This window comes from Aeromicrobium ginsengisoli, from assembly GCF_004134905.2.
GTDB classification, from domain to species: Bacteria; Actinomycetota; Actinomycetes; order Propionibacteriales; family Nocardioidaceae; genus Aeromicrobium; species Aeromicrobium ginsengisoli.
Window position 1 is genome coordinate 1 of record NZ_SDPQ02000004.1, and the last position, 57,671, is coordinate 57,671.

General features: G+C 67.8%; 52 protein-coding genes (1 of these 52 running past the window's edge). 40 read left to right on the plus strand and 12 right to left on the minus strand.

Features of this window, described 5'->3' with window-relative positions; genetic code table 11:
• Nucleotides 1–337 precede the first annotated feature (337 nt).
• Nucleotides 338–1,054, plus strand: a complete 717-nt coding sequence (locus tag ESP70_RS18570) for an MMPL family transporter (protein ID WP_149690818.1) — start codon at nucleotides 338–340, stop codon at nucleotides 1,052–1,054.
• Between the two features lie 13 nt (nucleotides 1,055–1,067).
• On the opposite strand, the gene mftR is transcribed toward ESP70_RS18570, so the two are convergent.
• Complete coding sequence (gene mftR, locus ESP70_RS18575) at nucleotides 1,068–1,664, minus strand: mycofactocin system transcriptional regulator (protein WP_149690819.1); 597 nt, start codon at nucleotides 1,662–1,664, stop codon at nucleotides 1,068–1,070.
• Nucleotides 1,665–1,753: 89 nt separating this feature from the next.
• Between mftR and mftA the strand changes: the two genes are divergently transcribed.
• The 7 genes from mftA to mftF are packed head-to-tail and all read left to right on the plus strand — an operon-like array spanning nucleotide 1,754 to nucleotide 7,480.
• Complete coding sequence (gene mftA / locus ESP70_RS18580; protein WP_149690820.1) at nucleotides 1,754–1,861, plus strand: mycofactocin precursor MftA; 108 nt, start codon at nucleotides 1,754–1,756, stop codon at nucleotides 1,859–1,861.
• Nucleotides 1,862–1,863: 2 nt separating this feature from the next.
• Entirely contained in the window at nucleotides 1,864–2,154 is a 291-nt protein-coding gene (gene mftB / locus ESP70_RS18585; RefSeq protein WP_246162096.1) for a mycofactocin biosynthesis chaperone MftB, read from the plus strand.
• Nucleotides 2,151–3,383, plus strand: a complete 1,233-nt coding sequence (gene mftC / locus ESP70_RS18590; RefSeq protein WP_149690821.1) for a mycofactocin radical SAM maturase — start codon at nucleotides 2,151–2,153, stop codon at nucleotides 3,381–3,383. Before mftB ends, mftC begins: the two co-directional genes overlap by 4 nt.
• Nucleotides 3,384–3,397: 14 nt before the next feature.
• A complete protein-coding gene (gene mftD, locus ESP70_RS18595; RefSeq protein WP_149690822.1) occupies nucleotides 3,398–4,594 on the plus strand; it encodes a pre-mycofactocin synthase MftD in 1,197 nt (398 codons plus the stop codon).
• Complete coding sequence (gene mftE / locus ESP70_RS18600) at nucleotides 4,591–5,307, plus strand: mycofactocin biosynthesis peptidyl-dipeptidase MftE (protein WP_149690823.1); 717 nt, start codon at nucleotides 4,591–4,593, stop codon at nucleotides 5,305–5,307. Before mftD ends, mftE begins: the two co-directional genes overlap by 4 nt.
• On the plus strand, nucleotides 5,304–6,095 hold the full coding sequence (locus tag ESP70_RS18605) for a mycofactocin-coupled SDR family oxidoreductase (RefSeq protein ID WP_149690824.1): 792 nt from the start codon (nucleotides 5,304–5,306) through the stop codon (nucleotides 6,093–6,095). The genes mftE and ESP70_RS18605 overlap by 4 nt, the downstream gene beginning before the upstream one ends.
• A complete protein-coding gene (mftF, locus tag ESP70_RS18610) occupies nucleotides 6,092–7,480 on the plus strand; it encodes a mycofactocin biosynthesis glycosyltransferase MftF (RefSeq protein ID WP_149690825.1) in 1,389 nt (462 codons plus the stop codon). The genes ESP70_RS18605 and mftF overlap by 4 nt, the downstream gene beginning before the upstream one ends.
• A gap of 106 nt (nucleotides 7,481–7,586) precedes the next feature.
• Here the strand turns inward: mftF and ESP70_RS18615 are convergent, their stop codons facing one another.
• From ESP70_RS18615 to ESP70_RS18640, 6 genes are all read right to left on the minus strand, one after another.
• Entirely contained in the window at nucleotides 7,587–10,310 is a 2,724-nt protein-coding gene (locus tag ESP70_RS18615) for a branched-chain amino acid ABC transporter permease/ATP-binding protein (protein ID WP_149690826.1), read from the minus strand.
• Nucleotides 10,307–11,005, minus strand: a complete 699-nt coding sequence (locus tag ESP70_RS18620; RefSeq protein WP_149690827.1) for an ABC transporter ATP-binding protein — start codon at nucleotides 11,003–11,005, stop codon at nucleotides 10,307–10,309. Before ESP70_RS18620 ends, ESP70_RS18615 begins: the two co-directional genes overlap by 4 nt.
• 74 nt (nucleotides 11,006–11,079) lie before the next feature.
• Nucleotides 11,080–12,279: an ABC transporter substrate-binding protein gene (locus tag ESP70_RS18625; protein WP_149690828.1), complete on the minus strand. Its 1,200-nt coding sequence runs from the start codon at nucleotides 12,277–12,279 to the stop codon at nucleotides 11,080–11,082.
• A 155-nt stretch (nucleotides 12,280–12,434) separates the two neighbouring features.
• A complete protein-coding gene (locus ESP70_RS18630) occupies nucleotides 12,435–13,457 on the minus strand; it encodes an NAD(P)H-dependent flavin oxidoreductase (RefSeq protein ID WP_149690829.1) in 1,023 nt (340 codons plus the stop codon).
• A 71-nt stretch (nucleotides 13,458–13,528) separates the two neighbouring features.
• Nucleotides 13,529–14,005, minus strand: coding sequence for a hotdog family protein (locus ESP70_RS18635; protein WP_149690830.1), 477 nt, complete (start codon nucleotides 14,003–14,005; stop codon nucleotides 13,529–13,531).
• A gap of 2 nt (nucleotides 14,006–14,007) precedes the next feature.
• On the minus strand, nucleotides 14,008–16,344 hold the full coding sequence (locus tag ESP70_RS18640; RefSeq protein ID WP_149690831.1) for a CaiB/BaiF CoA-transferase family protein: 2,337 nt from the start codon (nucleotides 16,342–16,344) through the stop codon (nucleotides 14,008–14,010).
• 83 nt (nucleotides 16,345–16,427) lie between these two features.
• Between ESP70_RS18640 and ESP70_RS18645 the strand changes: the two genes are divergently transcribed.
• On the plus strand, nucleotides 16,428–17,372 hold the full coding sequence (locus ESP70_RS18645; RefSeq protein ID WP_149690832.1) for an enoyl-CoA hydratase-related protein: 945 nt from the start codon (nucleotides 16,428–16,430) through the stop codon (nucleotides 17,370–17,372).
• Here the strand turns inward: ESP70_RS18645 and ESP70_RS18650 are convergent.
• Entirely contained in the window at nucleotides 17,359–18,120 is a 762-nt protein-coding gene (locus tag ESP70_RS18650; RefSeq protein ID WP_149690833.1) for an SDR family NAD(P)-dependent oxidoreductase, read from the minus strand. The two genes, ESP70_RS18645 and ESP70_RS18650, sit on opposite strands and share 14 nt — an antisense overlap.
• A 57-nt stretch (nucleotides 18,121–18,177) precedes the next feature.
• Here ESP70_RS18650 and ESP70_RS18655 point away from each other — a divergent pair, with 57 nt between their 5' ends.
• The 29 genes from ESP70_RS18655 (at nucleotide 18,178) to ESP70_RS18795 (ending at nucleotide 50,835) form a co-directional block, all read left to right on the plus strand.
• On the plus strand, nucleotides 18,178–19,128 hold the full coding sequence (locus ESP70_RS18655) for a PDR/VanB family oxidoreductase (protein ID WP_149690834.1): 951 nt from the start codon (nucleotides 18,178–18,180) through the stop codon (nucleotides 19,126–19,128).
• Nucleotides 19,129–19,259: 131 nt separating this feature from the next.
• The gene (locus tag ESP70_RS18660) at nucleotides 19,260–20,777 is read left to right on the plus strand and encodes a class I adenylate-forming enzyme family protein (RefSeq protein ID WP_149690835.1); all 1,518 of its coding nucleotides are present in this window, start codon (nucleotides 19,260–19,262) and stop codon (nucleotides 20,775–20,777) included.
• Nucleotides 20,778–20,805: 28 nt separating this feature from the next.
• A complete protein-coding gene (locus ESP70_RS18665; protein ID WP_223148798.1) occupies nucleotides 20,806–21,600 on the plus strand; it encodes an enoyl-CoA hydratase-related protein in 795 nt (264 codons plus the stop codon).
• Between the two features lies 1 nt (nucleotide 21,601).
• The gene (locus ESP70_RS18670) at nucleotides 21,602–22,810 is read left to right on the plus strand and encodes an NAD(P)/FAD-dependent oxidoreductase (RefSeq protein WP_223148799.1); all 1,209 of its coding nucleotides are present in this window, start codon (nucleotides 21,602–21,604) and stop codon (nucleotides 22,808–22,810) included.
• Nucleotides 22,811–22,874: 64 nt separating this feature from the next.
• Nucleotides 22,875–23,279: a hypothetical protein gene (locus tag ESP70_RS18675; RefSeq protein WP_149690837.1), complete on the plus strand. Its 405-nt coding sequence runs from the start codon at nucleotides 22,875–22,877 to the stop codon at nucleotides 23,277–23,279.
• Nucleotides 23,280–23,381: 102 nt separating this feature from the next.
• Entirely contained in the window at nucleotides 23,382–24,578 is a 1,197-nt protein-coding gene (locus ESP70_RS18680; protein WP_149690838.1) for an aromatic ring-hydroxylating oxygenase subunit alpha, read from the plus strand.
• A complete protein-coding gene (locus ESP70_RS18685) occupies nucleotides 24,575–25,477 on the plus strand; it encodes a GNAT family protein (protein ID WP_149690839.1) in 903 nt (300 codons plus the stop codon). Before ESP70_RS18680 ends, ESP70_RS18685 begins: the two co-directional genes overlap by 4 nt.
• Before the next feature lie 97 nt (nucleotides 25,478–25,574).
• The gene (locus ESP70_RS18690; protein ID WP_149690840.1) at nucleotides 25,575–27,071 is read left to right on the plus strand and encodes an aldehyde dehydrogenase family protein; all 1,497 of its coding nucleotides are present in this window, start codon (nucleotides 25,575–25,577) and stop codon (nucleotides 27,069–27,071) included.
• Nucleotides 27,072–27,075: 4 nt separating this feature from the next.
• The gene (locus ESP70_RS18695; protein WP_149690841.1) at nucleotides 27,076–27,288 is read left to right on the plus strand and encodes a ferredoxin; all 213 of its coding nucleotides are present in this window, start codon (nucleotides 27,076–27,078) and stop codon (nucleotides 27,286–27,288) included.
• 25 nt (nucleotides 27,289–27,313) lie between these two features.
• Nucleotides 27,314–28,534: a cytochrome P450 gene (locus ESP70_RS18700; RefSeq protein ID WP_149690842.1), complete on the plus strand. Its 1,221-nt coding sequence runs from the start codon at nucleotides 27,314–27,316 to the stop codon at nucleotides 28,532–28,534.
• A 28-nt stretch (nucleotides 28,535–28,562) separates the two neighbouring features.
• The gene (locus ESP70_RS18705) at nucleotides 28,563–28,952 is read left to right on the plus strand and encodes an SCP2 sterol-binding domain-containing protein (protein ID WP_149690843.1); all 390 of its coding nucleotides are present in this window, start codon (nucleotides 28,563–28,565) and stop codon (nucleotides 28,950–28,952) included.
• A gap of 209 nt (nucleotides 28,953–29,161) precedes the next feature.
• Nucleotides 29,162–30,277, plus strand: a complete 1,116-nt coding sequence (locus tag ESP70_RS18710; RefSeq protein ID WP_149690844.1) for an NDMA-dependent alcohol dehydrogenase — start codon at nucleotides 29,162–29,164, stop codon at nucleotides 30,275–30,277.
• 145 nt (nucleotides 30,278–30,422) lie between these two features.
• A complete protein-coding gene (locus ESP70_RS18715; protein WP_149690845.1) occupies nucleotides 30,423–31,307 on the plus strand; it encodes an MlaE family ABC transporter permease in 885 nt (294 codons plus the stop codon).
• Nucleotides 31,304–32,191, plus strand: coding sequence for an MlaE family ABC transporter permease (locus tag ESP70_RS18720; protein ID WP_149690846.1), 888 nt, complete (start codon nucleotides 31,304–31,306; stop codon nucleotides 32,189–32,191). Before ESP70_RS18715 ends, ESP70_RS18720 begins: the two co-directional genes overlap by 4 nt.
• A gap of 13 nt (nucleotides 32,192–32,204) precedes the next feature.
• Entirely contained in the window at nucleotides 32,205–33,008 is an 804-nt protein-coding gene (locus tag ESP70_RS18725; RefSeq protein WP_149690847.1) for an ABC transporter ATP-binding protein, read from the plus strand.
• Between the two features lie 2 nt (nucleotides 33,009–33,010).
• Nucleotides 33,011–34,273, plus strand: a complete 1,263-nt coding sequence (locus tag ESP70_RS18730) for an MlaD family protein (RefSeq protein WP_149690848.1) — start codon at nucleotides 33,011–33,013, stop codon at nucleotides 34,271–34,273.
• Nucleotides 34,270–35,661 (plus strand): MlaD family protein, encoded by a 1,392-nt coding sequence (locus ESP70_RS18735; RefSeq protein WP_149690849.1) that lies wholly within the window; start codon nucleotides 34,270–34,272, stop codon nucleotides 35,659–35,661. The genes ESP70_RS18730 and ESP70_RS18735 overlap by 4 nt, the downstream gene beginning before the upstream one ends.
• Entirely contained in the window at nucleotides 35,658–36,932 is a 1,275-nt protein-coding gene (locus ESP70_RS18740; protein ID WP_149690850.1) for an MCE family protein, read from the plus strand. Before ESP70_RS18735 ends, ESP70_RS18740 begins: the two co-directional genes overlap by 4 nt.
• A complete protein-coding gene (locus tag ESP70_RS18745; protein ID WP_149690851.1) occupies nucleotides 36,929–38,263 on the plus strand; it encodes an MlaD family protein in 1,335 nt (444 codons plus the stop codon). Before ESP70_RS18740 ends, ESP70_RS18745 begins: the two co-directional genes overlap by 4 nt.
• Before the next feature lies 1 nt (nucleotide 38,264).
• Nucleotides 38,265–39,671, plus strand: a complete 1,407-nt coding sequence (locus tag ESP70_RS18750; protein ID WP_149690852.1) for an MlaD family protein — start codon at nucleotides 38,265–38,267, stop codon at nucleotides 39,669–39,671.
• Nucleotides 39,668–40,963 (plus strand): MlaD family protein, encoded by a 1,296-nt coding sequence (locus ESP70_RS18755; RefSeq protein ID WP_149690853.1) that lies wholly within the window; start codon nucleotides 39,668–39,670, stop codon nucleotides 40,961–40,963. Before ESP70_RS18750 ends, ESP70_RS18755 begins: the two co-directional genes overlap by 4 nt.
• A 10-nt stretch (nucleotides 40,964–40,973) precedes the next feature.
• Nucleotides 40,974–43,289, plus strand: coding sequence for an RND transporter family protein (locus ESP70_RS18760; protein WP_149690854.1), 2,316 nt, complete (start codon nucleotides 40,974–40,976; stop codon nucleotides 43,287–43,289).
• Nucleotides 43,289–44,323, plus strand: a complete 1,035-nt coding sequence (locus tag ESP70_RS18765; RefSeq protein ID WP_246162103.1) for a peptidyl-prolyl cis-trans isomerase — start codon at nucleotides 43,289–43,291, stop codon at nucleotides 44,321–44,323. The genes ESP70_RS18760 and ESP70_RS18765 overlap by 1 nt, the downstream gene beginning before the upstream one ends.
• Nucleotides 44,320–45,966: an FAD-dependent oxidoreductase gene (locus tag ESP70_RS18770; protein ID WP_149690856.1), complete on the plus strand. Its 1,647-nt coding sequence runs from the start codon at nucleotides 44,320–44,322 to the stop codon at nucleotides 45,964–45,966. The genes ESP70_RS18765 and ESP70_RS18770 overlap by 4 nt, the downstream gene beginning before the upstream one ends.
• Nucleotides 45,966–47,435 (plus strand): acetyl-CoA acetyltransferase, encoded by a 1,470-nt coding sequence (locus tag ESP70_RS18775; protein ID WP_149690857.1) that lies wholly within the window; start codon nucleotides 45,966–45,968, stop codon nucleotides 47,433–47,435. Before ESP70_RS18770 ends, ESP70_RS18775 begins: the two co-directional genes overlap by 1 nt.
• 25 nt (nucleotides 47,436–47,460) lie before the next feature.
• Nucleotides 47,461–47,781, plus strand: a complete 321-nt coding sequence (locus tag ESP70_RS18780; RefSeq protein WP_149690858.1) for a hypothetical protein — start codon at nucleotides 47,461–47,463, stop codon at nucleotides 47,779–47,781.
• The gene (locus tag ESP70_RS18785; protein ID WP_149690859.1) at nucleotides 47,778–48,200 is read left to right on the plus strand and encodes a Zn-ribbon domain-containing OB-fold protein; all 423 of its coding nucleotides are present in this window, start codon (nucleotides 47,778–47,780) and stop codon (nucleotides 48,198–48,200) included. The genes ESP70_RS18780 and ESP70_RS18785 overlap by 4 nt, the downstream gene beginning before the upstream one ends.
• Nucleotides 48,197–49,375, plus strand: coding sequence for a thiolase C-terminal domain-containing protein (locus tag ESP70_RS18790; protein ID WP_149690860.1), 1,179 nt, complete (start codon nucleotides 48,197–48,199; stop codon nucleotides 49,373–49,375). Before ESP70_RS18785 ends, ESP70_RS18790 begins: the two co-directional genes overlap by 4 nt.
• A 26-nt stretch (nucleotides 49,376–49,401) precedes the next feature.
• A complete protein-coding gene (locus tag ESP70_RS18795; RefSeq protein ID WP_149690861.1) occupies nucleotides 49,402–50,835 on the plus strand; it encodes an aldehyde dehydrogenase in 1,434 nt (477 codons plus the stop codon).
• A gap of 53 nt (nucleotides 50,836–50,888) precedes the next feature.
• On the opposite strand, the gene ESP70_RS18800 is transcribed toward ESP70_RS18795, so the two are convergent.
• The 4 genes from ESP70_RS18800 to ESP70_RS18815 form a co-directional block, all read right to left on the minus strand.
• A complete protein-coding gene (locus ESP70_RS18800) occupies nucleotides 50,889–52,025 on the minus strand; it encodes an acyl-CoA dehydrogenase family protein (protein WP_149690862.1) in 1,137 nt (378 codons plus the stop codon).
• 110 nt (nucleotides 52,026–52,135) lie between these two features.
• Nucleotides 52,136–52,780, minus strand: a complete 645-nt coding sequence (locus tag ESP70_RS18805; protein WP_149690863.1) for a TetR/AcrR family transcriptional regulator C-terminal domain-containing protein — start codon at nucleotides 52,778–52,780, stop codon at nucleotides 52,136–52,138.
• 518 nt (nucleotides 52,781–53,298) lie between these two features.
• Nucleotides 53,299–54,066: a nitroreductase gene (locus tag ESP70_RS18810; RefSeq protein WP_223148800.1), complete on the minus strand. Its 768-nt coding sequence runs from the start codon at nucleotides 54,064–54,066 to the stop codon at nucleotides 53,299–53,301.
• A gap of 105 nt (nucleotides 54,067–54,171) precedes the next feature.
• Nucleotides 54,172–55,152 (minus strand): Vgb family protein, encoded by a 981-nt coding sequence (locus ESP70_RS18815; RefSeq protein WP_149690864.1) that lies wholly within the window; start codon nucleotides 55,150–55,152, stop codon nucleotides 54,172–54,174.
• Nucleotides 55,153–55,657: 505 nt separating this feature from the next.
• Here ESP70_RS18815 and ESP70_RS18820 point away from each other — a divergent pair.
• A complete protein-coding gene (locus tag ESP70_RS18820; protein ID WP_149690865.1) occupies nucleotides 55,658–57,337 on the plus strand; it encodes an FAD-dependent oxidoreductase in 1,680 nt (559 codons plus the stop codon).
• On the plus strand, nucleotides 57,334–57,671 hold the start of the coding sequence (locus ESP70_RS18825) for an enoyl-CoA hydratase-related protein (RefSeq protein ID WP_149690866.1). 412 nt of this gene lie beyond the right edge of the window; only the first 338 of its 750 coding nucleotides appear in the window; it begins with the start codon at nucleotides 57,334–57,336; its stop codon lies off the right edge, out of view. The genes ESP70_RS18820 and ESP70_RS18825 overlap by 4 nt, the downstream gene beginning before the upstream one ends.

Genomic DNA, 57,671 nt, shown 5'->3' on the forward strand with positions numbered 1-57,671 from the left:
GAGGCAACCATTCTGAGAGCCACACCAGCCCGGTGGGCAGCAAGAGGTGGGGCCTTCCCGACGACGTCGCGGGCCCGCACAGATACGTACGGACGAAACGACCCTCCCAGAAATGCAAGAGGTGTGTGGATGTTGGTGGGCGAAAATCTTCAGTTGAGCCGGTGATCCGAAGTTTGGAGATCCAGATATTTGTCCGACCGCGGTCGAGGAATGTTGCGCGCAGTGTTCGTAGCGGCTCGGGCTGATAGCCCGGATAGTCTCTAGTTATGGGCGTAAGTGAGGCGGCGGGAGACCTTCCCGAGGCAGTGGTGGTCGAGCTGCGCCGCACTGCCGCCGAGTGGTTGGGGCACGTGCCACATTCGGGATCCTGGTCCTGATCTTCCAGGACGGGAGATTCGAGAACCTGCTGAACTACTCGAGCCAGAATGCGCTGGAGTCGTCGCAGCCGGTGTTCCTGTTCGTAGTGGTGTTCGGGCTTTCAACCGACTACGCCGTCTTCCTCCTGACCAGGATTAAGGAAGCCCGCGACAACGGAGCGATTGAACGCGAAGCCATCGCGATCGGGATGCGCCGTAACGGACCCATCGTGACCGCAGCGGCCGTGCTGTTCGCGATTGCGCTGGGGTCGTTTGCCACGTCGGAGATCATCTTCATCAAGGAGCTCGGTGTCGCGACGGCGTTGGCAGTATTGATCGACGCCTTCCTCGTGCGGACGATCGTCGTGCCGGCCCTGATGACGATGTTCGGCAAGGCAAACTGGTGGGCCCGGCTCCCTTGCGTCGCCTCCACGAGCGGTTCGGGATCAGTGAGCACGACCCGATGGCTGAGCCTGACGAACGGCCGATGGCGCCGGTCCGCGCCTGACCAACCTGGTCCCCGGGCGGCAGGACATCTGCCGCCGCCGGGGCCTCGCGTCAGGCCAGCGAGTCCAAAGACAGGTCGACGACGGCCTGCGCCATCTCTCGGCGATCGCGGCGACGCTCATAAGGCATCAGCCATCCGCGATCCCGGTCTGTGCCATGGGTGCGCCCGTCGCATCAGGTTTCGCGTCTAGGAGCTTCGGGTTTTCATCCCGAGGTCAGGTACGCCCTGAGCTCGACCATCGACTCGGCAAAGACCTCGGTCAGCCGGGTATCGGGATGGGCCAGCCAGCGTTCGTACGATGCCACGGCAAGGGCAAGGCTGACGTGGCCAACGAGCCGGGGGAGGGGTGCATCGGCGGGCATACTGAGGCGCCGGCCGACGTACTCGCTGATGACGGCGCGCCACGCCTCGTAGCGCAGAGCGGAGTGGGCCTGGAGTGCCGGGGTCGTGAGGATCAGCCGCATGCGTACTCGGTGCTGCGGCATCGACGCTTCGTCGAAGTCGTTGAACGCGATCACGCAGCGATGCACGGTTTCGGCGAGGGGGACGTCGTCGGGCACAGCATCGAACTGTTCGCGGAAATGACGCAGGCTTTCATCGAACTGCCCCCACGGGATGTCGTTCTTGGACGGGAAGTAGCGGAACAGCGTGCGGCGTCCCACCCCGACGGCGTCGGCGATCTGCTCCATGGTGGTCTCGTCGAACCCCTGGGCTTCGAACAGCGCGAACGCGGCACGCTCGATCGCGGCGTGATCGGTTGCCGAGGGCCGACCCTGAGGCTTGGTGCGGGAGGCGCTCATGACGCTGTGAATCTAACAGCCCTTCCTTTTTGGCGCTCGGTGCCATAAAGTATGCGCCACATCACAGCCAGTAGCGAAGGAGAACAGCCATGACCCTCAACCCCACGACGGAGAACGTCGCAACCGAAGATGCCGAGCTGGTGACCGAGGACTTGATCGAAGAGGTCTCGATCGACGGCATGTGCGGCGTCTACTGAGCATGACCACTCTGATGGCCGACCCGATGCTGGCCGAGGCCTGGACGCTGTCCGGATCGGTGGCGCTGCGTCCGGAGCCGTTCGGTGCGCTGGCCTATCACTTCGGCAACCGCAAGCTGACCTTCCTCAAGAAGCAGCAGCTCGTCGACGCCGTCAACGCGCTCGGCGACTCCAAGACGGTGGCCGACGCGCTGACCCGAGCCGGCATCCCCGAAGCGCAGTGGCCGGCGTACGTGAAGGCTCTGCGTGGTCTCGCCACCTCCGACATGATCCTCGAACGGAAACCCTCATGACCCTGCTCGACGTACGTACTCCGGTGGCCCGGCCGACGACTGGCCCTCTGGTCAACCAGTTCGAGTTCGGGCTGGATGCCCCGATCTGCCTGACGTGGGAGCTGACGTATGCCTGCAACCTGGCGTGCGCGCACTGCCTGTCGTCGTCGGGCAAGCGCGACCCGCGGGAGCTGACGACCGAGCAGTGCGAGGCGGTCATCGACGAGCTCCAGCGGATGCAGGTCTTCTACGTCAACATCGGCGGGGGAGAGCCGACGATCCGGCCGGACTTCTGGCACCTGCTGCAGTACGCCGTGGACCACAACGTCGGGGTGAAGTTCTCCACCAACGGCGTACGCCTCAACCCCGAACGCGCGGCGTTCCTGGCGTCGACCGACTACGTCGACGTGCAGATCTCCCTGGACGGCGCGACCGCGGAGGTCAACGACTACGTGCGCGGACCCGGGTCGTACGACACCGCGATCACCGCTCTGCAGAACCTGCAGGACGCGGGGTTCAAGGACGCCAAGATCTCGGTCGTCGTGACCCGCCAGAACGTGACGCAGCTCGACGAGTTCAAGGCCCTGGCGGACCAGTACGGCGCAACCCTGCGGCTCACCCGACTACGCCCGTCGGGTCGCGGTGCGGACGTGTGGGACGAGCTTCACCCACTGCCGGAGCAACAGCGCGTGCTCTACGACTGGCTCATGGCCAACGGCGACAATGTGCTGACCGGCGACTCGTTCTTCCACCTCGCCGCCTTCGGTGAGAGCCTCCCGGGGCTCAACCTGTGCGGCGCCGGACGCGTGGTGTGCCTGATCGACCCGATCGGTGACGTGTATGCCTGCCCGTTCGCGATCCACGACAACTTCCTGGCCGGCAACCTGCTGGCCGACGGTGGGTTCAAGCAGGTGTGGCAGACCTCCGAGCTGTTCCAAGAGCTGCGGTCGCCGCAGACGTCCGGCGCGTGCACGTCGTGCGAGTTCTTCGACTCGTGCCGTGGTGGCTGCATGGCCGCCAAGTTCTTCACCGGCCTGCCGCTCGACGGGCCCGACCCGGAGTGCGTACAGGGCTACGGCGAGAGCGCCCTGGCCGGTGAACGTACGATCCCGGCCGCCAGCCAGGACCACTCACGGACAACGCCGGGCCGCAACCAGCCGGTCATGCTGACCCTCACCCGCCGTGAGGATCTCGAGGCGCCGCCGGTCTCCGCGTGCGCCGAGAACCCCCTCGCCGGCTTCCGGCTCTGACCCGAAAGAGAACCATGTCCAAGAATCCGTGGGCCAAGAATCCTTGGTTCGAGTCCGTGGCCGTCGCCCAGCAGCGGGCAAAGAAGCGGCTGCCGTCGTCGGTGTACGGCGCACTGGTCGCCGGGTCCGAGCGTGGCCAGTCGATCGCTGACAACGAAGCGGCGTTCATGGAGCTCGGCTTCGCCCCGCATGTCGCCGGGCACCAGGCCAAGCGCGAGATGGCCACCACGGTCATGGGGCAGGACATCTCGCTGCCGGTCATCATGTCGCCCACCGGGGTGCAGGCGGTCCACCCGGATGGTGAGGTCGCCGTCGCCCGGGCGGCAGCAGCGCGCGGCACCGTGATCGGCCTCAGCAACTTCGCCAGCCGATCCGTCGAGGAGGTCGTCGCGGCCAACCCCGCGACGTTCTTCCAGATGTACTGGACCGGCGACCGCGACGTCATGATCCAGCGCATGGACCGCGCCCGCGCGGCCGGCGCCGTCGGCCTCATCGCGACGCTCGACTGGTCATTCTCGATGGGCCGCGACTGGGGGAGCCCTGAGATCCCGGAGAAGGTCGACTTCAAGACCGCGCTCAAGTTCGCCCCGCAGGTGCTGCGCAAGCCCCGCTGGCTCACGTCGTTCGCCGGCAACCTGCCCGACCTCACGGCGCCCAACCTCGCCGCTCCGGGTGAGGCAAAGGGGCCGACGTTCTTCGGCGCCTACTACGAGTGGATGACCACGACCCCGCCGTCGTGGGAGGACGTGGAATGGATGCGCAAGGAGTGGGGCGGCCCCTTCATGCTCAAAGGCGTCTGCCGCGTCGACGACGCCCTCCGCGCGGTCGACGCAGGTGTCACCGCGATCTCGGTGTCCAACCACGGCGGCAACAACCTCGACGGCACCCCCGCACCGATCCGCGTCCTGCCCGCGATCGCCGAAGCCGTCGGCAACGACATCGAGGTCCTCCTCGACGGGGGCATCCGCCGCGGCAGCGACGTCGTCAAGGCCGTCGCCCTCGGCGCCCGCGCCGTGATGATTGGCCGCGCATACCTCTGGGGCCTCGCCGCCAACGGCCAGCCCGGCGTCGAGAACGTCCTCGACGTCCTACGCGGCGGCATCGACTCAGCCCTGCTCGGACTCGGCGTCTCGTCGATCCACGAGCTGACTCCCGAGCACCTCGTCATCGCCGACGGATTCGCCCGTACGCTGGGACGGCCCGTTCGATGACGCTCGCCGACCGGACATGGCCCGAGGTGGACGGCCGTCCGCTTGTGCTGGTGCCGGTCGGCTCGATCGAGCAGCACGGTCCGCACCTGCCGCTCGACACCGATACCGCGATCGCCGAGGCAGTCTCGAGGGACGTCGCCTCGGCGATCGGGGGCAACGTCCTGGTGGCTCCTTCGCTGGCCTATGGGTCGAGTGGTGAGCACCAGAGCTTCGCCGGGACCAGCTCGATCGGGACTGGCATCCTCCAGTCGGTCGTGATCGAGCTGGTCCGTTCGATGAGCACATGGGCTGGACGCATCGTGTTCGTCAACGCCCACGGAGGCAACCACGCGGGGTTGTCCAAGGCGGTGTTCCAGATGCTCGCCGAGCAGCACAGCGTCGCGTGGGTGCCTTGCGCGACGGAGGACGTCGACCTTCACGCCGGGGTCACCGAGACGTCACTGATGCTGCACCTGCGCCCGGAGTCCGTACGCCTCGATCTCGCCGAGGCGGGGGAGACCCGTCCGCTTTCTGAGATTATGCCGCTGCTCATGGCCGGGGGAGTCGGTGCGGTCTCACCCAACGGGGTGCTCGGTGACCCGTCCGGCGCCTCAGCGGCCATTGGCGAGCGGGTGCTGGCGGAGATGACTGCTGACGCGGTCCGCCGCATACGCGATGGCGCTCCGGATGCTCGCGGGATGCTCTCGAAATCAACGATCGGTGCGCGCGGATGAGCCGCGTCGCGCTGGTCACCGGGGCCGCTCGCGGCATCGGTGCAGAGACCGTACGCACGCTCTGCCGTGACGGCTACCGGGTCGTCGCAGTCGACTCCTGCGCCGGCGACGACATGCCCGACGGGGTCGCGTACGCGCTGGCGACCCGGGCCGAGCTCGACGCCGTGGCCGCCGAGTTCCCCGACCAGGTGCTCGTCCGGGTCGCCGACGTACGCGATCGCGATGCCCTGGCCGAGGCTGCCGCCGACGGTGTCGACGCGTTCGGCCGGCTCGATGCGGTCGTCGCTGCAGCGGCGGTCATCGCCGGAGGACTGCCACTCTGGGAGTCGCCGGACTCGCACCTCGACAGCCAGTGGGAGGTGGACGTCAAAGGCGTGTGGAACACCGCCGCCGTGACGATCCAGCACCTCCTCGCCGGACCTGACCCCTCCGGAGGTCGCTTCGTCGCGATCGCCTCCGCTGCCGGCAGCCACGGCCTGTTCCACCTCGCCGCCTACAACGCCGCCAAGCACGCCGTCATCGGACTCGTGAAGGGCCTCGCGGCCGACCTCGTCGGGACAGGGGTGACGGCATGTGCAGTCTCGCCCGGCTCCACCCGTACACGCATGCTCGACGCCACCGCGGCCCTGTACAACCTCGCCAATGCCGACGAGCTCGCAGCGTCGCAGCTGCTGCGACGGGTGCTCGAACCGTCGGAGATCGCCGCCACGATCGCCCTGTGCTGCTCTGTCGAGGGGGCCGCGCTCAACGGATCGGTGGTCTCTGCCGACGGTGGGTTCGGCCCATGACGCTTCCACCCGGGTTTGCAGTCCGGCTGGCGCCGGGCGTGCGCGTGCGCGACCACGGCCGCACGCTCATCGGCGGCGCACCCATCCGCGTCAACCACCTGAGCGCCGGGGCGCGGGACCTCATGCGCGACGGGACCCTGATCGTCGCCGACGCCGCAACCCGCCGGCTCGCCGAGCAGCTCCTCCACTCGGGCATGGCCGAGCCCGTCACCGCGTTGCTGGCCACGATCGACCTCGACCAGGTCACCTGTGTCATCCCGGTGCGTGACCGCCCCGTGCAGCTCGACCGGCTCCTCACAGGTCTGGACGGGGCGATGCGGGTGATCGTGGTCGATGACGCGTCAATCGATCCCGAGCGGATGGCCAAAGTGGCCGGACGGCACGGAGCGGACTTCATACCTTTGCATCGCAACCTCGGTCCGGCCGGCGCGAGGAACGCTGGCTTGCGTGAGGTGGCCACCCCGTACGTCGTCTTCGTCGACTCCGACGTCGTGATCGATCCCGACGCCGTGGCCCGGCTGCTCCGGCACCTGCACGATCCCAGGGTCGCCCTCGTCGCCCCCCGGATCCGTGGCCTCGACCGGGACGACTCGTGGATCGGCCGTTACGAAGCCGCGCGCTCCTCGCTCGACCTCGGCCGTGACTCGGCCCTCGTACGCCCGCACTCGACGATCGCCTGGGTGCCGTCGGCGGTCCTGGCGGCACGCGTCGATGCCCTCGGCGACGGGTTCGACAGCTCCATGTCGGTAGGGGAGGACGTCGACCTCGTCTGGCGGCTGGACGCTGCAGGATGGCGGATCCGGTACGACGCCGATGTCGTCGCGAGGCACGACCACCGCACCTCGTTGCGCAGCTGGCTCCGCCGCAAGGCGTTCTACGGCTCTGGAGCCGCGCCGCTCGCCTCCCGGCATGGCTCCAAAGTCGCACCTGCGGTGCTGACGCCGATCGGCGCGGCCACCGCGGTCGCGGTCCTGGCGCAGCGACGTTGGTCAGCCCCAGCTGTGGGTCTGCTCTCTGGTGTCATGGCATGGCGCCTGTCAAGGTCACTTCGTGGCGGCGATCATCCTTGGCGGACAGCGGGCGAGCTGACCGCTCTCGGCATCTCGGCGAACCTCGCGCAGCTCATGCACCTTCTGCTCCGCCACTGGTGGCCGGCGGCATTCGTCGGCGCCGTCCTTTCACGCCGGGTTCGGCGAGCGTTGCTCCTCGCTGCGGCAGTCGACACGATGATCGAGCGGCGCCGACTCGAGCCCGATCTGGATCCCGCCCGGTTCGCGATCGCCCTGCGCTTGGATGACGCCGCATACGGTGCCGGGTTGTGGACCGGCGCAGTTGGCGTGCGGTCCGTGCGAGCCTTGCTACCGCACATCCCACACTCGTCCTGAGAGGAGTCGGTCAGCCCTTCGCCTCGACGCCTGCCGCGACGACGTCCTTCTGGAATGCGGAACTGGCCGGACCCGCGGACTGCTCGCCGAGACGAACGAGGCTCAATCAGACGGACTCGCTCTCGCTCTGGGCCGAATGACCGAGGTAGGCCGCGTGCACTGCAGCATTGTGCTTGATCGCCTCAGGCGTGCCCTCCGCGATGATGCGCCCGAAGTCGAGCACGACCACCCGATCGGCCGTGCGGAGGACCATCGGTACGTCGTGCTCGATGAGGAGGACCGCGATGCCCCAGTCGTCGGCGAGCCGTCTGATCAGGTGTCCGAGCTCCAGACGCTCGGTGGTGTCGAGCCCCGCGGCCGGCTCGTCGAGGAGCAGGACGGATGGCCGACCGGCAACAGCGCGGGCTATCGCGACGAGGCGCCGATCGCCGTACGACAGCTCGACAGGATGTCGTCCGAGCAGCCCGGCAAGGCGAAGCTCGGTGACGGCTGCCACGACCGTGTCGCTCATGACCGGCCGCCCCGGCCGCACGAGGTCCGTGACGTAGGCCCGGGCATCGTGCTTGTCGGACGCTACGAGCAAGTTCTCCTCGACCGTGAGGTCGTCGAAAAGCTCCAGCGACTGGAAGGACCTGGTCACCCCGGCTCTTGAGCGGCGATGCGGCGACCACGTCGTGATGTCGTCCTCTCCGAGGCTCACGCGACCCCTGGTGATCCGGTTGAAGCCCGAGACCGCGTCGATCAGCGTCGTCTTGCCGGCGCCGTTCGGGCCGAGGAGGCCGACGACCTCGCCGGGCCTTAGTGAGAGGGATACGTCGCTCAGGGCCATGAATCCGCCAAACTGCTGAGTAAGTCCCTCGATCTCGAGAACCAGCGGAGGTACCGTCATCTGCTGGCGCTCATCGTCGGGCGCGTCCGCGACGGGACCAGTGGCGTCATCGGTTCGACGGAGTCGACCCAGCGCGGCGGTCGTCATTGCCGACATCCGGTCGACGATGCCGTGCTGGTTGAGGAGCAACGTGGCGAGCAGCAGTATGCCCGTGGCCAAGGGAAGATAGGCGATGATTTCCGACTCGCCGTTCGTGGCAGCGTCGCCGAACGGCAACACCGCGACTCCCCCGGCAGCCAGCAGTGCGCCGATCATCGGACCGAATACGTATCCCGACCCGCCGATGACAACGAGCACCAGGAGGCTGATCGAGGCGTCCGGTCTGAAGAGCTGCTGATAGACGATCGTGCTGTAGCTGAATCCGAGCAGCACTCCTCCGATCCCTGCGATCGCAGCGGCCAACGTGAACGCGTACAACTTGCCCTGGAAGACGCTGACGCCGGCAGCGGCGGCGGCCCGCTCGTTGGTACGCACGGCGAGCAGGCGCCGGCCGGCGCGACCACGCCTCAGGTTGGCAACCATGATCGCAAGGGCAACGAGCGTCACGAAGCAGAGGATCGTGTAGTGGTCAGCATGGGTGATGGGATCGATGTCGATGCCGAAAAGCGTTGGTTCGTTGATCTGGGTCTGCTCCGCGCCTCCGGTGTAGGAGCTGTTGCTGAACAGCAGCTGGAACAGCGCGAATCCGAGTCCGAACGTCACGACCGCCAGGTTGACGCCACGAGTGCGCAGAGCAGGCAGCCCGAAGAGAAGCCCCACGAGGGTCGCGACCAGGACACCCGTGGGCAACGCTGCCTCGAGCGGCCAGTCTCGGGCGGCGACGAGGCGTCCGGCTACGAAGGCTCCCACGCCCCCGATGGCGAACTGGGCAAACGAGAGCTGCCCGGCGTAGCCCGTTAGGACGAGCACCGACAAACCGACAATTGCGAAGGTCATCGAGACGATCAGCGCCGGGAACCACGACTCCGGCGCCGCTAGCGCCAAGAATGCGAGCCCACCCGCGACGACCGGCACGAGCACCACGGGACGCAGTCGACCGTTGCCCACGCGTGGCAGCCGGTCGGTCGCGGACCCGCGCACCGGCAAGCCACGGCCGCGCACGATCAGTACCACGATGATGATGAGGAACGGAATCGCGTCAGCGAATCCGGTCTGGTCGACGTACCGGGTGGCCAAGGACTGAGCGACGCCGATCAGCAGACCTCCGACTAGCACGAGTGGGAACGAGCGGAACTGGCCGAGCAACGCGGTGGAGAGGCCTCCAATGATGAGCACGCTCATCTGTGTGACCGACATGAAGCCGGTCGACGTTGCCGGGAACAGCGCCCCTGCCAGTCCGGCGAGCGCGCCACCAAGCCCCCACGTGAGGCTGGCGAGCAGGTCCGGTGACCATCCGAGAGCCGCTGCCGCGCGGGGATCCTCCGCCGCGGCCGACAGGGCATGGCCGATACGGGTCTTTTCGGAGAGGAGAGTCAGGGCGACAATCAGGACGACTGCGATGCCGGCGAGATACAAGTTCTGCTCGCCGACTATGACACCCGAGCGGACCTCAACCGCATCCGACGGCAGGGGCAGGGGAACAGTGCGCTGCTCGGCACCGTACTTGAGGATGATCACCTGTGTCACGATCGTCAGGACGCCGAGGGTCGCAATGACGCGTGACATCGGACCGGCGGCGCGCAGTGGCCGCATCACCAGAAAATGCACGGCGACACCTACGGCGGCAACGAGCACCACGGCGGTCACAAGAGCCACCGCGAACGACGCTTCGTAAACCGTCCGCAGCTCAAACACGGTGTACGCGCCGAGGATCGCGAGGCCTCCCTGGGCGAAATTGATGATGCCGGAGCCCCGATAGACCATCACGAGGCCTGTCGCGAGGATCACGTTGATCGCACCGGTGCCGAGGCCGATCAGGGCAAAGGTCAAGAGCTCGTTCACAGGTTCCCCGTCAGGTAGTGGCCGGCGATCTCGTCGGCAGAGGCCTGCAGTTCTGCAGCAGTGCCCGACATGACCATGCGGCCGCGGCTGAGCACGTAGCCCTTGTCGGCGATCGCGAGGGCCTGGCTGACGTGTTGCTCGACGAGCAGGATGGCGACGCCGCGGTCAGCGGCCTCACGCAGCGTGGTGAGTAGTCGTTGGACGACAAGGGGTGCGAGACCGAGCGAGAGCTCGTCCGCGAGCAGGACACGCGGCTCTCCCGCCAGGATTCGGGCGAGGGCCAGCATCTGCTGTTGGCCGCCCGAGAGGAGACCGGCCTTCTTTCGCAGATGGGGCTCGAGCTCCGGGAAGTACTCCAGCGCCTTGTCGACGGGGCCGCGGCCGACGGCCAGGTTCTCCCAGCCCGTCAGCTGCATGAAGACGCAGCGGCCCTCGGTCAGGAAGCCAAGGCCGTGCCGTGCGCGGTGGTCGAGGCCACGGCGCTTGCTGTTACCGAGCACTTCGATCTCGCCCTCGAACGGGACGAGTTCGCCGGCGATCGTCGAGAGAATAGTGGTCTTGCCGGCACCGTTTGCGCCGACAAGGGCGGCCATTTCACCAGGAGCGACCCTGAGGTCGACGCCATGGATCGCCGGTGTGGATCCGTATCCTGCCGTGATGCCGGTTGCCCTGATGGCTGCCGAGCTGGCGGTCATGGGAACTCCCTCCCTGGAGCGCGAATGGGACGCGGGTCTGGGACACCGAGACGTCCCAGACCCGCGTGAGTGCGTCAGCCTCCGAACAGTGGCGACAGGTCCTCGAAGTCGCCCTCTTGCACGGGGGTGCCGTCCTTGGCCGTCAGGTAGACGACCTGACGGTTGAACACGCGGTTCAGGCCCGGCACGGCGAACTCCTTCGTGAAGTCGGTCGGCGCCATGAGGCCACCTGCGTCGACGTTCGTGGTCTTGGCGAGACCTGCGACGACGGACTCGGCCGTCACCTCGGCCTGATCATCGAGCACTGTCTTGAGGACTTGATATGACGCCCATGTGCTTTGGTTGTAGGCACCCGTCCAGTCGACCTTGTCCGACGAGTCCTTCGCTTCCTTCCAGACGTCTTCGGTCGCGGGCACGAAGTTGACGGCCGTCACGGCACCGTCGAGCGATCCCTGAGCACCCTTGATCGTCGTGTCATTCAGCGCGCCGGCAACGAGGTAGTAGCGGGACTTGACGCCGACGCTCTTGCCGGCGACCGCGGTCGCGACGATCTGATCGTTCGGCAGGCCGAGGATGGCGCAGTCGACTTCGCCGATCTGCTTGGCGACACTGGCGAAATCAGTTGTCGTCGTCGGCACCTTGATGTCCGTGGGCTTGGCTCCGCCGCCGGCTTTGACGCCGTTCGCAATCAACGTCGCCGCGCTGACGGCGGTCGGGACGTCGTAAAGCACTGTCGCGATGGTCTTGCAACCGTCTTTGGCAGCACGCTGTCCCAGTCCCGCGAATGCCACCGATCCGGCGATCAGCGGGTAGGAGTCCTTGCTGGCGAGCTCATCTGCGGAGAATCCGGGAGGGCCGATCCATGGGATGCCTGCCTTCGCGATGATCGGCACGATGCTTGCGCCCGACGTGGTGAAGCCGCCGACCACGGCGATGGCCTTCTTTGACACCGCCTGCCGCGCGCAAGCGGCCGCTGTGTTGGGGTCGTTGCCGTCGTTGCAGGTGATGACCTTGACCTCGTGGCCACCGAGACCGCCGGCCGCGTTGAGCGCCTTGGCGGAGGCCTTGGCAGCTTCCATGATTTCCGGCTGGTTGATTGCGGCGGTGTCGACCGGCGCGATCGTCATGACGGTGACCGGTTCGCCGGTGAACTTCACGTCCGACGATGCGTCGTCGGAGTTGTTGTCGTTTCCTCCGCAGGCCGCGAGCGCCAGCATGCCGCTGACTCCCAGCACGGCGAACCGCGAAGCAAAACTGATGGTGCGTGAACGCATGTACGTCTCCCTCTTCTGTCGTGGAACCTTCAGTTGTGACTCACGTCACGGCATCCGGGTCCGCCGCAGCCTATAGGCATTAGTTTTAGGAAGCAAGACTTCCATCTATGGAAATTAGGTTTGCGTCTACGAGTCAGTGGCAGATCCTCTGTCGATCACTCCGGGGTTTTCTGGACCATGTGGGCCAGGCGTCCACGAATGAGCTCACGGGCATCCGCCACCATTCGGCGCACGAGCTCGCCGGCCGGCGGGACATCATGGATGAGGCCCTGGCATGTGCCGACGGTCCAGATGCCGGCCTCCGGGTCGCCGAGCTCATAGACGGTCCTTCCGCGCGCACCGGACACGAGGTCCTTGACGTCGTCGAACCCGCCGCCGTCCGCGAGGATCCGGACGACATCACGGCTGACCGTGTTGCTGGCCACGCGCGCAGTGTTGCGCAGGGGTCGGAAGATCAGCTCGGTGTCGCGCTCGGTGGCCCGGACGATCGCCTGTTTGATCGTGTCGTGAATGGGCGATTCTTGCGTGCACATGAATCGGGTGCCCATGTTGATCCCGTCCGCTCCGAGAGCCAGAGCGGCGACGAGTCCACGCGCGTCGGCGAATCCGCCGGAGGCGATCATCGGAATCGTGATGTGCGGCGCCGCCGCGGGGATAAGCACCAGTCCCGGGACGTCGTCCTCGCCGGGGTGCCCCGCGCACTCGAACCCGTCGATGCTGATCCCGTCCACGCCGAGCTCCTGTGCCTTGATCGCGTGGCGGACACTCGTGCACTTGTGCAGCACCTTGATCCCGGCAGCGTGGAACTGCGCGAGGTGCGGTCCTGGGTTGGATCCGGCGGTCTCAACGATCGTCACTCCCGACTCGATGATGGCCTGGCGATACTCGTCGTACGGCGGCGGGTTGATCGCCGGCAGAATCGTGAGATTGACGCCGAATGGCTTGTCAGTGAGGTCGCGGGTGCGCGCGATCTCTTTGACCAGGTCTTCAGGCGTGGGCTGGGTCAGGGCCGTGATCATGCCGAGTGCGCCCGCCTCGGCCACGGCGGCGACGAGCTCCGCTCGCCCGACCCATTGCATGCCACCTTGGACGATCGGGTGCTCGATGCCGAACTCGCGAGTGAACTTGGTGCTGAGGGCTGGGTTCGTCGAGGCCCCATCCGTCTTCTCTGCGTACATGGACATTCCTTCTGATGAGTGGTCGTGGCGTTGGCCGACGGACGGCGCCTCTGTCGGTCTGGCGACCGCGTTCACGCGCGGGATCGTCGACGGACGACCTGGATGCTGGTGAACGCCATGACGACGTCGCCCTCGGCATCGACGAACGTCGACGTAGAGCGCACGTCCGCCCGGTCGTCGCGGAGGACGATCTCGTCGATCGTGATGGTGGCGTCGAGGCGCACGCCGGGTCGTGCGGGTTTCGGGATGCGCAGCCGATCGATGCCCTTGCCGGCCACGAGTGCCAGATGGGCGACGAATCCGGGTGACGCGAGCGAGGAATACCACGCCATGAGCAGGGCGGCGGGGGCTATGAGGTCGCCGAACGACTCGGTCGCCAGCGCGATGTCGGTATGTATCGGCAGCGGGTCGTAGCGGCGCGCGAAGTCGAGGATCTCCTCGTGGCTCGGCATGATCGATCCCAGGGCAAGGTGGTCACCGGCTAGCAGGTCTTCGGCGTGCAAGGGCGCCAGACCGATCATCGTCGACAGATCTCGGGCCTCAGTCATGCTCATGCGTTGACCGCGACGACGGGCGCCCCCTCGTGCAGGACACCGTCCGCAAGGAGCCGTTCGATGCGGTCCTCGCTGAGCCCCAGCACATCGCGACAAACCTCGCGGGTGTGCTCGCCGACAGCGGGCGCCGGCCCGAGCAACAGTGGCGGCGCGACGCCGTATACCGAAGCGACCGCCTCAGTGGGGAGTTCGTGATCGAGGACCGGGTGATGCAACGTCGCAAAGGTGCCACGGTGCTGCAGCTGCGGATCGTCGAGCAGCTCGGGCAGACGCACCATCGCCGCGGCGGGCACACCGGCCTCCTGCAGGCGCTCCATGACCTCGTGGGGGGCGCGGGTCGACGTCCACGCCGTGACGGCATCGTGCAGGTCGCGGTCGGCTCCGGTTCCGACAACGCCGGCCAGGCGGGCGAGCTCGTCGTCGTCGCGGGCCTCGACCAGGGCCCACTCGTCGTCGCCGTTGCATGGGAAGAGCCCCCCGAACAGCTCACGCCCTCGATTACCCGCTGCCACGGCCGACCCGGGCACGAGCGCTTCCTCGACGGCGCGCGCGGCCAGCTGGTGCAGGACGACGTCGGACTGGGCGAGCTCGATGCGTGCTCCCGACCCAGTGCGGACCGCGCGCAGCAGTGCTGCGGCGGCCACGAGGGCGCCGACCTTGGCGGCGACGTGGTCGGGGAACACCGTGACGCCGTCCCAGGACTCGACGTCGCCGGGCGCGTAGCGCCACAGGCTTGTGATGCCGCACGCGGCACGCACGAGCGGCCCGTACCCGAGCCGTTGCGACCAGGGGCCCTTTGCGCTGAAGGCCGCGCTTTCAACAACGACGATGCGCGGGTTCAAGCGTTTCAGATCCTCATGGCCGATCCCCAGTGAGTGAAGCGTCCCAGGCTTGAAGTTGGAGAGAACGATGTCACTGGATGCGGCGAGGTCGTGGAAGAGTGTCTGGCCGCCCGTGCTTCGCAGGTCGAGACCCAGGCTCCGTTTGTTGCGTTGGCCCCACGCGAATGACGCGTTCATGGCCTCGCCGCCGCGCGTCTGCCGGAGGCCGTCGGGGAATGCAAGGCTCTCGACCTTGATGACGTCGGCGCCGAGGTCGGCAAACATGCGACCGATCTCGGCCCCGAAAACGATGACGCCGAGGTCGAGCACGCGCACGCCCGCGAACGGCAGGGGTGACGGTGACAGCAACGATGTCGTGGAGGTCGCGCGCGTAAGCCAGGCCGGCAGTCCAGCAGCGGGTTCGGCGGGCGCGGGGGAGTGGATGCCCAGCCGCTTGCCGTCGAGGTCGACGCAGCCGACCGGCGTGGGGCACGCCTCGAGCTCGGGCGCAAGATCGGTGGGTGCGATGGTGCCGGCGGTGGTGAAGTGGACGGACGTCAGCGCGTCGCCGAGGGTCAGAACCTGGGCCAGTGGGACGCCGCGCCGCGCGGCCTCGTCGACGAGGACGGCACCGGGCTGGTCGGCGAACAGGGCCATGATCAGCGGGTCGATCAGGTCGGCCGCTCGGAAACGCTCGGCGATGCTGTCGTACTTGGGGTCGGCGAGCTCAGTCGGCTCGCCGAGCCACGCGAACATCCCACGCCACTGCCGCTTGGCCAGCAGGCACAGGCGGACGTAGCCGTCCTTGCAGGGATAGATGGGGTAGGAGTCGGCCGGTGGGCGGCCGCGCCGGAACTTTCCAGACCGGCCGGCGGCGGCCGATCCCTGCACGCCGAACGCGGGATCGAGCCCGGTGACGACGGCCTCCTGCTGCGCGAGGTCGATGATCTGTCCGGGCCCGCCGCGGCGCACCGCGATGAGGCCCACGAGGGCGGTCCAGGCGAGCTGGCTCGCGGCCGACGCCGCGGCGATCTCGCCGGGGGGAACCAACGGCACGTCGCCGGGCCGGCCTGACCTCGACAACGCTCCGCTCAGCGCGAGGAACGTCCGCGAGGTGGCCGACCATTCGCTGCGGGGGCCGGTGCGACCGAACGGGGTCGACACGACGACCACCAAATGGGGTGCTGCCGCCAACAGGCGCTCGGGGTCGAGGTGGGCGGCGCTGCTGCGGTCGAGGACCACGATGTCGGCGTCGGCCGAGAAGGCCCGCAGGGCGTCGAGATCGGCGCGGTTGGCGACGTCGGCGGATCCGGACCGCTTGTTGGCGTTGGACACCGCAAACTCGAGGGAGCGGCCCTTGACGACGGGTCCGCGCGATCGGGTCGGGGCGCCGCTGAGGGGCTCGACCTTGACGACGTCGGCGCCGAGATCGGCGAGCAGGCGGGTCGCGGCCTCGCCGGCGGCGTCGGCGACGTCGAGCACGCGGACGTCTGCAAGGGGGAGACTGCTCACGAGCGCCCCCGGGTGTGACAAGTATGTGACATGCGCATTAATCTAACGGCGATCGGTTTATTCGTCACCCCTCTGGAGGAAACATGGTCTCGAGCCCCGACGAGTCGGGCGTGCACGCGCTGCCGGAATCCAGCGGATCCACGGTCTCGTACGGCGTGACGGGCCGCGTGGCCACGATCGTCCTCGACCGTCCGGACCAGGGCAATGCCATGACGCTCGAGCTCGTCACCGACCTGGTCGACGCCCTCGACCGTGCCGACGCCGACGACGAGGTCGCCGCAGTCGTCCTGACCGGCCGTGGTCGCCAGTTCTGCCTGGGCGCCGACCTCGGTGAGGGTTTCCACCACGGTGGGCGAGAGCCGCACCCGCGCCACGTCGCGTTCATCGAGCGCTTCGGCGAGATCAACGGCGTGCCGCGCGACGCCGGGGGAGTCGTGACGCTGCGCATCGCGGCGATGCTCAAGCCGATCATCGCCGCGGTGAACGGCGCTGCCGTCGGCGGGGGCGCCTCGATGCTGCTGCCCTGCGACATTCGCGTCGTCGGTCAGTCGTCCCGTGTCGGCTTCGTGTTCGGGCGCCGCGGGATGTTGACGGAGTCGGCGTCCAGCTGGTTCCTGCCCCGCATCGTGGGCATCTCGCAGGCTGCCGAGTGGGTGTTGACCGGCCGCCTGATCGGCGCCGACGAGCTGCTGCGCGGGGGGCTCGCCGGGCACGTCGTCGCCGACGACCAGATCCTCGCAAAGGCCTACGAGCTGGCGAGCGAGATCGCCGACAACACGTCGGCCATCGCCACGGGACTGTCGCGCCAGCTGCTGTGGAGCATGCTTTCAGCCTCGTCCCCGTGGGACGCGCACGGTGTGGAGTCGGTGGGCGTGTACGACCTGCCGAGCCGCGCCGACGTGCAGGAGGGCGTCGCGTCGTTCCTCGAGAAGCGCGACGCGGCGTTCCCGCTGCGGGTGCCGCGCGACTACCCCGACTACGGTCCCCGCTGGCCGGCCCGCCCCGAGGGCGACGTCAGTACGAGCTGAGGCCGCCGTCGACCACGAGCGTGGTGCCGGTGACGTAGGTCGACGCGGGGCTCGCGAGGAACAGCATCGCGGCGTCGAGCTCGGCCTGTTCGCCGAAACGTCCCAGCATCGACTGCTCGGCGACCATCTCGCGCAGGACGTCAGAGGCACCTTCGGTCATCTCGGAGTCGAAGTAGCCGGGGCACAGGGCGTTGACGCGAATGCCGCGCCGGGCGCTCCACTGGCCCGCGAGGTCCTTGGTCAGGCCGATGACGCCGGCCTTGCTGGCCGCGTAGGACGCCTGTGGGAACCGGGGGGCGACGAGCCCGAGCACGCTGGAGACGTTGACGATCGATCCGCCATGGGTCATGTGTGGGGCGCAGGCCTTGGCCATCCAGAACACGCCGTTGAGGTTGACGTCGATGACGCGGCGGAAGTCGTCCGGCGACTCCTTGAGCGCCGAGCCGTGGCCGCCCAGGCCGGCGTTGTTGACCAGCGCGTCGATTCGTCCGTGGGCCTCGACGGCGGCGACGGCCGCGCGGTCGCAGTCCTCGGGCACGCTGACGTCGGCGGCCACGACGGTGATGGCCGAGCCACCGGCTCGGAGGTCGTCGGCCAGCGACTGGAGCCGGTCCTCGCGGCGGGCCACGAGAACGACATTCGCGCCGGCGCCCGCGAGCGAGCGGGCGAAGCCGGCCCCCAGCCCGGAGCTGGCTCCTGTCACCACGGCCGTCAGTCCGTCCATGCGGAACAGGTCGAGCGTTCCCATCGTGTTCTCCTCGCACATCTCTTTTGAAATCTAAAGACAGTAGGTATTCTGCCGTACATGTCCAGTCAGCCGACCCTCCGCATGTACGTGGAGTCGCGTCAGGGCGCGGCAGAAGGTGTCGTCCACCTCGTCCTCGTCCCCACCGAGCCCGGCACCAACCTCCCGTCCTGGAAAGCGGGCGCTCACATCGACCTGAGGTCCGACGACGGCATCACCCGTCAGTATTCCCTGTGTGGAAGGCCCAGCGACGACCACTTCGAGGTCGCGGTCCTCAACGTCCCCGACGGTCGCGGCGGCTCCCGCTGGGTGCACGAGTCGCTCCTCGAGGGCGCCGAGGTCGACGTCGCCGGTCCGCGCAACCACTTCGAGCTCGCCGACGCCCCCGCGTACCTCTTCATCGCCGGCGGCATCGGCATCACCCCGATCCTGCCGATGATCCGCGAGGTCGCGTCGCGCGACGTCGACTGGCGTCTGGTCTATGGCGGCCGCACGCGTCACTCGATGGCGTTTGCCGAGCAGCTGGTCGAGGAGTTCGGCGAGCACGTCGACCTCGTTCCTGCCGAGGAGCGCGGCCTGATCGACCTCGCCGGCGTGCTCGACGAGCAGCAGCCCGGACGTCGCGTCTACTGTTGCGGACCCGAGCCCCTGCTCGACGCGGTCGAGAAGGTCATGGTCGACCGCGACAGCGAGACGTTGCACGTCGAGCGCTTCTCGCCACGCGACGACGTCGACACCTCGGGCGACGCCTTCGACGTCGAGATCGCCGCTAGCGGCGCGACCGTGCACGTCGAAGAGGGCCAAAGCATCATTGACGCCCTGGCCGACGCAGGCATCACGGTCGACTTCTCGTGTCGCGAGGGCACCTGTGGCACGTGCGAGACCGGCGTGCTGGGCGGCATCCCCGACCATCGCGACGACGTCCTCGACGACGCCGAGAAGGCGCAGAACGACGTCATGATGATCTGTGTGGGGCGGTGCGTCGTGGGACCGCTGTTGCTGGATCTGTGACGCCCGTGATGCCTGAGCATTGACAGTGACGCGCGTCACGCGGTAGAACTCTCTTAACTATTGTCGTTAGATAAACGACTGTCAGCCGCCGAAACCGTTCCGCGTGCCCCCGCGCCGATGAAGGAGCTCCCATGACCGCAACGATCGGATCCGCCCTCGCATGGTGGGCGAGCTGCCAGCCTGAGCGCGCTGCGGTGATCGTCGGTGAGGGCCAGGTCGACTACCAGACGCTGGAGGCGTGGAGCAGCCGCGCGGCCCAGCAGCTGCAAGCCGCAGGCGTCCACCACGGCGATCGGGTCGGACTGCTCGCCCCCAACGACATCGCCTGGACCGTCGCCGCGCTGGCGATCATCAAAGCCGGGGCCGTCATCGTGCCGCTCAACAGCCGGTTCCGGCCCGCCGAGCTGCGCAATGTGCTCGACGCCGCGGGCGCCACCACGTTGATCGCCCACGACAGCCTGAAGGGCGTGGTCGAGGAGTCCAACGCCCTCGGTGCGCCGGTCTCGCTCGTGACGTTCTCCGAGATCGAGGTGCTCCGCATCGGCGAGCCGTCGTCGTTCCGCATCGATCGCGATCCCGACGAGCCGATCGCGATCATCTTCACCAGCGGCTCGACCGGGCTCTCGAAGGGCGTCGTGCTGACGAACCGCACTCTGCTCAGCATCGTGTTCGAGGCGTCGCTGACCGAGAAGGGGTTCCGGCAGGGCTCGACGTCGCTGCTGGTCCTCCCGTTGGCGTTCACTCCCGGTCTTGTTTGGGGCCTGCTCATGACGACGGTTCTCGGCGGCACCATCGTGGTCGAGCGCGAGCTCGACCCCTCGCGGGCCGTACGTCTCGTCGAGCAGCACCGGGTGCAAGCGCTGTTCGGTGTCCCACTGATCTTCCAGGCCATCGCGTCCGCGCCCGAGTTCGCCGACGCCGACCTCTCATCGGTTGAGACCGCCATCGTCGGTGGTGCCGCCGTGCCGGTTCCGCTGCTCGAAGCTTGGGCCGCCAAGGACGTCGCCCTCCGTCAGATCTACGGCATGACGGAGGCCGGCGGCGTCGCGACGGCCACTCTGCGCGAGGAGTTCCGCGACCACCCCGGGAGCTGCGGCGCCGGATCGATCTTCACGAGCCTCAAGGTGGTCCGCGACGACGGCACCCCGGCCGCTCCGGGCGAGCCGGGGGAGATCCTGATCCAGGGTCCCGGCGTCACTCCCGGCTACTGGAACGAGCCCGAGATCACCGCCGACGTCTTCCGTGACGGATGGCTGCGCAGCGGCGATCTCGGCAAGGTCGACGAGAAGGGGCGGATCACGTTCGTCGACCGGCTCAAGGACCTCATCATCACCGGCGGCATCAATGTCTCCCCGGTCGAGCTCGAGGCTGTCATCGCCAGGATCCCCGGGGTGGCCGAGGTTGCTGTGATCGCGGCCCCCGATGAGAAGTTCGGCGAGACGCCCGCTGCAATTGTCACTCGGGGGGGCGCGCTCGAGGAGGCGACTGTCGTGGAGGAGTGCGCCAAGGTGCTCTCGAGCTTCAAAGTGCCAAGCTATGTCGTACTGCGCGACGATCCGCTCCCGCGCCTCCCCAACGGCAAGATCAGCAAGGTCGACATCCGCGCGGAGTACGCCGACCTCGTCGAGCGCTTCGCGAAGGTGCGCTGACATGGGGGCGCGATCGAAAGCGCCCGTCGTGGAGGTCACCACCGAGCCTGTCGTCCGTCACGAGCGGCACGGCGCCGTCTCGGTCATCAGCATCGACCGCCCCTCGGCCATGAACGCGGTCGACGGGCGGGTCGCCACCGGCATCGGCGTGGCCCTGGACGAGGCCGACTGCGACCTCGAGGTACGGGCGATCGTCATCACCGGCACCGGCGACGCCTTCTGTGCCGGTGCCGACCTGAAGGCCTTGGCCCGTGGCGAGTCTCTCGATGCCCGGGGACGCCCCGAGTGGGGCTTCGCGGGATACGTGCGCCACGCGGTCGCCACGCCGACGATTGCCGCCGTCAACGGCTTCGCGCTCGGCGGTGGCACGGAGATCGTGCTCGCGTCGGACCTCGCGGTGCTCGACCCTTCTGCCACGCTCGGCCTGCCCGAGGTGCGGCGCGGCCTGATGGCCGCCGCCGGCGGAGTCATCCGCATCCAGCGACAGATCCCCCTCAAGAGAGCCCTTGAGATGGCCCTGACGGGCGAGCCGGTCACGGCGCAAGTGGCTGTCGAGTGGGGTCTCGCCAACCGGGTCTCCGCGCCGGGCGCGGCACTGGCCGAGGCGCTGGACCTGGCCGGCCGCATCGCCGAAAACGCACCCCTGGCCGTGCGGGAGACCAAGGCGATGGTGCACGCGACGGCGCATTTCGGGTCCGACTGGGACGACGAGCCGTGGGCATTGAACAACCGCGCCATCGGCCGGCTCCTGCGGTCCGACGACTTCCGCGAAGGTGCGCGTGCCTTCGCCGAGAAGCGTCGTCCCGCCTGGACGGGGAGCTGAGGTGACCGAGCTTCGTGAGTCGGTGCGTCGGCTCGTCGTCGTGGGTGCCTCGCTCGCCGCGACGCATGCAGTGCAGGAAGCCCGACGACTGGGGTTCGAGGGATCGATCGCCGTCATCGGTGACGAGCCGCACCCCCCGTATGACAGGCCGCCGTTGTCGAAGCAGTTCCTGACCGACACGGACGTACCCGAGCCGGAACCGTTGCTCAACGTCGACGCCCTCGACGTGAAGCTGATGACGAGCACTGTCGCCACAGGCCTCGACGGCCGCGAGCGTCGCGTGCACACCTCGGCCGGCGACGTGCCGTACGACGTGCTGCTGATCGCCACCGGCTCGGAGCCGAGACAGCTGGGCCTCGGCGACGGGCTCGAGGGTGTCACGACGTTGCGGACCGCCGGGGAGTCGCTGGCCATCAGGTCGCGCCTCGAACCAGGTGCGCGCGTCGTGGTCGTCGGCGCCGGTTTCATCGGCGGAGAGGTCGCCTCGAGTGCGCGGGCCCGCGGTGCGGATGTCACGCTGGTCGAAGCGTTGCCCCTTCCTCTCGACGCGGCGGTGGGCTCGTTGGTCGCCGAGCGGCTCGCGATGCTGCACCGCCAGTACGGCGTCGACCTCCGGACCCGCACGACGGTGCGCTCGATCGACGGTGGTGACGCGGTCGAGAAGGTCACGCTCTCGGACGGCTCGGTGCTCGACGTCGACCTGGTGATCGTCGGCATCGGCGTCGAGCCGTCGACGGCATGGCTGCGCGGAGCCGGGGTGTCGATCAACAACGGCGTCTCCTGCACTCCATACCTCGAGAGCACCGTGCCCGACGTCTACGCGGCCGGCGACGTCGCCCGGTGGATCAACCCCTGGAACGGGCGCTCCACCCGACTGGAGCACTGGACCGCCACGGGCGAGCAGGCAGAGGTGGCCGTCCGAAACGCGCTGGGAACGGAGCGCACCGAGTGCTCGATAGTGCCGTACTTCTGGTCCGATTGGTACGGGCATCGTCTGCAGATGCTGGGAGAGCCGGCCGACGAGGTCGAGCTCACGGTCGCCGGCGGTGCCACCGACCCGTTCCTCGCGCAGTACCGCTACGACGGTCAGCTGGTCGGCGGCTTCTCGCTGGATCAGACCGGCCCGCTGATGAAGCGGCGCCGGGCGATTGCGGCCCGTGCCTCGTGGGAGGACGTGCTCAACGGCACCGAGCGGACACCGTCGCCATGAGCGGTGCGAATCGCCGCGCTCTGCGAAACTGTCGTGACCGCATGACCCGACCGAGGAAGTGACGATGCTCGTCCTGCTGCTGATCGTTGCCGCCGCTGCGCTGCTGGTGCACGGTGTCCTTGCCGACCAGCCGACCGAGGTGCTCGCGGCCGGGGTGCTGAGCCTGTTGGGCATCGTCGCGGTCCTCGTGGACCGGCGACGTCGGCGCGGCTCGGCACCCGCTGAGGAACCGGTCGACGATCGTGCCGTCGCCGACGAGGCGGTCGTGGCGAAGCGTCCGGTGAAGAAGGCGACAAAGAAGGCGGTGGTCGAGGCTGACGAACCGCAGCAGGTCGTGTTCGCCGTCGGTCGCACGACGTTCCATCGCACGGACTGCTCGTCCGTCGTCGGCAAGCCGGTCAGTCAGGCCGATCGTGCGCAGCTCGAGACCGGCGGCATGACGCCGTGCCGTCGCTGTCTGGCCGCCTGACGAGAGGCCGAACCGGCGCCTCCTTGCGGTCAGGTGCGCGCCGCGTTAACTTAAGGCATTAGGTAATGCGGCATCAGTTGTCGCCATGAAGAGGAGGTTCCAGTGACGGATCGCGTGAGCGCGGACCGAGAGGCACGCATCCGCCGTGCCCTCGAGCACCTGCGGAACGACACCACGGACCAGGTCGACAAGATCGAGCCCTTCGAGGCGGCCGAGTTCACCGACCCGGTGCTCGCGGCCAGAGAGCGCGACCTCGTGTTCGGTCGCGTCCCGTCGATCGTGGCCCATGGATCTGAGCTACCGAAGACCTACGACTTCAAGACAATTCGGATGCCGCGCAACAACGTCATCATCTCGCGGCAGAAGGATGGCGGCGTCAAGGCGTTCGTCAACTTGTGCCGTCACCGGGGGGCGCTCCTGGAGGAGGAGTCCTGCGGCAAGCGCCGTCTGTTCTCCTGCCCGTACCACCGCTGGTCGTACGACATCGACGGCTCGCTGCGCACCATCACCCGTGACAACACGGTCGGTGAGGTCGACCGGACCACGTTGGGTCTCGTCGAGCTTCCCTGCGAGGAGCGCCACGGGTTCGTGTGGATCGTCGACCGGGTCGGTGCCCCGATCGACGTCGCCGGCTGGCTCGGCGAGGAGTTCGACGAGATCCTCTCGGGCTACGAACTCGGGTCGCTGCACTGCGTCCGCGAGGAGGGATTCGATGAGCCGGTCAACTGGAAGATCATGCAGGACGCGTTCCTCGACGGCTACCACATCCAGTACGCCCACCCGAACACCGCGGGCAAGATCATCCACACGAACATCATGGCGTTCGAGGACTTCGGGTCCCACGCCCGCTTCGTGGCACCGCGCAAGACGATCGATCGCTGGCTCGAGGAGGACCCGGGCGACGAGTCGCTGGTCAACTACGTCACCGAGACCCACTTCCTGGGCCCCAACAGTACGCTGCTCAAGCAGCCGGATCACTTCCAGCTGCTGACCTTCCGCCCCCACCACAGCGACCCTGCACGTTCCGTCATGGAGATGCGGCTCATTGTGCCGTCCCCGGAGAAGGCCGGCATCGAGCAGGCCAAGTGGGAACGGCTATGGGAGAAGAACTGGCAGATCCTGCTCGACGTCCTGCACGCCGAGGACTTCCCGGTGCTGCGGGCGTCCCAGCGAGGCATGTCGAGTCGCGACAGCGGCCCCATGCTGCTGGGCCGCAACGAAGTCGCGAACCACCTGTTTCGCCGCACGATCCAACGTCTGCTCGCAGAGAGCGACGAGGAAGTGACCGGCGCTCCGTGATCACCTATGCCTGGGTCGAGAGCATTCCCCCCGACCAAGGTGACGACCTGGCAGCGCTGCTCGACGGCGCGGTCGAGTACGACGCCGAGGCAGGATTCTCGACCGCGAACCCCGACCGCCCTGCTGCCGAGGGGGCCAGGGTGCACCACCTGCTGGTGTCGATGCCACCGCGGGGCTTCCGGGGCAGCCCCGAGCTCGAGCGCCTGCCCGATGTCGACGTCGTGGCCTACCTGCGCCTCGACGTGCTCGACGGTGTGGGTGAGGCGGCGCTCGTCGTCCGTCCCGAGTTCAGGTCGCTCGGGGTCGCGACGCTGCTCATGGAGCGGCTCCGCGACGAGCAGGACGGATGGGCTGCGATCCCGGGGCTGACCCGCGTCGCCGGATGGTCGCACGGCGTCCACCCTGCGGCGCAGCGGATGTCGTGGCGGTTCGGTGCCGAGTCGGGCCGCGAGGTGGTCCGCACGTTGATGGGGATCGGGGGTTCGCGGCCGTTCCGTCCGGAGGTCGCCGTCGACGGCGTACGGCGTATGGACGGCGCGACGTTCGGCGAGCCCGCGCGCGGCCATGCGGCAGCGGCTTGCCCGGCCGACCTCGCGATGCGCGACCGTGTCGCGACCCGGCTCGTGATCGACGAAGTGGGCGTCGTCGCCGTGGGGAGCGGTGTCGAGGGCGATCCCGAGGCGCCGGCACTACTCGAGCTCGACCCGGCGGCAGCCCCCCACGACAAGGACGACCTGGTGCTGCTGCTCTCGGCGGGTGCCGTCGCCGCGCAGGACGGCGGTGCGCGACTGGCCAGCCTGTACGTCGACGCGACCGACGAGGTCGTGCTCCACGTGTCGCGCGAGCTCGGCTTCTTCCACGACCAGACCGATCTCCGCTACGACCTGACGCTCGGCTGATCTGGCCCATGTGACCTGGATCTCGATCCCTGTTGACTTGATAAATCTAACGCAATAAGGTTTGGCGTGACGACGGTCACGACGAGAGCGAGGTCCCATGCGTACGTTCGGCAACTACATCGGTGGTCGGTGGGTGGAGGCGCCCGGCGTACTGCCGGTCGACGACCCCTCCACGGGAGAGGTCTTCGGGCACGTGCCCGACAGTGACTCATCCGCCGTCGACGCCGCCGTCGCTGCTGCGCGCGCAGCCTTTGACGGCCCTTGGGCCCGACTCGACGTGCGCGACCGGGCGAAGGCCCTCCAGGACCTCGCGCTGGCACTGGAGTCGCGGTTCGACGACCTGGTCGACGAGATGATCGTCGACACGGGGGCGACCGCGAGGTTCTGTCCCATGCTCCAGGTCGGCGCTCCGATGGCCCACCTGCGCGACTTCGCCGAGATGGCGCACCTGCTGGAGAAGCCCGAGTCCTTCCCGCTCGACACGAACCCGAGCCTGGGTCAGTGGGAGCTGCACCGCGAGCCGGTCGGCGTCGTCGGCGCGTTCACGCCGTACAACTTCCCGCTGTTCATGTGCGTTTGGAAGATCGCTCCGGCGCTGCTGGCCGGCAACACCGTCGTGCTCAAGCCGTCACCGCTGACCCCCGTTGGTCCCGACGCCCTGGCGCGTGCTGCCGAGCAGGCAGGCATCCCCGCGGGCGTCATCAACGTGGTGCACGGTGACCGGATTGCCGGCGAGGCGCTGGTCGCCCATCCGGGTGTCGACATGATCAGCTTCACCGGTAGCACCGCTGTCGGTACCCGTGTCATGGCATCGGCAGCCGCCACGGCCAAGGAGGTCGTGCTCGAGCTGGGCGGGAAGTCGCCGGCCGTCGTGCTGCCCGACGCCGACGCCGAGCTGGCCGTCCGCGGCACGATCTTCAGCAGCATGATGCACGCGGGCCAGGCCTGCGTCGCGACCACTCGGATGATCGTCCCCGACGCACGGTACGGCGAGTTCCTCGAGCTGCTTCAGGCGCGTGCCTCTGTGCTCACCGTCGGTCCTGCCGCCGACTTCCTCACCGACGTCGGTCCCGTCATCTCCGAGGCGGCACGGGCCAAGGTCGAGAAGTTCATCAGCGCCGGGCTGGAGCACGGCGGCCGGGCCCTCGTCGGCGGGGAGCCTCCGGCCGGCGTTCCGTCCGGAGGTCATTACGTCAGCCCGACGATCCTGGTCGACCTCGACAACGACAACCCGGCCGCGCACGAGGAGATCTTCGGCCCGGTCCTGTCGGTCATCCGTTACCGCGACGTCGACGATGCCGTGCGCATCGCGAACGACACGCCCTACGGACTCGCCGCCGCTGTGTGGGGCTCCGACGTCACCCGGGCCCGCGAGGTCGCTCGCCGCGTCAAGGGTGGGCTGACGTGGATCAACGACGTCGCGCAGGCCGACGTCGCCCGTACGCCGCTGTCCGGCCGCGGCATGAGCGGCGTCGGGGCCGAGAACGGACGCGACGGCCTGTTCGCCTACACGAAGGTCCGCAGTCTCTACACGGCGCTCGACACGTCACTCGACGGGCGCGCGTACGGGGTCGTCGGCAGTGAGTGGGACTGACGCCATGACAGACGAAACCCGCCAGCTGCCCGCCGTCGACCTCTCGGCCTGCAACGGCCACGGCCGCTGCTACATGACGGCCCCTGACCTCTTCGACTGCGACGACGACGGGTTCCCCGTCGTCGTCGGCCCGGCCACCACCGACGTCGGCCAACGCGATCTGCAGCGCGCCGTCGCAAACTGCCCCGAGCAGGCCATCACGGTCTCGGCCGGCTGACCACCACGAGAACAGGAGCACTCCCATGACTGATCTGAAGACCAGCGAGTCGCCCGACCTCCAGGTCGACTTCGACATCCACAGCCCCGAGGACGTGGAGGGCGTCTACGACGTCTACCGCGAGCTGCGCGGTGAGCGGCCCGTCGCGCACTCCTCGAAGTACGGCGGTCACTGGGTGATCACGTCGTACGACGACATCCACGACATCGTCCGGAACCCGAACGTGTTCTCGAGCCGCGTGCTCAACATCCCCGACTCGATCGGTCAGGACGGCGAGATGATCCCGATCCAGATCGACCCTCCGGACCACACGCAGTACCGGTCGATCATCAACCCGCTGTTCTCGCCCAAGCGGATGCGCGACCTCGAGCCGCGGATACGCGACGTCGTCACCGAGCTTCTCGACGACGTCGTCAAGAAGAAGAAGGTCGACTTCATCGAGGCGTTCGCCCGTGAGTTCCCCAGCCGTGTGTTCCTGGCCCTCATGGGCTGGAACCTCGACGACGCCCCCCAGCTCAACCACTGGGTCGACACCATGGTGCTCGGCGTCCCGGGAGCGAGCGAGGAGGAGAACAATGCGGTCCGCGAGGCCGCCGGCATCGAGGCTTACGCCTACTTCGCCGAGATGATTGACGCGCGCACCGAGAACCCCGGTGACGAGGAGGACATCACCCAGATCCTCATGAACAGCACGTTCGACGGCCGTGAGCTCACCCAGTTCGAGATCCTCAACATCCTCCTGCTCATGATGATCGGCGGGCTGCACACCGTGCAGGGCCAGATCGCGCACACGATCATACACATGGCCGAGAACCCGCAGGACCGCAAGCAGCTCGTCCAGAATCCCGACATCATCCCGTCAGCGGTCGAGGAGATGCTGCGCTACGAGTCGGCCATCTGCCCGGCCCGCATCGCGACGGAGGACGTCGTGGTCGGCGAGGTGCAGGTCAAGGCGGGCGAGCGGGTGCTCATCCCGTTCGCTGCCGCCAACCGCGACCCCGACAAGTTCGACGATCCTGACACGGTCGACCTCACTCGCGAGCCCAACCCACACCTGGCGTTCGGGGCGGGCAACCACCGGTGCGTCGGATCCCACCTGGCGCGGCTGGAGCTGCGGGTCGCGTTCGAAGAAATCCACACGCGGATTCCGGACTACCGCCTCGATCCCGACGACCCACCGGTCCGGCACCTCAGCCAGGTGAAAGGCGTCCATCGACTTCCCCTGATCATCGGCGAGTCGCTGTGACCGCCGCCCAACGAAGGAGAGAACACTCATGACAGTCAAGCTGGGTTCCGTCGAGTTCTATCAGGCGATGGCCGACGAGCTGAACAGTGATCCTGTGTGGGCCGAGAAGGGCAAGAACATCGACTTCGACATGGCGTACAAGTACGAGGCGCCGATCGAGGGACAGTTCTTCGTGAGCTTCGAACAGGGGAAGGTCACCGCGGTCCGCGACGCGTCCCAGGAGGATCTGGACTCCGCGGACTTCCTCATCAGCGGCAGCAGCGATGTGTGGCGGGGCTGCTTCGACGGCAGCATCAACCCCACCGTGGCGATGACGCGCGGCAAGCTGCGCGTGCGCGGCAAGATGGCCCAGATGCTCAAGAACATGCCGGCGTTCATGTACATCCAGGAGACGATGGGCAAGATCGAGTTCGAGTGAGATATGGCTCGCACCCCGGCGTGCGAGCCACAGACAGAGCCCCTGCCGTTGCCCTCGGCAGGGGCTTAGTCATGCCGCGGAGCAGTGTAGCCGCGTCGAATAAAAACTAAAGCGGTTAGATGTTGACATCGGTCACATCCTGCGTCAGGCTAACGCCGTTAGATTAAACGTGTTGCGGGTCACACCGCGAATGCCCGAAAGGCCCTGAGATGAAGTCACGCGCTGCCGTTCTGTTCGATGCTCCCGGTGAGTGGGAGATCATCGAGGTCGACGTGGACGACCCGAAGGAGTTCGAGGTGCTGGTGCGGTTCCACCACGCCGGTCTGTGCCACTCCGACGACCACTACGCCAAGGGCGACGTGCCGGCGATGGCCTACCCGTTCTGCGGCGGCCACGAGGGCGCCGGCGTCGTGGAGAAGGTCGGCCCGGGCGTCCGTGACCTCCAGGTCGGCGACCACGTCGTCGCCGCATTCATCCCCGGCTGCGGTCGCTGCACGTGGTGTGCGCGCGGCATGCAGAACCTCTGCGACAACGGCGCGTACATGATGCTCGGCACGCAGCTCGACGGGACGTTCCGCCTGCACACCCAGGACGGCACCGACGTCGGCCAGTGCTCGTTGGTGTCGACGTTCTCGGAGTACAGCGTGCTGCCCGAGTGGGGCGCGATCAAGATCGACAAGGACATTCCGCTCTCGGTCGCCGCCCTCGTCGGCTGCGGCGTGCCCACGGGCTGGGGCTCCGCCGTCAACGCAGCCGAGGTCCGCCCCGGTGACGTGGTGATCGTCATGGGCGTCGGCGGCATCGGCATCAACGCGGTCCAGGGTGCACGGTTCGCCGGCGCCTCGCGCATCATCGCCGTCGATCCGGCGCCGTTCCACCGCGAGATGGCTCTCAAGCTCGGCGCGACCGACGCACTGGTCAATATGGCCCAGGCCACCGACCTGGCCCAGTCGTTGACGAACGGCCAGGGCGCGGCGTCGGCCATCGTCACGGTCGGTGTCGTCAACGGCGACCACGTCGCCGAGGCCTTCGCTTCCATCCGCAAGGCCGGCACCGTCGTGCTGACCAGCATGGGCAACGTGACCGAGTACGGCATCGACATCAGCCTGTTCGAGCTGGCGATGTACCAGAAGCGCATCCAGGGCTCGCTGTTCGGCATGATGCAGCCCACCCGTGCGGTCGAGGACATGCTCCGGCTCTACAGCGAGGGTCACCTGATGCTCGAGGAGCTCATCACCCGGCGGTACTCCCTCGAGGAGATCAACCAGGGCTATGCCGACATGCACAAGGGCATCAATTTGCGCGGAGTTGTGGATTTCCAATAACTAAAACCATTAGGCCAAATCTAATGGATTTTTGTAACTTCCCGCCCGTGCCGGCGTTAGTCGATGTGACTGCCGACACAGTCCCGGTCAACGCATTCGGGACAACGCGGCAGCCGCATCGCCACCAGTCCGAGGAGGGACGTCCATGAGTGCCGAGATCACGCCGGCCGAGGTCGATCGACCCGCACACCGGGCCGGTATCGGCGCAGGTCCGTATGACGGACGGGGGAGTCGCTATCTCGCGGTGCTCCCAAGCCGGCTGCGCGGGCCGATCGCCGAGGTGGGCGGCATGGCCCAGCTCCTCGTGCGCATCCTCCGAAGCGCCGTGACCCGTCCCACGGGCTACTGGAACGCGGTCATCGACGACATGCACGAGACCGTCAAGCAGGCCTGGCTGCCCATCGCAGCCGCCCTCTTCGGATTCCTCATCTTCATGTCGATCCTCACGGTCCAGTTCTTCGCGATGGCCGGTGCCACCCAGTTGTTCGGACCGCTGCTGTTCCTGCAGGCGATCCGCACATTCACGATGTGGATCGTCTCGATGGTCGTCGCGGGCGTGATCGGCACGGCACTCACCGCCGACATCGGGGCCCGCAAGGTGCGCGAGGAGATCGACGCCATGATGGTCATGGGCATCGACCCCATCCGTGACCTCGCCGTGCCCCGGGTCGTGTCGCTCACGCTGATCACCACCCTGATCGCCGTCCCGTCGATGCTCGTCACGATGGTGTCGATGCAGCTCGGCGCGGGCTACGTGGCCGGACAGCCCAGTGCCCACTTCTACAGCAACCTGTTCGCGAACGTGTCGTCCGGGCAGATCGTCGCCGTGCTGCTGAACTGCTTCCTCGTGGGACTCCTGATCGGGACGATCTGCTGCTACAAGGGCCTGACGGCGTCCGGTGGTCCGATCGGGCTCGGCCGGTCGGTGAACCAGGCAGTCGTCACCTCATTCATCGCCGTCTGGATCCTGCAGCTGGCGTTCAACTCGGTTCAGCTCGGTCTGTTCCCGAACATGGGAGCGTTCCGATGACCGCGATCTTCGACAGCGCCGCGGGAGCACCCCACGAGGAGCCGGAGCTCGACGCCGATCAAGTCGGCACCGGTCCTGCCGCTGCAACCACGGGCGACGCCAAGGCGCTCGGACAGGCGCGGCTCGAGGAGATAGGCAGCTTCGTGCGGTTCGCCGCCAAGACCATCCGGTCGATCCCGACAGCGGTGCGGCTCTATCCCAGCGAGGTGGCTCGCCAGGCCAGCCGGCTCATCACGGAGAACAGCCTCGTCATCTTGTTCATGTTGTTCATGATGGGCGCGGTTCTCGGTCTGACGGCGCACTTCCTGTTCACGTCGATCGGCATCGACTCCTACATCGCGGCCGTGAACTCGGTCGGGGGCATGCGCGGCATCATCCAGGTCGTCTTCGGGTGGATCGTCGCGGCCAAGGTCGGATGCGGCATCGTGGCCGAGATCGGCGCCATGCGGATCTCCGAGGAGATCGACGCCATGGAGGTCATGGGCATTCGCTCGATCCCCTACCTGGCCAGCACCCGCCTGGTCGCCGCGATGTTCGTGATGCCGATGCTGTTCATCACCGCGTTGTCGGTCAACTTCATCGCTGGCTACCTGTTCAACGTGACCCTGCTCAACACGGTGTCGAGCGGCGGGTTCGGCTACTTTCTCTTCCTCTTCCAGAACCTCAAGGACTTCTTCATCGCGATGTTCTGGGGCACATTCCTCGGCACCATCATCGTGCTGGTGGCCACGTACTACGGCTACACCGCGAAGGGCGGCCCTGTCGGAGTGGGCCGCAACACTGCGCAATCCATGTTGGTGAATCTCGTCCTCGTCTCGATGATCGGCATGGCCTTGGTCCAGCTGTTCTACGGAAACGACCCCAACGCGCCCATCGGCAACTGACCAGGAGCCCGACATGACAATCGACACCACTGAGCAGCAGTTCGCCGGCCCCGCTGCGGGCCTCGAGACCACGATCAACTTGCGTGACGTCCGCAAGGCGTTCAACGGCAGCGTCGTGCTCGACGGGGTGACCCTCGACTTCGTCGACGACGCGATCACCACGGTGCTCGGCCCCTCGGGCACCGGAAAATCGGTGCTGCTGAAGCACATCGTCGGCCTCCTCGAGCCCGATCACGGCGAGGTGAAGGTGTTCGGCAGCGACATCTGGAAGGTCTCGGAGGAGGAGCGCTACGAGCTGCGCAAGCGCTTCGGCGTCCTGTTCCAGGACGGTGCGCTCTTCGGCTCGATGAACCTCTACGACAACGTCGCGTTCCCCCTGCGTAAGCACACCGACAAGTCCGAGAAGGAGATCCGGGAAATCGTCATGAGCCACCTCAGCGAGGTGGGCCTCGAGACGGCCATCGACAAGGCCCCGAACGAGATCTCCGGCGGCATGCGCAAGCGAGCCGGCTTCGCCCGTGCCCTGGTGATGCGGCCGGACGTCGTGCTGTTCGACGAGCCCGACTCCGGCCTCGACCCGGTGCGCACCAAGCTGCTGTGCCAGCTCATCTCTGAGGTGCATCGCGAGCACGGCGGCACCTACATCGTCATCACACACGACATCCCGTCGGCCGAGACCCTGAGCGACTACGTAGCGGTGCTCTGGAAGGGCAAGATCCAGCAATACAGTGCGGCCGACGTGGCCTTCTCGTCAGGGGACCCGTTCGTGCGCCAGTTCCTCGGTGGTCACGCCGAGGGCCCTCTGGGGATGGACTGACCATGGTGAAGCTGAGAGACGTCTCGATCGCGACGGTGGCGATCGTGATCCTGGTGATGGTGCTGATCAAAATGTCGCAGCACCCGTACGAGGTCGACCTGCTGATGCCCTCGGCCGGCGAGACCTTCGAGGGCGCCCAGGTCACCATGGGTGGAGAGCCCGTCGGCGAGGTCAAGAAGGTCGGTGTCAAGGACGGCCAGGCCGTCGTCAAGATCTCGGTAGACGGAAGCCACGCCCCGCTGCGGGCCGGCACGACCGGACGCATCACCTGGGAGGCCGTGCTCGGCGCACGGGTCGTCGAGCTGATACCGGGTCCGAAGGGCGCCCCTGACCTCGGATCGGGCAAGCTCATCACCCCCAACGTCGAGAGCGTCTCGATCGACGAGCTGCTCGCGACCCTGGACACGCCAACCCGCAAGAACCTGCAGACGTTGCTCAGGCGGCTGCAGGGGACCGTGGCCGGCAAGGAGCCCGAGCTCAACGAGACGATCAAGGAAGCCGGACCGACGATCCAGGCCCTTGGCGAGGTCCTGAGCGCGGTGGGCAACGACGGTCCGGCGATCAAGAAGATCGTGACGCAGCTGTCCAGCGTCGCCGAGACCGTCGCCTCCCGCGACACCGAGGTGTCGAGCAGCATCGCGCAGCTGAACTCACTCGTCGCCCAGATGGCGTCGCGCCAGAAGCAGCTTTCGGAGACGATCGATCGCCTGCCCTCGACCCTCGACACCGCGACCGACACGCTCGACAGCGTCCCGGAGCCGGTGCAGTCGACCCGCACCCTGCTCCAGGAGCTCAAGCCGTCGACCGCGAAGCTGCCGCGCATCGCCAAGAACCTGCGTCCGATGCTGCGCGACGCACAGCAGCCGGTGGCCGATCTGACGCCCTTGCTGAAGGACGTCGACACGTTGCTCAAGGGCTCGCCGTCCTTGCTGAAGTCGGCCAACGCCACGCTTCCGCAGCTGACGAGTGCCGTAGACGAGGCGAACCCCATGGTCGACTTCCTGCGCCCGTTCACGCCGGAGCTGGCCAGCTGGGCCACCAACTGGGGCAGCGTCTTCGCCAGCCAGAACGCCGCCGGCAACTACGCACGTGCGCTGATCACGGCGTCCACCACCAGCGTTACCAACCTGCCGATCGACCCGACCCGGGTGCCGGCCGGACAGTGCGCGAAGGCTCGCCTCGAACCCGGTGAGCTGGCCGACACGGGCAAGGCATACCGGGAGTGCAAGGCCCTCCAGGATGCGAATGGAGACGGAATACGATGAACAAGATCTTGCGAGTGGCTCTCGTCCTCTTCGTCGCCGTGATCGTGCCCGCAGTTGGGTGCTCGTCCCGCGGCTCGGATCACCAGATCATCAAGGGGGCGTTCCTCGACGCCAGCCCGCTCGAGACCGGTTCGGAGGTGCGCGCTGACGGTGTGCTCGTCGGCAAGGTGAAGTCGATCGAGCTCGAGCGCAAGAAGGGTGTCGCGATCGTCTCGCTCGACGTGCAGAAGAACGTGTTGCCCGTCCATCAGGACGCCCGCATGATCATCAAGCCGATCAACCTGCTCGGCGAGAACTACCTCGACCTCGACCCGGGATCGCCGAAGAAGGCCTACTTCACCGGCGACATGCTCGGCACCGAGAACACCGAGAACGCCGTGACCCTGCAAGGGGTGCTCGACTCGTTCGACGACCCGACGAGTGCGGGCCTCGCCGCGCTGCTGCTGACGGCCGGCGAGGGACTGGAGGGCAACGGTCAGAATGCGGCCGACGCCATCAAGGCGCTGGGACCGGCGATGCAGGACATCGACCGGCTCGGCGACATCCTGCGCGAGCAGAACGACGTCCTGGCGTCGTTGGTCGACCATGCCGACCCGGTCAGCAAGGCCCTGACAAAGAAGAAGGGCAAGGACCTCGACCGCATGATCGCCTCGCTCACCTCGACGCTCGAGGCGACGAGGGACAAGCAGGAGGCCCTGGCGACCACGATCGACGAGCTCCCGGCGACCCTGACCGAGGCGCGGCGCACCTTCTCGGCCCTGCAGACCGTCTCCGACGAGCTGGGTCCCACCCTCAAGAAGGCCCGTCCGGTGACCAAGGATCTGCGCGACATCTCCGACGAGATCGTCACGTTCTCCAAGTACGCCGATCCGGCGTTCAACGGGTTCGATGCCCTGTTCAAGAGCGCCGATCAGTTGCTCAAGCAGGCGGCGCCCATTGCCAGCTCGCTGCGCGAGCATGGGTCCGACCTCACCGACATCACCCACACCGTCGACTTCGCCAGCCAGGAGCTGCTCGACAAGCACCGCCGTGAGCTCATGACGTTCGTGCGCTACTGGGCGCTGAGCACCAACAGCCGCGATGCTGCGTCGCACTACTTCCGCGGGGTCGTCCACATCACCCCGGCGACACTGCAGATGCTGCTCGGCAGCCAGGACCCGCTGAGCATCGGCGAGGTCGACGCGCTCAAGGGTCTCGATCCGGCTGCCGACGCCACGAACGACCTGCTGTCCGACATCACCGGAAATCTCGCCGGTCTGGGTGGTGGGTCGACGGGTTCGGGATCGTCGTCTGCCCAGAAGAGCGACGAGACCGACGACGGGGCCACGGGCCTGACGCCGAAGCAGGAACAAGGCCTGCTCGGACAGCTGCTGGGAGGCCTGTCATGAAGCAACTCGTCCACCGCGACGACGTCCGACGTCTGGGGATCGGTGCCGTCGCGATCGTGATCGGTCTCGCCATCGCCTACGTGGGCACGGTCGTCCAGACCGGTGGCCAGCTCCCGTTGCGGTCGTACACCACGGTGACCGCCGACTTCGACGACGTGGGAACGCTCAAGCCGCAGCAGAAGGTCACGGAGAACGGCGTCCGCGTCGGCCTCGTCACCGACGTCACGTACAAGCGTGGCGGCGGCGCACGGGTCACGATGCGTCTCGACGGTGACCATGCGATATACCGTGACGCCGCCGCTGTCGTCGGCAACGAATCGGCACTGGGTCGCAAGTTCGTCGACATCGACCGCGGCACGAAGGCCACCGGACGCCTCGGCGACGATGTGATCTCCGAGAAGGTCACGAGCTCGGCCAGCGACCTCAACACAGTGCTCGAGTCGTTCACGCCGCCGGCCCGCGAGGGACTTCGCACGCTGCTGACCAACCTCGGCGGTGGGATGATCGGGCACGGCGAAGACCTGCACGTCGCGATCGAGCGCAGCCCCAAGATCCTTGACAATGCCCAGACCGTGCTCGACGCGGTCAACAGCCAGGAGGCCGACCTGCCTCAGCTGCTCGACACGGCCGACCGGCTGGTGACGAGCTTGGCGAGGCACGACGAACAGCTGGCGAGCTTGGTCGACGACACCGCGACGACCTTCGAGGCCGTCAACGTGCAGGACACCCAGGCACTGCGCGACACCCTCGACGAGCTGCCGTCGACCTTGAGCACGACCCGCAAGGGCCTGTCGGAGATCAACCCGGCACTCGAGGACACCGCACGTGCTGCGAGGACGTTGCGCCCGGGCGTCGAGAGCCTCGTCGCCGCGACGCCTGACCTGCGCGGGTTCCTCACCGAGTCGCCACCGGTCGCGAAGGTCGTCGTCACGTTCGCGACCGACTCCGCCGAGCCCGTGGCATCCCTCGTCCCGGCGGCGAAGAAGATTCGTCCGCTGGTCGTCGAGCGGCTCGACAAGACGTTCTCGGACGGCGGACCGTTGATCGGTGAGCTCTACCAGTACGTCCCCAACATCGGTGGCCTCGCGTCCGAGTACCGCCTGCTCAGCGGCAAGTTCTCATCCGACAAGCACTATTTCAGCGCGCAGGTCGCCCTGCCCGGCCTCTACAACGTCAGCCCGCCGATCATCGGCGACCCCCTGGCCGACGTCGACCCCTATCCCGGTGGCTACATGGCGGCCTGGGGCGGCTCGAAAGGACTTCTGCCATGAGTGGCGTAATCTCGTCCGTCCGGCACATGGGCACCCCGCTCGCACGTCGGGGCATCGCCCTGATCCTGGTGCTGACCGTGATCATGGTCGGGCTGGCCTTCAAGAACCAGATCAAGGTCGCACTGCGGAGCGGTGAGACGATCTCGGCGGAGTTCGCCGACGCCGACGGCCTCGTCAAGGACAAGTCGAAGGTCAAGCTCGCCGGCCTAAAGGTCGGTGTCGTCACCGGCATCGAGCACCGCGACGACGGCAGCGCCGTGGTGCAGATGAAGGTGGAGGAGTCCGCACTGCGGAGCCTGGGCTCAGAGCCGGAGGCACGCATCGAGCCGCTCACCATCCTGGGTGGTGAGTACTCCGTGGAGCTGGCCAACGGCGGCACCGGGCAGTTCGACAGCAAGCAGATCCCCGTGGCACGCACCGGTACCCCCGTCGAGCTCGACCGCATCCTTGAGGCGCTGCCGACCGAGACCCGCGAGGCGACGCGCGGCGTCGTGAGCGGGCTGTCCGACACGCTCGACAAGGACGGGCGACAGTCGCTGCGCGACCTGTCCGACGTGGCGCCGCCAGTGCTCCGCGGCGCCGACACGTTCCTCACCGCCGCGCAGGGCACCAACCCAGAGTCCGACCTGCAGAACGTCGTGGGCTACCTGCAGGACGCCGCCGCCGTGCTATCGGAGCAGCGCACGGCCGTCGACGGCGCTCTCACGGGCCTTGACACGACGTCAGCGGCGCTGGCTCGGTCGAGCACCGCGATCGGCCGAACAATCGACCTGCTGCCGGCCGCCCTCGACAACACCGACCAGGGACTCGGCGACCTCCAGGTCACCCTGGCGAAGCTCGAAGAGATGACCGACAAGCTCGAGCCGACGGCCCGCGAAGCGAAGGACCTGATCGATGCGCTGGACCCGTTCGTGACCGCAGCGCGACCGGTCGTGGCGAAACTGCCGCCCATCACGCGTGACGCCATCCCTACAGTCCGTCAGCTGATCCCGACGGTGACCAGCGCCGATGGCTTCATCGGCGACATCGGCGGCCAGACGATCAAGAAGGTCCGCGGTCCGATCCTCGACACGCTCAGCAGGCCGTGGAACGGCAAGGACGCGGGCGCTGCCGAGTACGCGAAGTCGGGCACGGGCATCCAGGCGAACAACAAGTACTACGAGGAGATCGCGTACATGGTGACCAATCTCGGACGAGCGGTCATGACGCAGGACCAGCAGGGCAGCCTGCTGAACTTCCAGGCCGGCGTCGGCCTGGGGTCGGTGGCGCCGATCTCCCTGGAGGAAGCGCTGGGCCAGCTCATCCCGCAGATCAACGGAGCAGGTGACTGACATGGTGGACATCGCCACGACATGGGATCGGGTCAAGAACACTCCGGGTCTCCTGCGCGACCTGATCGCGATCACGACATGCATCGCGGTCGGTCTCGTCTGCTCGGGCTACATCCTGGTGCACCAGTCGCCCAACCTCCCTTGGGCCGACAAGTACACGTTCTCGGCGACCTTCGACAAGGCGCCGGGCGTGAGCCCGTCGGCGCTGCAGGAGGTGCGGATCGCCGGCGTGCCGGTCGGCCGCATCACCGGCGCGAAGGCTGATTCCGGCGGACAGGCCAAGCTCACGATGTCGATCGACCCCGACCAGACGGTCTATCGCGACGCCCGCATCGTGCTGACGACCAAGGCGCCGCTCAACGTCATGTACATGACGCTCGACCCGGGCTCGGCGTCGGCGGGCAAACTGCCCGAGAACGCGACCCTGCCGATCACCCAAACCCGTCGCGCGACGCAGCCGTACGAGGTCCTCGACAACCTCGACGCGAAGACGCGTGCAGGTCTGACATCGTTGCTCAACGAGAGCGATGTCGTGTTCGCGAAGGCCGGCCAGGACCTGCCGGCCAGTCTCGACGCGACGGGCGACGCGATGGTGTCGTTCCGTCCGGTGCTCGACCAGCTGGCACAGCGGCGGGAGTACCTGAGCAGGCTGGTGCACTCCATGTCGGTCATCTCCCGAACGGTCGGCGAGGACGACAAGCGACTGTCGGTGCTCACCGACTCGGCTCACCAGACGCTGCGGACCCTGGCGGACCGCGACGACAAGCTGGTGTCGGCCCTGGACGAGCTCCCGGGCTTCACCGAGGACCTGGACGGCGCGATGGACACGGTCAGCGACCTCACGGCCGACCTCGATCCCACGCTCGACGATCTCGGCAGGGCGTCCTCGAAGCTGCCGGACGCGGTGGAGAGCCTGACCGGCTCGGTCAAGGCCATCCACCACTTCGTCGACAGGGCGTCGCCGGTCGTCGATCGGGCCGGCCCGGTGGTCGCCGACCTTCGCCCGTTCAGCGTCGATGCCCGCACCGCCACGGCCCAGCTCGACCGCGCCGGCGACAACATCCCGAAGGCGGTGTCCGAGATCGTGTCGTGGCAACCGCCCGACCGTGCGGCCGGACGGCTCCCGTGGCTCGACGACCTCGGCGCCTTCGTCTACAACACGTCGTCGTCGTTCAGCCTGATGGACGCCAACGGAGGCATGGGGCGCGCCGCGCTCTACGTCGACCTCACCAACCCGACCGGTGGACTCGGCGACGTCGGTGAGACGCCGAAGGGTCAGGGCCCCGGAACCGCCGCGGGCGACGACGACCCGGGCAAGGTCACCTCGGACGACGCGAGCGACGAGCCTGCCGCTGGTCTGCTCGATTTGTTCGGAGATCTGCTCGGATCGAAGGAGAGTGCACGATGAGCGCGGACCGCAAGGGATTTCGGCCGGCCGTCATCACGGTGGCGGTGATGGTGGCCGTGACGATCGTCGGGTTCTCCTTCCTCTGGCTCAAGTCGGGCGGGACCAACCCGGTCGACAGGTCGCCCTACCTGGCCAGCTTCAGGACCGACGACGTCAAGAACCTGCAGCCGGCCGGCGACGTCCGCATGGCGGGCGTACTGGTGGGCAAGGTCGTCAAGCAGAAGAACACGGGTGACTCCGCCACGGTGACGCTGCGACTCGACGGTGACGTCGCGCCGCTGCACGAGGGTGCGACGTTCCGCGTCGGGCTCAAGTCGATCATCGGGCAGTCGTTCGTCGACGTCGTGGACGGCGACGGGGCGACGATCCCCTCCAACACGACGCTGTCGGCGAAGTCCGTCATCCCCGCCGTCGACATCGACGAGCTGGTCTCGACGTTCGACCCGAAGACCCGCCAGGCGCTCGCCGGGGGGCTCGAGTCGCTTGGCGCCGTGACCGCAGGGACCGAGAAGGACGTCAGCCAGCTCATGGACGGCGTCGCTCGCATCGGCGCCGACGGCTACACCGTCGTCGACGCCGTGGCCGCGCAGAGCGACGACCTGAGGGAGCTGGTGGGTGACGCGACCGTCATCCTCTCGGCACTCGACGACCGTCGCAGCCAGATCACCGGTCTCGTCGACAACGCGCAGCAGGTCGCCGCGGCGACCGCCGCGCAGGAGGACGACCTGCGCGGCACCATGACCCGCCTCCCGGCGCTGATGCAGTCGGCTCGCGCGGCCACCGACGAGCTGGGCGGTCTGGCGGAGGACCTGACCCCGGTCGCGAACGACCTCGACCGTGCAGCGCCGGATCTCGACGCTGCCCTGCAGGACCTCCCGCCGGTGACCCAGAGCCTGCGCGAGCTGCTGCCGTACATGAAGAGCGCGCTCAGCCGCGCCCCGAAGACGGTCGATCAGCTGCCCACGACGTCGAAGGAGCTCCAGGCGGCTGTCCCGGTTGCCGACGAGCTGCTGGCGAACGTCAACCCGATGCTGGCGTACCTCAAGCCGTACGGGAAGGACCTGGGCAACTTCCTGGGCAACTTCGGTGCGACGTTCAACACACCGGAGGAGAACGGCATCCAGCCGGTACGCCTGGCGCCGATCTTCAACGAGTACTCGCTGCGCAACATCCCGTTGGACCTGCAGACGCTCAACCCGCTGCACTGGAACAACAACTACCCGGCGCCGGGTGCCGCCGAGACGCCGAAGAAGTGGACCGGCACCTACACCGACGTCAAGAAGGACAAGTAGGGGAATGCGCGTGCCATCGTCGTTCCTGTCGCGCGTCGTCGGCACCACCCGCCGCCGTTCGGCACGGTGGGTGCTGCTTGCGATGGGCGTGCTGCTGGTCGCATTCGGCCTGAGCCGGGTCACCCTCGACACCGCAGTCGGGTCGTTCGTCCCGCGCAGCAGCAGCTCGTACGACGAGCTGGTCGAGCGTGACGCCCAGTTCGGCGGTGACCCGGTCGTCGTCGTCCTGCATGGGCGGGACCAGGGCGGCCTGATCCTCGATCAGGAGCAGCTGATCGGGCTGATCGGGCTCGAGGGAGACCTCGCCCGGCTGCCCGACGTTGCGGTGGTCTACGGGCCGGGCACGGTGCTGAACCAGACCGCGGGCTCGATCCAGAACGTCCTCGCCATGATCAGCGGACGTCGTGACGCCCTGATGAATGAGGCACAGCAGAAGCAGGAGCGTCGGGGAGCCTCAAAGGCCGAGATCCAGAAGGCCCGTGATCAGGCGGTCGCCGCGTTCGACGAGCGTTACGGCAATCTCATCGCCCAGGGGCTCCCGGTGGGACTCCCGACCGTGCGCAACCAGAAGTTCGTCGCAAGTGTCCTGCTCGACGACGACGGCGACCCGCGGCCGGAATGGTCGTTCCTGGTGCCCGACGCGGAGTCGGCGACGATCCTGGTGCGCCCGCGCGAAGGCCTCGACCAGGACGGCGCCGACCGCCTCACGCGTGCGGTTCGTGGGGCGATCGACGACGCCGGTCTCGCCATCGACGAGCCATTGGTGACGGGAGTCCCCGCCCTGTCGTCGTCGATCGCGAACCGCGCCCGGACGGAGGCGCCGTTGCTGGGCGGCCTCGCCCTGGTGGCAGTCGGCCTGGTGCTGTGGTTCTCGCGATGGACGCCACGCCGGCGCGACCGGCTGCGTCCGCTGCTGGCTGCGCTGCTCGGCACCGCCACCACCCTGGCCCTGTTCGGACTCGTGGGTCGTCCGCTGTCGCTGGGCGTGGTGGCCTTCCTGCCCATCATCCTTGGCATCGGCAGTGACTTCCCGCTCTACCTGAACCAGCGGACCGGACGGCGGCGTGTCCTCGTCACGGCCGCGGCGGCGGTCGCGGCCTTCGCCAGCCTGGCCGTCTCGCCGCTGCCGTTCGTGCGGGAGTTCGGCATCGCCCTGGCGCTCGGCCTGACGGCGACGGTCGGATGGGCACTGCTGCTGCGCAGCGCCTCGCCGTCGACCGGGTCGGTCGACGAGGCGTCGGCGCCGACCGGGGTCGCCGTGCGCATGGCGGGTCGCGGACCGCGCCGCGCGATCGCGGCCATCGGGGTGGCCGTCGCCGTGGCAGGCCTGGCGTCATTGCCGTCCCTGCGCATCCAGTCCAGCCCGGACCAGCTGGCCGCCGGACTGCCACAGCTGGCCGACGTCAAGACCGCGGAGAAGGCGCTCGGCTTCGCCGGTGAGATCAGCCTGGTCGTGCGCGGCGACGACGTGCTCTCGCCCGAGGCGATGGCGTGGCAGAGCCGCGCGATCGAGTCGATCGTGACTCGGCATGCCGACCGGATGCGGCCGCTGCTCACGACCGAGCGGCTGCTGAGCTTCCTGGGGACCGGAGCCGATGCGGCGCAGATCGCCGCCGGAGCCGACCTGCTGCCGCCGTACCTGCTCGGCGGCGTGGTGTCGGCCGATCGGGGCTCGTCCTCCTCCGCGTTCGGTGTGACCATCGACGACGTGGCCGACCAGCAGCGCCTCATCGACGAGATCGAGGGGGAGCTGGACGAGCCGCCGTCGGGCTACACGGCCGATCTCGTCGGCCTTCCCGTCGTCGCCGGCGAGGGCCTTTCGGCGATGGAGTCCGGTCGCTACCTCGTCAACGGCGTCGGCATCTTGGCGGCCGGGCTCGTGCTCGGCCTGGGGCTCCGCTCACGGCGCCTCGCGCTGATGGGCGTGGCCGCAGCCCTGCTGTCTGGGGGCTGGGTGTTCGCGGTCCTGCGGGTGCTGGGAGCCGAGCTGAGTCCGTTGACGTTGGCCGTCGGCGCGCTGACCACGGTGACAGCGTGTGAGTTCACCGTCATGCTCGCTGAGTCGGCCGAGCGCGGACGCGCCTGGATGCGCCGCAGTGTGCTGACCGCCGCGTGCGCAGGTACGGTCGGCTACGCCTGCCTCTCCCTCTCGCAGCTGCACGTGCTGCGCGACTTCGGCCTGACGCTGGCCGGCGGGGTCGTGAGCTCGTACGTGGCGGCGCAGCTGGTCGCGATGGTGGCGTTCCGGTCCGGGACGCCCATCGATGTCCCTGAACCCCTGACGGTCGAGCTGGACCGTCGAGATCCAATGGAGGTGCTGGCGTGATGCGTCGGTCCATGATCCTGCCGACCGGCCGGCTCCGTCCGGTGTCGCTCGCCCTGGCAGGGGTCGTCCTGCTGGGCGCCGTCACGTCGACGGCGGTCTCGTGGGCGACCGCGATGCCCGACGACGTCGCCGTGCGCGTCGGGGGCGAGGACGTCACGATCACCCGGCTCGATCGGCGCGTTGACGTGCTGTCCGCGATCTACGGGGTCACGGCGCCCGAATCGGGCAAGAAGCTCGGGGAGTTCCGTCGGGCAGCAGCCAAGTCGATCGCTATCAGCACCGTCCTGGAGCAGGCGGCGAAGAAGCGCAAGATCGTCATCGCCACCAAGTCGCTGCAGGACGAGCTGACCAAGATCATCAAGGAGCAGAACGGCAGCCGGGCGTCGTTCGTGGAGTTCCTAGGGCAGAAGGGCCTCAAGGAGTCCGACGTCGTCGACGAGCTGCGCCGGGCCGATGTGACGGCGCGGCTGTTCGCTGAGGTGACCGCCGACGTGCCGTCCGTCACGAAGGCCGAGGCGAGGGCGGAGTACGACGAGCGCCGTGAGGAGATGCGGACCCCCGAGACGCGGCGGCTGGCCAACATCGTCGTCGAGACCCAGGACGAGGCGCGCGACGTCGTGCAGCGGCTGAAGTCCGGCGACGATTTCGGCGACGTCGCATCGTCCACGTCCCTGGACACCACGACGTCCCAGGCCGGCGGCGACCTGGGACAGGACGTCGCGCGGACCGGACTCGAGCCGTCCTACGCCGACGCCGCCTTCGGAGTCGGCAAGGGCGAGATCTTTGGCCCGGTCCGCACCGAGTCCGGCTGGAACGTCGGCCGTGTCCTGAAGGTGACGCCCGGCCGTGACCTGTCGTACGACGACGTCGAGGCCACCTTGGTGTCGGCGATCACGAACCGGCGACGGTCCCAGGTTTGGACCACGTGGCTCAACCGGCAGGTCGACGACATCGGTGTCGAGTACGCCGACGAGTACCGGCCCGACGATCCGCGGATCACGACCGACGAGGCCACCCGGACCGGAGGATCATGACCCACGTCATCACCCGGGCGTGCTGCAACGACGCCGCCTGTGTGCCGGTGTGCCCGGTCAACTGTATCCACCCGGCGCCTGACGAGCCCGACTACGGGACCACCGAGATGCTCTACATCGACGCCGGTTCATGCATCGACTGCGGCGCCTGTGTCGACGTGTGCCCGGTCAACGCGATCTCCGCCGATTACGACCTGCCCGAGGAGTTCCTACGGTACGAGGGCATCGCGGCCCGGTACTTCTCCGGCGAGGGTCGAACCGACTACGAGCAGGAGCAGGTGGCGGTCAAGCGTCGCGCGTGGGGGACCGAGACCCAGGACGCCCCGTTGCGGGTCGCGATCGTGGGGTCGGGGCCGGCCGCCTGCTACGCCGCCGAGGAGATCGCCTCGCAGCGCGGCCTCGACGTGCAGGTCGACATGTTCGAACGCCTGCTGACGCCCGGCGGGCTGGTGCGGTTCGGTGTGGCCCCCGACCACCAGGACACCAAGGGTGCGTCCGAGGCCTTCGCGCGGACGATGCGTCGCAAGAACGTCCGGCTGTTCCTGGGCGCTGAGATCGGGGCGACGGTGTCGCACGAACAGCTCGCGGAGCGGTACCACGCGATCGTCTACGCCGTGGGGGCGATGGCTGACCGCGCGCTCGGCATCCCGGCAGAGTCGCTGCCGGGCAGCCACTCGGCCACCGAGTTCGTGTCCTGGTACAACGGGCACCCCGACTTCGCCCGTCGTACGTTCGACCTGTCTGGTGAGCGAGCCGTCATCATCGGCAATGGCAACGTGGCGCTCGACGTGGCGCGGATCTTGGTGGCCGACCCCGACGAGCTCGCCCGCACCGACATGGCCGACCACGCGATCGACCGACTGCGCGAGAGCTCCATCCGTGAGGTCGTGGTGGTGGGGCGGCGGGGGCCCGTCGAGGCGGCCTTCACGATTCCTGAGCTGCTGGGCCTCACCCAGGTGCCTGACCTCGATGTCGTGGTGCGTCCCGACGAGGTCGTCGCCGAAGGGCCTCCGGACTCGATCGCCGGCCTCAAGGCCGAGGTGCTGCGCGAATTGTCCGTCACTTCCCCGACCACCAATCGGTGGGTCACGTTGCGCTTCCTGGCGTCACCCACCGAGATCATCGGCAATGGCTGGGTCGAGGGGGTGCGGCTGGCGCGCAACCGCATCGTCGAGCACGACGGCCGCATGGTCGCCGAGCCGACCGGCGACGTCGAGGAGCTGGCGTGCGGCCTCGTCCTGCGCTCGGTCGGCTACCTCGGCAGCCAGCTGCCGGGGCTGCCGTTCGACGAGGGCCGAGGAGTCGTGCCCAACGTCGCGGGCCGAGTCGTCGACGGCGACCATCGCGTTGACGGCGTCTACGTCACGGGCTGGATCAAGCGAGGCCCGAGCGGAGTGATCGGCAGCAACAAGCGCTGCGCGCAGGAGACGGTCGCGGCCCTGCTCGACGACTTCCGCGACGGGAGGCTGGCCGCACCGGCCGTCGCCGACGACATCGGGCCCTTGCTGCCTCACGCGATCGACCACTCCGGCTGGAAGCGCATCGACGCGCACGAGAAGGCGGTGGGACGTGACCAGCGTCGCCCGCGCGTCAAGCTCGTGCAGCACGATGCGCAGCGCGAAATCGCAAAGACAGTCGGCTGATGGACCCTCGCACTCCGGTGCTGGTCGGTGGCGGCCAGCTGAATCAGCGCGCCGATCCGCTCGAGCCCGTCGACATGATCGTCGAGGCCGTGCGGCTCGCTGCTGCCGACGCAGGAGCGCCCGCCCTGGCGGCAGCCGTCGACTCCGTGCGGGTCGTCGGCATGCTCTCGTGGCGGTACCGCGACCCCGGCGCCCTTGTCGCCGAACGGCTCGGAGCCACGCCCCGCCACACGCTCTACACAGGCGCGGGCGGCAGCCACCCGCAGGCACTGGTCAACGACGCCGCCGCCGACGTGCAGGCCGGACGGTGCGATGTCGTGGTCGTCGGCGGCGCGGAGGCATGGCGCACCCGCATGGCGCTCAAGAAGCAGGGGCTCAAGCCGGACTGGACGCGCCAGGGCGACGACGTGCCAGAGCCGGAGATCCGCAGAGCGGTCTCGATGCAGCACCCCACCGAGATCGCCGCCGGCGCCGACCGACCGGTCCACGTATACCCGCTGTTCGAGCAGGCCCTGCGTCTGGCGACCGGGCGCAGCGACACCGAGCACCGCGCCGAGGTGGCGCGGCTGTGGGCCCGTTTCAGTGGCGTCGCTGCCACCAATCCGTGCGCGTGGGTCGGCGAGGCGGTGTCTGCCGGCGACATCGCCACGCCGTCAGCGTCCAACCGGGTCATCAGCTGGCCGTACACCAAGCTCATGGTGTCGAACAACAGTGTCGAGCAGGCCGCCGCGGTCATCGTCTGCTCGGTCGAGGCGGCGCAGCGCCTGGGCGTCCCGTCCGACCGCTGGGTGTTCCCGCTCGCCGGTGCCGAGGCAGCGGACACTGATGCGATCGGCGAGCGTCACCGCCTCGACGGGTCCCCAGCCATCCGGCATGCGGGTGCCACGGCCCTCGCGCTGGCCGGGGTCGAGGTCGGCGACTTGGGACCGGTCGACCTGTACTCCTGCTTCCCGTCCGCGGTGCAGGTGGCAGCCCACGAGCTCGGCCTGCCGCTCGACGACCCCTCGCGAGAGCTGACGATCACCGGCGGGCTCACGTTCGCCGGAGGCCCGTGGAACAACTACAGCACGCACGCGATCGCCGCGATGATCGACGCCGTCCGGTCGACGGGCCGGGTCGGCCTCGTCACCGCCAACAGTGGCTACCTGACGAAGCACTCGATGGGGGTCTACGGGCCCGACCCCATCGCGCAGGGTTTCCGGCGCGAGTCGGCGCAGGCGGCGGTCGACGCCGAGGACACCACCCCGCTGGTCGAACAGCACAGCGGCGCCGCGTCGCTCGAGACGTGGACAGTGCGACACGACCGCGACGGCCGACCCGACCTCGCGATCGCCACGTTGCGGGTCGTCGGCGGCGGGCGCACGCTCGCGCGGTCCGACGACGCCGCCACGATCGGGGCCCTCATGGCCGACACCGACGCCCGGGAGGCGGTCGTTGCGGAGGACGCCTCGTTCATCCTCGACTCTTAAACCTTTTGTCGTTAGGATTACAGGCATGCAACGCACAGGTGTCACCGCTGATCTCGAGGGATTCGACCAGGTCTATCGTCACCACGTCGACCGGGTCGTCGACGGCGACCTTCCGGCCGTCCTCTCCGACATGGCTGACGGGTCGGTCCCGCAGGTCTTCGTCGGCGTCGAGACGCCACGCGGCGCGGTCGACGGGTTCGACATCCGCTCGGTCAGCCTCGACGGCGACCGGGCAGTGGGTGAGTGTGTTTACACGACGGCAGGGGCGTCGATCGGCTTGCGGTCGGGTTGGAGCCACGACGGTTCCACCTGGAAGGCCGACCGGCTCGAGAACTTCCAGCCATGACGGCCACCAGCGCCGAGGCGCTCCCCGCGGGCCCGTCCGAGTCCGGTGACGACGCCGACTTCTGGCAGGCGCTCGACGAGCACCGCCTGGCCCTGCCCCGCTGCACCGCCTGCGGCGCCTGGCGTCAGGTCGGCACCGCCACGTGCCCGGCGTGCTGGTCGTTCGACATCGCGTGGGATGACGTCAGCCCGATCGGCACCGTCTACACGTGGGTGCGCACGCACCGCGACTTCATGAGCGAGCTCGACGTCAAGGCCCCGTACGTCACCGTGCTGGTGCAGCTCGACGACGTGCCGGTGCGGCTGCTTGGCCTCCTGGTTGGCGGCGACGAGATCGCGATCGGCGACCGCGTCAGCGGCGTGTTCCAGAAGCCTGGCAACTCCGACTGGACGATTCTGCGCTGGGAGAAGAGCGTATGACAATTCGTGGAGCGGCGGCCGTGGTTGGCGTGGCCGACCTGCACCATCCGCGCGGCAAGGCCCCCCGCAGTGAGCGGGGCATGCTGGTCGAGGCGGTCGTCGCGGCGTGTCGCGACGCCGGGATCTCGCCCCGCGACGTCGACGGGTTCACCTCGTACGCCGGTGGCGACAACAGCGGACCGGTGCTGGCCGCCGAGCTCGGCATCCGCGAGCTGCGCTGGTCGACCATGGTGTGGGGCGGTGGCGGGGGAGGCTCGGCGGCGTCGATCGTCACGGCTGCCGCGGCCATCGCCTCGGGGCAGGCCGACTGCGTCGTCGCTGTCCGCAGCATGGCGCAGGCGGCCACGGGCCGACTCGGCTACGCCAAGTACTACTTCGACCACCAGTACCTCCCGCACGGCGTCGCCACGCCGGCGCACGTGTGTGCGCTGCGCACCCAGCGCCTGCTCGAGCACGACGGGGTGCCGCGCAGCGCGATGCGCAACCTCGTGCTCGCGGCCTACCACCACGCGCAGGCCAATCCCGACGCTGCGGCGTATGGCAAGCCGCTGACCGCCGAGGCGTACGACGAGTCGGCCTACATCGTCGAGCCGTTCCACCTGTACGACTGCTCGCGCGAGAACGACGGCGCGGTTGCCCTGGTGCTGGTCAGCGCCGAGCGTGCCCGCCAGCTCGACGTCACGCCGGCCTATGTCATCGGCGGGGCGCAGGGCTCGGTCGGGGCCTACGCAGCACGCAACGAGAACGACGCGGCCTACACGACAGCGGGCGGCTCGGGCACCGACGACTCGCCCGGCGTCGCGAGCCGCGTCTGGCAGCAAGCCGGCATCAAGCCGTCGGAGCTCGACGTGGTCCAGGTCTACGAGAACTTCAGCGGGCCCGCGGTTGCCTCGCTGATGGACCATGGCCTGTGCCCGGCCGGTCCCGCGTCCGGTGACTTCCTCACCCTCGACAACCTCATCGCCCCGCACGGCGTGCTGCCCGTCAACACATCGGGCGGCAACGTGGCCGACTCGTTCGTCAACGGCATGGGCCTCGCGGTCGAGGCCGTGCGACAGATCCGCGGCACGTCGTCCAACCAGATCGGCACCGGTGTGGACACCTCGCTCTACATCGGTGGACCGATGGCACCCATCCACAGCTCGGTGCTCCTCGGATCCGCCACCACGCTCTGAGTCCCGTCCGTAAGGAGAACAGACCCATGCCCCACGACCTCGAACGTCCCGACCTCTACATCGACGGTGCATGGGTCGCGCCTCGCAAGGGCGAGAGCTTCGAGCAGCACGAGGCCTCCACCGGCCAGCGGCTCGGCTCCGCGGCGATGGCCGGCACCGACGACGTCGACGACGCAGTCGCTGCCGCCCGTCGCGCCTTGACGGGGGAGTGGGGACGCCTCACCGCAGCTGAGCGCTCCGCGGCCATCCTGCGGTTTGCCGACGAGCTCAAGAAGCGCGGTCGCGACACGTCCGCACTCGTCAGCCGTGAGAACGGCATGCCGATCGCGCTGTCGGGCATGGTTAACGGGTTCGGCCCGGCCGTCATCACGCGCTACTACGGTGAGCTTGCGGCGGGGCTCGACGCGGAGGACATCCGCCCGTCGCCCACCGGCGGCGATACCGTCGTGCTGCATCGCCCGGTCGGCGTCATCGGTGCCGTCACGCCCTGGAACTACCCGCAGCCGCTCGCGATCATGAAGATCGCGCCGGCGCTGGCCGCCGGCTGCACCGTGGTGCTCAAGCCACCGCCGGAGACCGGGCTCGACGGCTACGTCATCGCCGATGCCGTCCACGCGGCCGGGCTGCCGGCCGGTGTCGTCAACGTGCTCGCCGGCGGTCGTGAGGTAGGCGCGCACCTCGTCGGGCACCCGGGGGTCGACAAGGTCGCGTTCACAGGTTCGACGCTCGCGGGGCGCACGATTGGCGAGACGGCAGGGCGCCTGCTGCGCCCGGTCACGCTCGAGCTGGGCGGCAAGTCGGTGTCGCTGGTGCTCGACGACGCTGATCTCGGCCTGTTCGCGTCCAAGATCCTCGAGGTCTCGCTGCCCAACAACGGCCAGACGTGCCACGCCGCCACGCGCATCCTTGCGCCCCGTTCGCGCTACGCGGAGGTCGTCGACCTCGTGACCGACGTCGTCGGAGGGGCCGTCGTGGGTGACCCGCTCGACCCTGCCACGCAGATCGGACCCGTCGTCACGGCGGCCCAGCGCGACCGTGTGCTGTCGTACGTCGAGCTGGGCCGGCAGACGGCCCGTCTCACGACCGGTGGGTCCGCCGCGGGCGAGGCCGGCTGGTTCGTCGAGCCTGCGGTGTTCGCCGACGTCGACAACTCCTCGCCCATCGCGCAGGAGGAGATCTTCGGCCCGGTCCTGGTCGTCACCCCTTACGACGACGTCGACGACGCGGTCGCCATCGCGAACGACTCCGACTTCGGCCTCGGGGGCGTGGTGTGGAGCGCCGACGCCGAGCGGGGCTTCGACGTGGCGGCACGCATCGAGACCGGATCGGTGGGCGTAAACCACTACGAGCTGCACATCAACGCGCCGTTCGGCGGGGTGAAGTCGTCTGGTCTGGGCCGCGAGCTCGGACCCGAAGGTGTCGAGCCGTACCTGCGCACGCAGTCGATCTACCGACGCTGAGCGCCAGCACCACGACGACGGCGCGCCCGGGAAGCCCTGCGGGCCCGCTGTCGTCAGTCCCGCAGGAGGTCCTTCTGGACGATCTCCATCATGATCTCGTTGGTCCCGCCGTAGATGCGTTGCACGCGGGCGTCGATGAACGCCCGCGCGACCGGGTATTCCATCATGTATCCGTAGCCGCCGTGCAGCTGTACGCCGGCGTCGATCACGTCGTGCTGCAGCTGGGTGGCCCAGGCCTTGGCCTTGGCGGCGTCGACGGCCGACAGTGTGCCAGAGTTCCACTCGCGCACGCACCGGTCCACGTACGCGCGGGAGACCTCGACGGCGGTGCGCAGGTGCGCGAGCTGGTGGGCCGGCGCCTGGAAGTCGGCGATGCGCTTGCCGAACGCGGTGCGTTCGCGCACGTAGTCGATCGTCCAGCCGAGCACGGCCTCGGCCGAGGCCTGGCCGGCGATCGCGATGCCGAGCCGTTCGAGCGGAAGGCTCTGCTTGAGGTACGTGAGGCCGCCACCGATCTCGCCGAGGACGTTCTCGTCGGGGACGTGGACGTGGTCGAAGAACAGCTCGGCGGTGTCTTGGGCATGCAGGCCGACCTTGTCGAGCTTGCGTCCGCGGGTGAATCCCTCGAAGCCGTCCTCGATCACGAACAGTGAGTAGGAGTCGTGGGTCTTGGCGAAGACGATCACGATGTCGGCGAGAATGCCGCTCGTGATGAAGGTCTTGGAGCCGTTGAGGACCCAGCCGCCGTCGGCGCGGATGGCCGTGGTGCCGATGCCACGCAAGTCGCTGCCGGCGCCGGGCTCGGTCATCGCAATCGCGCCGATCGTCTGTCCGGTCACAAATCCAGGCAGCCATCGCTTGGCCTGGTCGGCGTTCGTGTGCCGGAGCAGGTAGTTGAGCACGATGTCATCGTTGGTCGAGAAACCCGACTGCAGGGCCGAAGCGCCGACGCGGGCGATCTCGTACTGAAGGATCGTACGGAACCGGTAGTCGGTCTCGCCGGAGCCGCCGTGCTCCTCGGGGACGGCCAGTCCGAGGAGGCCCTGCTTTCCGGCCTCGAGCCACGTCTCGCGATCGATCAGCCGATCTTCGGTCCAGCGGTCCATATGAGGCACCACGCTGCGCTCGACGAACGTTCGGACGACCTGTCCGTACGCCAGGTGGTCCTCGTCGAACAGATCGCTGTCCATGTGTCTCCGATCCAAAAAGATAAACCTATCAAGGATAGGTTAGTCCACAGGCGTGTTGGCGCCAAGAGCGAGCCACGTCCAACTGAATCGCGGCGACGCCAGATGCGAGCTCAGGCGATCGTACGGCTGGCCTCGATGTTGCCGAAATGCTCCATGCCCAGCAGGTAGCAGCGCACCGTGTGCTCGAAGATCTGCTTGGGGTTGAGGCGATTCGCATCGACGGCACGCGACAGCGTCGGGTGGTCTTCGGCGTTGACGTGCTCGAAGCCCACGCGTGAGCGCGACGGCGGTCGCATGGCCTCGGCGATCGTCGCGCCGACTGCGAGCTTCTCCAGACCGTCGAGGATCTGGACGTGCAGATCGGCGGGAACACCACACTCGTCGAGATACGCGGCGGCACTCTCGTACATCTCCACCATCATCTCGCGCGGCATGAACTGGAGCAGGATCGGTGCGGCGTTGCGGTGGCGGAGCACTGCGGTGCGGAAGTTCTGCGCGAGCTGGGTGAACCACTCGGCCCAGTCGCCGGTCGGCGACTTGCGAGGAAAGACCGTCTTGCGCACTATCTCCTGCGAGACCGCAGCCAGAATCTCGTTCTTGTCCGCGAAGTGGTGATACAGCGAAGGCGCTCGTACATTCATCTCGCGTGCCAACCGCGGAAGGCTCAACGCGTCCAGTCCCTCGTCGTCGATGATCGACAGGGCAGCACGAACCGTCGCGCTTCTGCTGATGAGCGGTGAGCTGGGTCGAGGCATGCCCGACCTCCTGTCCTAGGTGTCCGTGTGGGCACAAGTCTAAACCGTACGGAATTAGGATCTGACAGTCTGACACTGCCGCGGTGGGTTGAACTGTCACGCCGGGGCGGTCCTTGATGGATGTGGCGCGTCCGTCCGCTCTTGGTCGACGTGGCCTCCACCGACTCGGATGCTGACCGACGGACGACCAGCCGGGGCATCGGCACCTCGATGAAGTCGGCTACCCGCAGTTCACGTGCCTCGGACCATCGCAGCTCGGTCAGGCCAGCAGCCAGGCGACAGCAGCATGTTTCCCCGTGACTCTTCGCCTTGCTTCTCCCGCGTTTCGCGCTGATTGTCAGTACTCATGACCTCCTAACGCCTTTCGTACGGACGCCAGCGGCCACCGAGAATGCAAGGAGGTGCGTGGATGTTGAGGTGCGGGAATCTTCAATCGGACCGTGATCCGAAATCGTGAAGATCCAGTCTGGCCGTTGATAAAGGACGTCCGAAGTCACGGATGTCAAAAGCCGGCACGGCTAGTGGTTCGTCCAGAGGAAATCGGTGATCTCGTGCATCGGCGCCCGGGGTACCTGGAAATTGTTGGCCGGATGGCTCAGGTCGGCATAACCGATCGCAACTCCGCAGAACAACATCAAGCTGTCGGGCGGGCGCACGATCTGAGCCACGGTCTCGTTGTACAAGGACCAAGCGGCTTGAGCGCAACTGTCCACACCATCGGCCTTCAGCAGGAGCATGAGTGTCTGCAGGTACATCCCGAGATCGCTCCATTGCGCCCTTCCCATCTGACGATCGACGTAACAGAACAAGCCTGCCGGGGCTCCGAAGAAGTCGAAGTTCTTCTCTGATTGCCGGCTTCGCGCGACGGGGTCGTGTCGCTCGATACCGATCGCGCCGTACAGCTGCAGACCAGCTTCCCGACGACGGTTCTTGTAGGGCTCAGTCAATTTAGGCGGATACACGTCGTACTCGAATGGGTCCGGTGTCGGATTGGAGGTGAGCCGGGCCTGCATGCGCCCGCGCAAATCCCTCAGCGGCTCTCCAGACAAGACATAGAGGTGCCAAGGTTGAAGGTTTCCGCCGGATGGAGCTCGCCCCGCGCGTTCTATCGCGCGCTCGATCAAGCCGCGATCGACACGGCGATCTGTGAACGCCCGGGTGGATCGGCGTGCGGCGACCACACTGACCACATCGTTTGGAGTCTGGGTCGAGACCCCGCCCGCGTCGCCGGTGTCCAGCCCTGACTCGTCCGTCATTTCCAGATCTCCAATTCCTGAGTTGCGCACGCCAATTCCTTGGTGGCAGAGGCACGATCCCTACGGCAAGACGCCGTGGTCGGGTCCATCCCTTCGGATGTTCCCGGCCACGGGCGTGCCGTCATCGATGAGGCGTTAGCCGTGCCGCGGGTAGGTGTTGCTGATGTCCGTGGTGTTCGGGATGTTCAGGTAGGAGACCCTGTTGCTCGCGAAGCTGGCAAAGATCATCTTCCCGGGCACCGTGTTGTTGAGGTCGCACGGCATGGACATCGGCGTGGGTGTGTCGATCTCGCGGTACGTGCTCGTCTCGGGGTCGAGCTGACCGATCCGGCCGCCTCCGCTGAACGTGCCGAGCACGACGTAGATCTTGCCGTCGCTGCCGAACCGCAGCTGTCCGGGCTGCGAAAGCGGATTGCCGTTCAGGCCCCCACCGAGGAGCCCACCGGGCCGCAGCGCGAGCAGGTTGTACTCCTTGATCTCACCAGTGGCCGGGTCGAGCCGACCGATCTTACTGGCCAGCGTCTCGCCGAAATACAGGTACTTGTCGTCGGGCGAATTCGTCAGACCGGCGGGGAATGTGACGCCCGGAGTCGGGATGCTGAACTCCTTCCACGTCTCCGTGTCGATGTCGAAGAGTGCGACCTTGTTCGCGAAACCCTCGGTGATCGCGATGGTCTCGCCCGGTCCCTCTTCCATTGCGACCGGGCCCGCGAGAGGCGTGGGAATGGGGTACTTCTTCCACTCCTCAGTTTCCGGGTCGAGGCTGCCAATTGCGTTGAGCCCGATCAGCGTGAAGTAGATCTTGCCGTCCTTGCCCCACGTGGTGTCGAAGGAGACTCCCGGGCCTGTGTTGAGACCGACGTTGCCCAGGACCGAAAGGTCGAGCTCGAAGCTGATGTTGCCCCAGGGGAAGTTGTAGTACTCGATCTCCTCTGTCTCAGCATCCAGCCGGCCGAGCGAGTTGCCGCCCACGTCGCCGAACCAGATGTCACCGTCCGGTCCGCGGTTCTGGCCGCCGGGCAGGCTCGCGACGTTGGGTGAGTCGATCGACTTCACCTCGCCGGTGTGCGGATCGACGCGACCCATGGAGCCGCCGAGGAATTCGTCGGTGATCATGTCACCGTCGTTCGCGATGGCAACCTCGCAAGAGAACCCGAGCGCGTTTCCGAAGGAGGGGAACTCGTGGATCGGGCCGGCGCCGTCGGGAAACTCCTGCGTGCCGGTCTTCATCCCGGGTGCGTCTGTGGCGAACGGTGTAGCTGCTGCTGCGGCTGCACCGCTGGATCCGGGCTGAGCTGGTCCCGGGGTGGGCGAGTTCGCCGACGCCATGGGAGCAAGGGCGAGGAGCGCCACGAGGGATGCGCAACTCCCTGCTGTGGTGATGAGGGTTTTGGTCCGCACTGAAATCGCCTTTCTCGGAGGAGGAGGCGTAAGTGCCGCTCAGGACTCCGAGGAGCGGTTAGTGACCTACGCCACGCATAACGTAAATTATCTTTAACAAGATTGCAAGACTTCAAACGTCGACAGGAAGCCTTTGACGCGCTCACCGTGGGGCGCGTTATCCTTTAAAAGATTGCTATGCTCAGTGCCAGATTGAAATACGCGTGAAGGGCCAACGACCATGACTCACGTCATCACCCAGAACTGTTGCAACGATGCTGCGTGCGTCCCGGTCTGCCCCGTCAACTGCATCCACCCGTCACCGGACGAGCCGGGGTATGGCACGGCTGAGATGCTCTACATTGACCCGCAGTCGTGCATCGATTGCGGCGCGTGCATCGACGTGTGTCCGGTCGCCGCGATCTTTCCCGACTACGAACTGCCCGAGAACCTGCTCCGCTACGAGGAGGTCAACGCCCGCTACTACGCCGATCCCGAGAAGGCGGACTATGACCCGAATCCACAGCAGGCGCAGCGCACGTTGTGGCAGGCCCCCTTCGATGAAGCACTGCGCGTCGCGATCGTGGGCTCCGGCCCGGCTGCGTGTTACGCCGCGGAGGAGCTGCTGTCTCAGCGCGGTCTCGATGTGCGGGTCGACATGTTCGAGCGGCTCCCCACGCCGTGGGGACTGGTGCGTTTCGGCGTCGCGCCGGACCACCAGCACACCAAGGCGGCATCAGCGGCTTTCGCTCGTACGATGCGGCGCAAGAACTTCCGGCTGTTCCTCAATGTCGAAGTCGGCTCCGATGTGATGCTCGAGCAGTTGCAGGAGCGATACCACGCCGTGGTCTATGCGGTCGGCGCGATGGGCGACCGGTCGCTTGGAGTCGACGGCGAGGACCTGTCAGGCAGCCACTCCGCCACCGAGTTCGTGGCCTGGTACAACGGCCACCCCGACTACGCCGGTCGCACATTCGACCTGTCGCATGAGCGCGCCGTCATCCTCGGCAACGGAAACGTCGCCCTCGACGTGGCTCGCGTGCTCGTGGCGCGCACCGACGCCCTCGCGGGCACCGACATCGCCGAGCACGCGCTCGAACAGCTCGCGCAGAGCAAGGTGCGCGAGGTCGTGGTCGTCGGACGTCGTGGACCGGCGCAGGCCGCCTTCACAACGCCCGAGCTGCTGGGCCTCAAGGATCTTGCAGGTGTCGATCTGCTGGTTCACGCGGACGAGGTGGTTGTCGACGACGTCTCCGGCTCGGCCGCGGCACTGCCGGAGTACTCGATGCCGGCCTACAAGGCCGAGCTGCTCGCGGAGGTGGCTGACGCAAGCCCCCAGCACGACCGCCGCATCACGCTGCGGTTTCTCGCCTCGCCGTCGCGCATCCTGGGCACCGACCGGGTCGAGGGCGTCGAGCTGGTGCGCAACGAGCTCGTCGACGAGGGCGGCATGGTCGTCGCCCGAGCCACCGACGACACCGAAGTGGTCGAGACCGGCTTGGTGCTGCGCTCCGTCGGCTACCGCGGCCAGCCCATTGACGGCCTGCCGTTTGACGAGCGCCGCGGCGTGCTGCCCAACGTCGACGGTCGAATCGTCGACCCGGCCAGCGCGGAGCCGCTGCCGGGTCTCTATACCGCCGGGTGGATCAAGCGCGGGCCATCGGGCGTCATCGGCACCAACAAGAAGTGCGCGCGCGAGACGGTCGCCAAGCTGCTGACCGACTGGGCGGCCGGTGTGCTGCCCGAGCCGGCGCAGCACGAGGACGACGTCGCGGCTCTCGTGCCCGACCACCTCGACGCGAACGGCTGGAAGGCCATCGACGCCCACGAGCGGGCGGCGGGTGCCGATGCCAAGCGTCCGCGGGTCAAGCTCGTCGACCGTGAGGAGATGCTGCGCGTCGGCAGGGCGGCCCAGCAGTGACGGTCCGCACCGAGCGACACGACCACGTGCTGGTCGTGCAGATCGACCGCGCCGAGAAGCGCAACGCGATCGACGACGAGACAGCCGCTGGTCTCGACGAGGCCTTCAACGAGCTCGACGACGACCCGGACCTCTGGGTCGGCATCCTGACCGGCACGGCCGAGGTCTTCTCGGCGGGGACCGACCTGCGCAACGGGGGAAGTCCCAGGACCGAGCGCGGCGGCGAATACGGCCTGATCAGGCGGAAGCGTACGACCCCCGTGGTCGCGGCGGTCGAGGGCTTCGCCCTTGGCGGCGGGTTCGAGCTGGCCCTGGCCTGCGACCTGGTCGTGGC

Coding starts and splice junctions, on each gene's coding strand:
- mftR (WP_149690819.1), bottom strand. CDS start 1,664: ATGAGCGCCTCCCGCACCAAGCCTCAGGGTCGGCCCTCGGCAACCGAT.
- mftA (WP_149690820.1), top strand. CDS start 1,754: ATGACCCTCAACCCCACGACGGAGAACGTCGCAACCGAAGATGCCGAG.
- mftB (WP_246162096.1), top strand. CDS start 1,864: ATGACCACTCTGATGGCCGACCCGATGCTGGCCGAGGCCTGGACGCTG.
- mftC (WP_149690821.1), top strand. CDS start 2,151: ATGACCCTGCTCGACGTACGTACTCCGGTGGCCCGGCCGACGACTGGC.
- mftD (WP_149690822.1), top strand. CDS start 3,398: ATGTCCAAGAATCCGTGGGCCAAGAATCCTTGGTTCGAGTCCGTGGCC.
- mftE (WP_149690823.1), top strand. CDS start 4,591: ATGACGCTCGCCGACCGGACATGGCCCGAGGTGGACGGCCGTCCGCTT.
- ESP70_RS18605 (WP_149690824.1), top strand. CDS start 5,304: ATGAGCCGCGTCGCGCTGGTCACCGGGGCCGCTCGCGGCATCGGTGCA.
- mftF (WP_149690825.1), top strand. CDS start 6,092: ATGACGCTTCCACCCGGGTTTGCAGTCCGGCTGGCGCCGGGCGTGCGC.
- ESP70_RS18620 (WP_149690827.1), bottom strand. CDS start 11,005: ATGACCGCCAGCTCGGCAGCCATCAGGGCAACCGGCATCACGGCAGGA.
- ESP70_RS18625 (WP_149690828.1), bottom strand. CDS start 12,279: ATGCGTTCACGCACCATCAGTTTTGCTTCGCGGTTCGCCGTGCTGGGA.
- ESP70_RS18630 (WP_149690829.1), bottom strand. CDS start 13,457: ATGTACGCAGAGAAGACGGATGGGGCCTCGACGAACCCAGCCCTCAGC.
- ESP70_RS18635 (WP_149690830.1), bottom strand. CDS start 14,005: ATGACTGAGGCCCGAGATCTGTCGACGATGATCGGTCTGGCGCCCTTG.
- ESP70_RS18645 (WP_149690832.1), top strand. CDS start 16,428: ATGGTCTCGAGCCCCGACGAGTCGGGCGTGCACGCGCTGCCGGAATCC.
- ESP70_RS18650 (WP_149690833.1), bottom strand. CDS start 18,120: ATGGGAACGCTCGACCTGTTCCGCATGGACGGACTGACGGCCGTGGTG.
- ESP70_RS18655 (WP_149690834.1), top strand. CDS start 18,178: ATGTCCAGTCAGCCGACCCTCCGCATGTACGTGGAGTCGCGTCAGGGC.
- ESP70_RS18660 (WP_149690835.1), top strand. CDS start 19,260: ATGACCGCAACGATCGGATCCGCCCTCGCATGGTGGGCGAGCTGCCAG.
- ESP70_RS18675 (WP_149690837.1), top strand. CDS start 22,875: ATGCTCGTCCTGCTGCTGATCGTTGCCGCCGCTGCGCTGCTGGTGCAC.
- ESP70_RS18690 (WP_149690840.1), top strand. CDS start 25,575: ATGCGTACGTTCGGCAACTACATCGGTGGTCGGTGGGTGGAGGCGCCC.
- ESP70_RS18695 (WP_149690841.1), top strand. CDS start 27,076: ATGACAGACGAAACCCGCCAGCTGCCCGCCGTCGACCTCTCGGCCTGC.
- ESP70_RS18700 (WP_149690842.1), top strand. CDS start 27,314: ATGACTGATCTGAAGACCAGCGAGTCGCCCGACCTCCAGGTCGACTTC.
- ESP70_RS18705 (WP_149690843.1), top strand. CDS start 28,563: ATGACAGTCAAGCTGGGTTCCGTCGAGTTCTATCAGGCGATGGCCGAC.
- ESP70_RS18710 (WP_149690844.1), top strand. CDS start 29,162: ATGAAGTCACGCGCTGCCGTTCTGTTCGATGCTCCCGGTGAGTGGGAG.
- ESP70_RS18715 (WP_149690845.1), top strand. CDS start 30,423: ATGAGTGCCGAGATCACGCCGGCCGAGGTCGATCGACCCGCACACCGG.
- ESP70_RS18720 (WP_149690846.1), top strand. CDS start 31,304: ATGACCGCGATCTTCGACAGCGCCGCGGGAGCACCCCACGAGGAGCCG.
- ESP70_RS18725 (WP_149690847.1), top strand. CDS start 32,205: ATGACAATCGACACCACTGAGCAGCAGTTCGCCGGCCCCGCTGCGGGC.
- ESP70_RS18730 (WP_149690848.1), top strand. CDS start 33,011: ATGGTGAAGCTGAGAGACGTCTCGATCGCGACGGTGGCGATCGTGATC.
- ESP70_RS18735 (WP_149690849.1), top strand. CDS start 34,270: ATGAACAAGATCTTGCGAGTGGCTCTCGTCCTCTTCGTCGCCGTGATC.
- ESP70_RS18740 (WP_149690850.1), top strand. CDS start 35,658: ATGAAGCAACTCGTCCACCGCGACGACGTCCGACGTCTGGGGATCGGT.
- ESP70_RS18745 (WP_149690851.1), top strand. CDS start 36,929: ATGAGTGGCGTAATCTCGTCCGTCCGGCACATGGGCACCCCGCTCGCA.
- ESP70_RS18750 (WP_149690852.1), top strand. CDS start 38,265: ATGGTGGACATCGCCACGACATGGGATCGGGTCAAGAACACTCCGGGT.
- ESP70_RS18755 (WP_149690853.1), top strand. CDS start 39,668: ATGAGCGCGGACCGCAAGGGATTTCGGCCGGCCGTCATCACGGTGGCG.
- ESP70_RS18765 (WP_246162103.1), top strand. CDS start 43,289: ATGCGTCGGTCCATGATCCTGCCGACCGGCCGGCTCCGTCCGGTGTCG.
- ESP70_RS18770 (WP_149690856.1), top strand. CDS start 44,320: ATGACCCACGTCATCACCCGGGCGTGCTGCAACGACGCCGCCTGTGTG.
- ESP70_RS18775 (WP_149690857.1), top strand. CDS start 45,966: ATGGACCCTCGCACTCCGGTGCTGGTCGGTGGCGGCCAGCTGAATCAG.
- ESP70_RS18780 (WP_149690858.1), top strand. CDS start 47,461: ATGCAACGCACAGGTGTCACCGCTGATCTCGAGGGATTCGACCAGGTC.
- ESP70_RS18785 (WP_149690859.1), top strand. CDS start 47,778: ATGACGGCCACCAGCGCCGAGGCGCTCCCCGCGGGCCCGTCCGAGTCC.
- ESP70_RS18790 (WP_149690860.1), top strand. CDS start 48,197: ATGACAATTCGTGGAGCGGCGGCCGTGGTTGGCGTGGCCGACCTGCAC.
- ESP70_RS18795 (WP_149690861.1), top strand. CDS start 49,402: ATGCCCCACGACCTCGAACGTCCCGACCTCTACATCGACGGTGCATGG.
- ESP70_RS18800 (WP_149690862.1), bottom strand. CDS start 52,025: ATGGACAGCGATCTGTTCGACGAGGACCACCTGGCGTACGGACAGGTC.
- ESP70_RS18805 (WP_149690863.1), bottom strand. CDS start 52,780: ATGCCTCGACCCAGCTCACCGCTCATCAGCAGAAGCGCGACGGTTCGT.
- ESP70_RS18815 (WP_149690864.1), bottom strand. CDS start 55,152: ATGATCACCGACGAATTCCTCGGCGGCTCCATGGGTCGCGTCGATCCG.
- ESP70_RS18820 (WP_149690865.1), top strand. CDS start 55,658: ATGACTCACGTCATCACCCAGAACTGTTGCAACGATGCTGCGTGCGTC.